General features: G+C 69.2%; 65 protein-coding genes (2 of these 65 only partly in view). 61 read left to right on the forward strand and 4 right to left on the reverse strand.

Annotated features, from left to right (window positions below):
• The 24 genes from rplC to GL325_RS14030 all read left to right on the forward strand — a co-directional run.
• Nucleotides 1-605 carry the 3' portion of a 50S ribosomal protein L3 gene (gene rplC, locus GL325_RS13915; protein WP_154595852.1) on the forward strand. It extends 49 nt beyond the left edge of the window, so only the last 605 of its 654 coding nucleotides appear in the window; its start codon lies beyond the left edge, outside the window; the stop codon is at nt 603-605.
• A gap of 5 nt (nt 606-610) precedes the next feature.
• On the forward strand, nt 611-1,585 hold the full coding sequence (gene rplD, locus GL325_RS13920) for a 50S ribosomal protein L4 (RefSeq protein ID WP_154595851.1): 975 nt from the start codon (nt 611-613) through the stop codon (nt 1,583-1,585).
• Nucleotides 1,585-1,887, forward strand: coding sequence for a 50S ribosomal protein L23 (rplW, locus tag GL325_RS13925; RefSeq protein ID WP_154595850.1), 303 nt, complete (start codon nt 1,585-1,587; stop codon nt 1,885-1,887). Before rplD ends, rplW begins: the two co-directional genes overlap by 1 nt.
• A gap of 13 nt (nt 1,888-1,900) precedes the next feature.
• On the forward strand, nt 1,901-2,728 hold the full coding sequence (gene rplB / locus GL325_RS13930) for a 50S ribosomal protein L2 (RefSeq protein ID WP_154595849.1): 828 nt from the start codon (nt 1,901-1,903) through the stop codon (nt 2,726-2,728).
• Nucleotides 2,729-2,748: 20 nt separating this feature from the next.
• The gene (gene rpsS / locus GL325_RS13935; RefSeq protein ID WP_078699126.1) at nt 2,749-3,030 is read left to right on the forward strand and encodes a 30S ribosomal protein S19; all 282 of its coding nucleotides are present in this window, start codon (nt 2,749-2,751) and stop codon (nt 3,028-3,030) included.
• On the forward strand, nt 3,027-3,443 hold the full coding sequence (gene rplV / locus GL325_RS13940; protein WP_154595848.1) for a 50S ribosomal protein L22: 417 nt from the start codon (nt 3,027-3,029) through the stop codon (nt 3,441-3,443). Before rpsS ends, rplV begins: the two co-directional genes overlap by 4 nt.
• A 1-nt stretch (nt 3,444) precedes the next feature.
• Nucleotides 3,445-4,251 carry a 30S ribosomal protein S3 gene (rpsC, locus tag GL325_RS13945; protein WP_154595847.1) on the forward strand — a complete coding sequence of 269 codons (807 nt, stop codon included), beginning with the start codon at nt 3,445-3,447 and terminating at the stop codon, nt 4,249-4,251.
• Nucleotides 4,251-4,670 (forward strand): 50S ribosomal protein L16, encoded by a 420-nt coding sequence (gene rplP, locus GL325_RS13950; RefSeq protein ID WP_154595846.1) that lies wholly within the window; start codon nt 4,251-4,253, stop codon nt 4,668-4,670. The genes rpsC and rplP overlap by 1 nt, the downstream gene beginning before the upstream one ends.
• A complete protein-coding gene (gene rpmC, locus GL325_RS13955) occupies nt 4,670-4,903 on the forward strand; it encodes a 50S ribosomal protein L29 (RefSeq protein ID WP_154595845.1) in 234 nt (77 codons plus the stop codon). The genes rplP and rpmC overlap by 1 nt, the downstream gene beginning before the upstream one ends.
• Nucleotides 4,900-5,181, forward strand: coding sequence for a 30S ribosomal protein S17 (gene rpsQ, locus GL325_RS13960; RefSeq protein ID WP_154595844.1), 282 nt, complete (start codon nt 4,900-4,902; stop codon nt 5,179-5,181). The genes rpmC and rpsQ overlap by 4 nt, the downstream gene beginning before the upstream one ends.
• A gap of 7 nt (nt 5,182-5,188) precedes the next feature.
• Nucleotides 5,189-5,557, forward strand: a complete 369-nt coding sequence (gene rplN / locus GL325_RS13965) for a 50S ribosomal protein L14 (protein ID WP_019143636.1) — start codon at nt 5,189-5,191, stop codon at nt 5,555-5,557.
• A 1-nt stretch (nt 5,558) separates the two neighbouring features.
• Nucleotides 5,559-5,870, forward strand: a complete 312-nt coding sequence (gene rplX, locus GL325_RS13970; protein ID WP_154595843.1) for a 50S ribosomal protein L24 — start codon at nt 5,559-5,561, stop codon at nt 5,868-5,870.
• A 1-nt stretch (nt 5,871) separates the two neighbouring features.
• On the forward strand, nt 5,872-6,429 hold the full coding sequence (gene rplE / locus GL325_RS13975) for a 50S ribosomal protein L5 (RefSeq protein WP_154595842.1): 558 nt from the start codon (nt 5,872-5,874) through the stop codon (nt 6,427-6,429).
• Between the two features lies 1 nt (nt 6,430).
• A complete protein-coding gene (locus tag GL325_RS13980; RefSeq protein WP_154595841.1) occupies nt 6,431-6,616 on the forward strand; it encodes a type Z 30S ribosomal protein S14 in 186 nt (61 codons plus the stop codon).
• Between the two features lie 97 nt (nt 6,617-6,713).
• Nucleotides 6,714-7,121, forward strand: coding sequence for a 30S ribosomal protein S8 (gene rpsH, locus GL325_RS13985; protein WP_154595840.1), 408 nt, complete (start codon nt 6,714-6,716; stop codon nt 7,119-7,121).
• 16 nt (nt 7,122-7,137) lie between these two features.
• Nucleotides 7,138-7,680, forward strand: coding sequence for a 50S ribosomal protein L6 (gene rplF, locus GL325_RS13990; protein ID WP_154595839.1), 543 nt, complete (start codon nt 7,138-7,140; stop codon nt 7,678-7,680).
• Nucleotides 7,681-7,683: 3 nt separating this feature from the next.
• Nucleotides 7,684-8,067, forward strand: a complete 384-nt coding sequence (gene rplR / locus GL325_RS13995) for a 50S ribosomal protein L18 (protein WP_154595838.1) — start codon at nt 7,684-7,686, stop codon at nt 8,065-8,067.
• Nucleotides 8,068-8,098: 31 nt separating this feature from the next.
• Nucleotides 8,099-8,692, forward strand: coding sequence for a 30S ribosomal protein S5 (rpsE, locus tag GL325_RS14000; RefSeq protein WP_154595837.1), 594 nt, complete (start codon nt 8,099-8,101; stop codon nt 8,690-8,692).
• On the forward strand, nt 8,692-8,874 hold the full coding sequence (gene rpmD, locus GL325_RS14005) for a 50S ribosomal protein L30 (RefSeq protein WP_146825764.1): 183 nt from the start codon (nt 8,692-8,694) through the stop codon (nt 8,872-8,874). The genes rpsE and rpmD overlap by 1 nt, the downstream gene beginning before the upstream one ends.
• A 2-nt stretch (nt 8,875-8,876) precedes the next feature.
• Nucleotides 8,877-9,317, forward strand: a complete 441-nt coding sequence (rplO, locus tag GL325_RS14010) for a 50S ribosomal protein L15 (RefSeq protein WP_154595836.1) — start codon at nt 8,877-8,879, stop codon at nt 9,315-9,317.
• A gap of 118 nt (nt 9,318-9,435) precedes the next feature.
• Complete coding sequence (gene secY / locus GL325_RS14015; RefSeq protein WP_187411725.1) at nt 9,436-10,740, forward strand: preprotein translocase subunit SecY; 1,305 nt, start codon at nt 9,436-9,438, stop codon at nt 10,738-10,740.
• Entirely contained in the window at nt 10,737-11,303 is a 567-nt protein-coding gene (locus GL325_RS14020) for an adenylate kinase (protein WP_255956224.1), read from the forward strand. The genes secY and GL325_RS14020 overlap by 4 nt, the downstream gene beginning before the upstream one ends.
• A gap of 19 nt (nt 11,304-11,322) precedes the next feature.
• The gene (gene map / locus GL325_RS14025) at nt 11,323-12,138 is read left to right on the forward strand and encodes a type I methionyl aminopeptidase (protein ID WP_187769916.1); all 816 of its coding nucleotides are present in this window, start codon (nt 11,323-11,325) and stop codon (nt 12,136-12,138) included.
• A gap of 96 nt (nt 12,139-12,234) precedes the next feature.
• Nucleotides 12,235-12,645: a hypothetical protein gene (locus GL325_RS14030; RefSeq protein ID WP_187769917.1), complete on the forward strand. Its 411-nt coding sequence runs from the start codon at nt 12,235-12,237 to the stop codon at nt 12,643-12,645.
• Between the two features lie 6 nt (nt 12,646-12,651).
• Here the strand turns inward: GL325_RS14030 and ddaH are convergent, their stop codons facing one another.
• Complete coding sequence (gene ddaH, locus GL325_RS14035) at nt 12,652-13,509, reverse strand: dimethylargininase (protein WP_187769918.1); 858 nt, start codon at nt 13,507-13,509, stop codon at nt 12,652-12,654.
• A 123-nt stretch (nt 13,510-13,632) separates the two neighbouring features.
• On the opposite strand from ddaH, the gene GL325_RS14040 reads away from it, so the two are divergent.
• From GL325_RS14040 to GL325_RS14100, 13 genes are all read left to right on the forward strand, one after another.
• On the forward strand, nt 13,633-14,130 hold the full coding sequence (locus tag GL325_RS14040) for an Lrp/AsnC family transcriptional regulator (RefSeq protein WP_187769919.1): 498 nt from the start codon (nt 13,633-13,635) through the stop codon (nt 14,128-14,130).
• A 9-nt stretch (nt 14,131-14,139) separates the two neighbouring features.
• Nucleotides 14,140-15,579, forward strand: coding sequence for an MFS transporter (locus GL325_RS14045; RefSeq protein WP_187769920.1), 1,440 nt, complete (start codon nt 14,140-14,142; stop codon nt 15,577-15,579).
• On the forward strand, nt 15,576-16,883 hold the full coding sequence (locus GL325_RS14050) for a M20/M25/M40 family metallo-hydrolase (RefSeq protein WP_187769921.1): 1,308 nt from the start codon (nt 15,576-15,578) through the stop codon (nt 16,881-16,883). Before GL325_RS14045 ends, GL325_RS14050 begins: the two co-directional genes overlap by 4 nt.
• A gap of 18 nt (nt 16,884-16,901) precedes the next feature.
• Nucleotides 16,902-17,267 carry a DUF1330 domain-containing protein gene (locus GL325_RS14055; RefSeq protein WP_187769922.1) on the forward strand — a complete coding sequence of 122 codons (366 nt, stop codon included), beginning with the start codon at nt 16,902-16,904 and terminating at the stop codon, nt 17,265-17,267.
• Between the two features lie 161 nt (nt 17,268-17,428).
• Nucleotides 17,429-17,650 (forward strand): translation initiation factor IF-1, encoded by a 222-nt coding sequence (infA, locus tag GL325_RS14060; RefSeq protein WP_007078610.1) that lies wholly within the window; start codon nt 17,429-17,431, stop codon nt 17,648-17,650.
• A 49-nt stretch (nt 17,651-17,699) separates the two neighbouring features.
• Nucleotides 17,700-17,813, forward strand: coding sequence for a 50S ribosomal protein L36 (gene rpmJ / locus GL325_RS14065; protein ID WP_008361054.1), 114 nt, complete (start codon nt 17,700-17,702; stop codon nt 17,811-17,813).
• Nucleotides 17,814-17,986: 173 nt separating this feature from the next.
• The gene (gene rpsM / locus GL325_RS14070; RefSeq protein WP_187769923.1) at nt 17,987-18,355 is read left to right on the forward strand and encodes a 30S ribosomal protein S13; all 369 of its coding nucleotides are present in this window, start codon (nt 17,987-17,989) and stop codon (nt 18,353-18,355) included.
• Nucleotides 18,356-18,363: 8 nt separating this feature from the next.
• Nucleotides 18,364-18,762 (forward strand): 30S ribosomal protein S11, encoded by a 399-nt coding sequence (gene rpsK, locus GL325_RS14075; RefSeq protein WP_078699099.1) that lies wholly within the window; start codon nt 18,364-18,366, stop codon nt 18,760-18,762.
• A gap of 31 nt (nt 18,763-18,793) precedes the next feature.
• A complete protein-coding gene (rpsD, locus tag GL325_RS14080; RefSeq protein ID WP_154595828.1) occupies nt 18,794-19,402 on the forward strand; it encodes a 30S ribosomal protein S4 in 609 nt (202 codons plus the stop codon).
• Nucleotides 19,403-19,466: 64 nt separating this feature from the next.
• The gene (locus GL325_RS14085; RefSeq protein ID WP_154595827.1) at nt 19,467-20,477 is read left to right on the forward strand and encodes a DNA-directed RNA polymerase subunit alpha; all 1,011 of its coding nucleotides are present in this window, start codon (nt 19,467-19,469) and stop codon (nt 20,475-20,477) included.
• Between the two features lie 34 nt (nt 20,478-20,511).
• Nucleotides 20,512-21,048 carry a 50S ribosomal protein L17 gene (rplQ, locus tag GL325_RS14090; protein ID WP_187769924.1) on the forward strand — a complete coding sequence of 179 codons (537 nt, stop codon included), beginning with the start codon at nt 20,512-20,514 and terminating at the stop codon, nt 21,046-21,048.
• A gap of 144 nt (nt 21,049-21,192) precedes the next feature.
• Nucleotides 21,193-23,196, forward strand: a complete 2,004-nt coding sequence (locus tag GL325_RS14095) for a S8 family serine peptidase (RefSeq protein WP_187769925.1) — start codon at nt 21,193-21,195, stop codon at nt 23,194-23,196.
• A 98-nt stretch (nt 23,197-23,294) separates the two neighbouring features.
• On the forward strand, nt 23,295-25,514 hold the full coding sequence (locus GL325_RS14100; protein WP_187769926.1) for a S8 family serine peptidase: 2,220 nt from the start codon (nt 23,295-23,297) through the stop codon (nt 25,512-25,514).
• 66 nt (nt 25,515-25,580) lie between these two features.
• On the opposite strand, the gene GL325_RS14105 is transcribed toward GL325_RS14100, so the two are convergent.
• Nucleotides 25,581-26,084 carry a thioesterase family protein gene (locus GL325_RS14105; protein WP_187769927.1) on the reverse strand — a complete coding sequence of 168 codons (504 nt, stop codon included), beginning with the start codon at nt 26,082-26,084 and terminating at the stop codon, nt 25,581-25,583.
• 162 nt (nt 26,085-26,246) lie between these two features.
• On the opposite strand from GL325_RS14105, the gene GL325_RS14110 reads away from it, so the two are divergent.
• The 15 genes from GL325_RS14110 (at nt 26,247) to GL325_RS14180 (ending at nt 42,377) form a co-directional block, all read left to right on the forward strand.
• Nucleotides 26,247-27,758 (forward strand): AMP-binding protein, encoded by a 1,512-nt coding sequence (locus GL325_RS14110; protein ID WP_187769928.1) that lies wholly within the window; start codon nt 26,247-26,249, stop codon nt 27,756-27,758.
• A complete protein-coding gene (locus GL325_RS14115) occupies nt 27,755-28,453 on the forward strand; it encodes an HAD family phosphatase (RefSeq protein WP_187769929.1) in 699 nt (232 codons plus the stop codon). Before GL325_RS14110 ends, GL325_RS14115 begins: the two co-directional genes overlap by 4 nt.
• Nucleotides 28,454-28,521: 68 nt before the next feature.
• A complete protein-coding gene (locus GL325_RS14120) occupies nt 28,522-29,331 on the forward strand; it encodes an SDR family oxidoreductase (protein ID WP_154595820.1) in 810 nt (269 codons plus the stop codon).
• 44 nt (nt 29,332-29,375) lie between these two features.
• Nucleotides 29,376-30,608 (forward strand): acyl-CoA dehydrogenase family protein, encoded by a 1,233-nt coding sequence (locus GL325_RS14125; protein WP_154595819.1) that lies wholly within the window; start codon nt 29,376-29,378, stop codon nt 30,606-30,608.
• A gap of 121 nt (nt 30,609-30,729) precedes the next feature.
• The gene (locus GL325_RS14130; RefSeq protein WP_187769930.1) at nt 30,730-31,671 is read left to right on the forward strand and encodes an ABC transporter permease; all 942 of its coding nucleotides are present in this window, start codon (nt 30,730-30,732) and stop codon (nt 31,669-31,671) included.
• Nucleotides 31,668-32,639 carry an ABC transporter permease gene (locus GL325_RS14135; RefSeq protein ID WP_187769931.1) on the forward strand — a complete coding sequence of 324 codons (972 nt, stop codon included), beginning with the start codon at nt 31,668-31,670 and terminating at the stop codon, nt 32,637-32,639. Before GL325_RS14130 ends, GL325_RS14135 begins: the two co-directional genes overlap by 4 nt.
• Nucleotides 32,636-33,517 (forward strand): ABC transporter ATP-binding protein, encoded by an 882-nt coding sequence (locus GL325_RS14140; protein ID WP_154595816.1) that lies wholly within the window; start codon nt 32,636-32,638, stop codon nt 33,515-33,517. Before GL325_RS14135 ends, GL325_RS14140 begins: the two co-directional genes overlap by 4 nt.
• Nucleotides 33,510-34,310 carry an ABC transporter ATP-binding protein gene (locus tag GL325_RS14145; RefSeq protein ID WP_154595815.1) on the forward strand — a complete coding sequence of 267 codons (801 nt, stop codon included), beginning with the start codon at nt 33,510-33,512 and terminating at the stop codon, nt 34,308-34,310. The genes GL325_RS14140 and GL325_RS14145 overlap by 8 nt, the downstream gene beginning before the upstream one ends.
• A 45-nt stretch (nt 34,311-34,355) precedes the next feature.
• Nucleotides 34,356-35,882, forward strand: coding sequence for a class I adenylate-forming enzyme family protein (locus tag GL325_RS14150; protein WP_187769932.1), 1,527 nt, complete (start codon nt 34,356-34,358; stop codon nt 35,880-35,882).
• On the forward strand, nt 35,879-36,901 hold the full coding sequence (locus GL325_RS14155) for a phosphotransferase family protein (RefSeq protein WP_187769933.1): 1,023 nt from the start codon (nt 35,879-35,881) through the stop codon (nt 36,899-36,901). Before GL325_RS14150 ends, GL325_RS14155 begins: the two co-directional genes overlap by 4 nt.
• A 57-nt stretch (nt 36,902-36,958) precedes the next feature.
• Nucleotides 36,959-38,554 (forward strand): ABC transporter substrate-binding protein, encoded by a 1,596-nt coding sequence (locus tag GL325_RS14160; protein WP_154595813.1) that lies wholly within the window; start codon nt 36,959-36,961, stop codon nt 38,552-38,554.
• 169 nt (nt 38,555-38,723) lie between these two features.
• Complete coding sequence (locus GL325_RS14165) at nt 38,724-40,298, forward strand: ABC transporter substrate-binding protein (protein WP_187769934.1); 1,575 nt, start codon at nt 38,724-38,726, stop codon at nt 40,296-40,298.
• A gap of 74 nt (nt 40,299-40,372) precedes the next feature.
• A complete protein-coding gene (locus GL325_RS14170; RefSeq protein WP_154595811.1) occupies nt 40,373-41,140 on the forward strand; it encodes a crotonase/enoyl-CoA hydratase family protein in 768 nt (255 codons plus the stop codon).
• Nucleotides 41,141-41,182: 42 nt separating this feature from the next.
• Complete coding sequence (locus GL325_RS14175) at nt 41,183-41,662, forward strand: MaoC family dehydratase (protein ID WP_154595810.1); 480 nt, start codon at nt 41,183-41,185, stop codon at nt 41,660-41,662.
• A 37-nt stretch (nt 41,663-41,699) separates the two neighbouring features.
• Complete coding sequence (locus GL325_RS14180; protein WP_154595809.1) at nt 41,700-42,377, forward strand: TetR/AcrR family transcriptional regulator; 678 nt, start codon at nt 41,700-41,702, stop codon at nt 42,375-42,377.
• 63 nt (nt 42,378-42,440) lie between these two features.
• On the opposite strand, the gene GL325_RS14185 is transcribed toward GL325_RS14180, so the two are convergent.
• Nucleotides 42,441-43,898 carry an MFS transporter gene (locus tag GL325_RS14185; protein ID WP_187769935.1) on the reverse strand — a complete coding sequence of 486 codons (1,458 nt, stop codon included), beginning with the start codon at nt 43,896-43,898 and terminating at the stop codon, nt 42,441-42,443.
• Between the two features lie 151 nt (nt 43,899-44,049).
• On the opposite strand from GL325_RS14185, the gene GL325_RS14190 reads away from it, so the two are divergent.
• From GL325_RS14190 to GL325_RS14230, 9 genes are all read left to right on the forward strand, one after another.
• Nucleotides 44,050-45,249, forward strand: coding sequence for an acetyl-CoA C-acyltransferase (locus GL325_RS14190; RefSeq protein WP_154595807.1), 1,200 nt, complete (start codon nt 44,050-44,052; stop codon nt 45,247-45,249).
• Entirely contained in the window at nt 45,249-46,085 is an 837-nt protein-coding gene (locus GL325_RS14195) for an enoyl-CoA hydratase-related protein (protein ID WP_187769936.1), read from the forward strand. Before GL325_RS14190 ends, GL325_RS14195 begins: the two co-directional genes overlap by 1 nt.
• 21 nt (nt 46,086-46,106) lie before the next feature.
• The gene (locus tag GL325_RS14200) at nt 46,107-46,406 is read left to right on the forward strand and encodes a putative quinol monooxygenase (protein ID WP_154595805.1); all 300 of its coding nucleotides are present in this window, start codon (nt 46,107-46,109) and stop codon (nt 46,404-46,406) included.
• On the forward strand, nt 46,390-47,082 hold the full coding sequence (locus GL325_RS14205; protein ID WP_223111310.1) for a TetR/AcrR family transcriptional regulator: 693 nt from the start codon (nt 46,390-46,392) through the stop codon (nt 47,080-47,082). Before GL325_RS14200 ends, GL325_RS14205 begins: the two co-directional genes overlap by 17 nt.
• 82 nt (nt 47,083-47,164) lie before the next feature.
• Nucleotides 47,165-48,382, forward strand: coding sequence for an acyl-CoA dehydrogenase family protein (locus GL325_RS14210; RefSeq protein WP_187411730.1), 1,218 nt, complete (start codon nt 47,165-47,167; stop codon nt 48,380-48,382).
• Nucleotides 48,375-49,544: an acyl-CoA dehydrogenase family protein gene (locus GL325_RS14215; protein WP_187411731.1), complete on the forward strand. Its 1,170-nt coding sequence runs from the start codon at nt 48,375-48,377 to the stop codon at nt 49,542-49,544. Before GL325_RS14210 ends, GL325_RS14215 begins: the two co-directional genes overlap by 8 nt.
• Entirely contained in the window at nt 49,541-50,602 is a 1,062-nt protein-coding gene (locus GL325_RS14220; RefSeq protein ID WP_187769937.1) for an acyl-CoA dehydrogenase family protein, read from the forward strand. Before GL325_RS14215 ends, GL325_RS14220 begins: the two co-directional genes overlap by 4 nt.
• A gap of 46 nt (nt 50,603-50,648) precedes the next feature.
• Nucleotides 50,649-51,419, forward strand: coding sequence for an SDR family oxidoreductase (locus tag GL325_RS14225; RefSeq protein WP_154595803.1), 771 nt, complete (start codon nt 50,649-50,651; stop codon nt 51,417-51,419).
• Nucleotides 51,420-51,568: 149 nt separating this feature from the next.
• Complete coding sequence (locus GL325_RS14230; RefSeq protein ID WP_187769938.1) at nt 51,569-53,122, forward strand: ABC transporter substrate-binding protein; 1,554 nt, start codon at nt 51,569-51,571, stop codon at nt 53,120-53,122.
• A gap of 56 nt (nt 53,123-53,178) precedes the next feature.
• On the opposite strand, the gene GL325_RS14235 is transcribed toward GL325_RS14230, so the two are convergent.
• Nucleotides 53,179-54,135 carry the 3' portion of an ATP-dependent DNA ligase gene (locus GL325_RS14235; protein ID WP_187769939.1) on the reverse strand. The gene runs 561 nt beyond the window's last position, so the window shows 957 of its 1,518 coding nt (coding positions 562-1,518); the start codon falls outside the window, past its right edge; it ends in the stop codon at nt 53,179-53,181.

A 54,135-nucleotide genomic window follows, 5' to 3' on the forward strand; every position in this document is an offset into this window, starting at 1 on the left:
GGATGACGCAGGTCTGGGACGAGAACAACCGGGTCGTCCCGGTGACCGTCCTCGAGGCCTCCACGAACATCGTCACCCAGATCCGGACGCGCGAGACCGATGGCTACAGCGCCATCCAGCTCGGCTACGGCGAGGTCGACGGACGCAAGCTGAACAAGCCCCAGGCGGGCCACTTCGCGAAGGCCGGCGTCACGCCGCGCCGCCACATCGTGGAGATCCGCACGGAGGCCGTCGCCGACTACACCCTCGGCCAGGAGATCTCGCCCGAGATCTTCGCCGCCGGTGACAAGGTCGACGTGACCGCCACCAGCAAGGGCAAGGGCTTCGCCGGCGTCATGAAGCGTCACGGCTTCGCCGGCGTCTCCGCCTCGCACGGCGCGCACCGCAACCACCGCAAGCCCGGCTCGATCGGTGGCTGCGCCACCCCGGGCCGTGTCTTCAAGGGTCTGCGCATGGCGGGCCACATGGGCACGGACACCGTGACCACCCAGAACCTCACCGTCCACGCGGTCGACACCGAGCGGGGCCTCATCCTGGTCAAGGGCGCTGTGCCCGGGGCCAAGGGCGCTCTCGTCGTCATCCGCTCCGCTGCGAAGGGAGCCTGACCGACATGGCACAGACCATCGACGTCGACCTGCCCGTCGACATCTTCGACGCCCGCGTCAGCATTCCGTTGATGCACCAGGTCGTCACCGCACAGCTCGCCGCCGCCCGTCAGGGCACGCACGACGTCAAGTCGCGCGGCGAGGTCCGTGGTGGCGGCAAGAAGCCGTACCGCCAGAAGGGCACCGGCCGCGCCCGTCAGGGCTCGATCCGCGCGCCCCAGTACAACGGTGGTGGCGTCGTTCACGGCCCCACGCCGCGTTCGTACGACCAGCGCACGCCCAAGAAGATGAAGGCCGCCGCCCTGCGCGGTGCCCTCACCGACCGGGCCCGCAGTGGCCGTCTGCACGTCGTCGAGTCCTTCGTGACCGGTGACGCGCCGTCGACCAAGGCAGCGCTCGCCGTGGTGCGCGACCTCACGATCCGTCCCCGCGTGCTCGTGGTCCTGGACCGCGACGACGCCGTGACGGCCAAGAGCCTGCGCAACGCCGAGCTGATCGCCACGATCACCTTCGACCAGCTCAACACGTACGACGTGCTGCTGGCCGACGACGTGGTGTTCACCAAGGCCGCGTTCGACGCCTTCGTGGCGGCGCGCTCGGCTGAGGGTGTCGACACGGTCAAGCTGAGCCAGGCGGTCGTCGAGTCCGACGCCCCCGCGGCCAAGCCGGCCAAGAAGACGGCCAAGAAGGTCGCGGCCCAGGCCGAGACCGCCCCGGTTGAGACCGCCCCGGCGGACGAGCCCAAGGCCGGCGCCACGAAGACCCAGCCGTACGGCCCCGGTTCGAAGGCGCCGCTCGCGAGCGGCAACGCGCCCAAGGGTCACGAGATCAAGGGCAACGAGAACTCGAAGAAGTACCACACGCCTGACAGCCAGTGGTACGACCAGACGGTCGCCGAGGTCTGGTTCGACTCCGTCGAGAGCGCCGAGGCCGCTGGCTTCGCTCCCGCCGGTGGCGCCGAGGCCCAGGAGGAGAACTGATGACCAACCACGGAACCTTCGCCCGGGACGTCCTGATCGCCCCGGTCGTCAGCGAGAAGAGCTACGGCCTCCTCGACGACAACAAGTACACGTTCCTGGTCCACCCGGACGCCAACAAGACCCAGATCAAGATCGCCGTCGAGGAGATCTTCGGGGTCAAGGTCACCGGTGTGAACACGATCAACCGCAAGGGCAAGGCCCGTCGCACTCGCAACGGTGTCGGCAAGCGCAAGGACACCAAGCGCGCCGTCGTCAGCGTGGTCGCCGGCCAGAGCATCGACATCTTCTCGAGCCCGAGCTGAAGGACTGACTGACATGGCTATTCGCAAGTACAAGCCCACCACCCCGGGCCGTCGCGGCTCGAGCGTGGCGGACTTCGCCGAGATCACCCGCACCACGCCCGAGAAGTCGCTGGTCGAGCCGCTGCCCAAGAAGGGCGGCCGCAACAACCAGGGCCGGATCACCACCCGTCACCAGGGTGGCGGCCACAAGCGCGCCTACCGCGTGATCGACTTCAAGCGTTACGACAAGGACGGCGTGCCGGCCAAGGTCGCTCACATCGAGTACGACCCCAACCGCACCGCCCGTATCGCGCTGCTGCACTACGCCGACGGCGAGAAGCGCTACATCATCGCGCCCGAGGGCCTGAAGCAGGGCATGGCCGTCGAGGCCGGTGCCGGTGCTGACATCAAGCCCGGCAACAACCTGCCGCTGCGCAACATCCCGGTCGGCACCACGATCCACGCGATCGAGCTGCGTCCGGGCGGCGGCGCCAAGATGGGCCGCTCGGCCGGCGCCAAGGTGCAGCTCGTCGCCAAGGAGGGCTCGAAGGCGCAGTTGCGTCTGCCCTCCGGCGAGATGCGCTACGTCGACGTGCGTTGCCGCGCCTCCATCGGTGAGGTGGGCAACTCCGAGCAGTCGAACATCAACTGGGGCAAGGCCGGCCGCAACCGTTGGAAGGGCAAGCGCCCGTCCGTCCGTGGTGTCGCCATGAACCCGATCGACCACCCGCACGGTGGCGGTGAGGGCAAGACCTCCGGTGGCCGTCACCCGGTCAGCCCGTGGGGCAAGCCCGAGGGCCGTACGCGTAAGCGCAAGGCCAGCGACCAGATGATCGTCCGCCGTCGCAAGAGCGGCCGCTGAGAGAGGACCTGGAGAAAAAGATGCCTCGTAGTTTGAAGAAGGGTCCCTTCGTTGACGGCCACCTTGAGAAGAAGGTGGACGCCCAGAACGCAGCCGAGACCCACAACGTGATCAAGACGTGGTCGCGCCGCTCGATGATCCTGCCGTCCTTCATCGGACACACGATCGCCGTGCACGACGGCCGCAAGCACGTTCCCGTGTTCATCACCGACTCGATGGTCGGCCACAAGCTGGGGGAGTTCGCTCCCACCCGCACGTTCAAGGGCCACGAGAAGGACGACCGGAAGGCGAAGCGCCGATGAGTGCCACTACCCGCGACAACGTGAGCGAGCGCCGCGCGCGCCTGCTCGGCGACCGTCCCGGAGCCTTCGCCGTGGCGCGCTACGTGCGTGTCACCGCGCAGAAGTCCCGCCGTGTCGCCGACCTGATCCGCGGCTCGCGCGTCGAGGATGCCCTGACCATGCTGAAGTTCCAGCCGCAGGCTGTGGCCGAGAACTTCTACAAGCTGGTCGATTCGGCAGCCGCGAACGCCGAGACCACCGAGGGTCTGGATCGTTCGACCCTGGTCATCACCACGGTGATGGTCGACGAGGGTCCGACGATGAAGCGCTGGCGCCCCCGCGCCAAGGGTGCGGCCAACCGCATCCTCAAGCGCACGAGCCACCTGACGGTGGTCGTCGAACCCGCAACCGATGAGAAGAAGGGTGGCAACTGACATGGGTCAGAAGATCAACCCGCACGGTTTCCGCCTGGGCATCTCCACGGATCACAAGAGCCGTTGGTACGCCGACAAGCTGTACTCCAGCTACGTCGGTGAGGACGTCAAGATCCGTCGCCTGCTGACCAAGGGCATGGACCGCGCCGGCATCAGCCGCGTCGAGATCGAGCGCACCCGCGACCGGGTCCGTGTGGACATCCACACGGCTCGTCCGGGCATCGTGATCGGCCGTCGTGGCGCCGAGGCCGACCGCATCCGCGGCGACCTCGAGAAGCTGACCGGCAAGCAGGTCCAGCTGAACATCCTCGAGGTCAAGCAGCCCGAGATGGACGCGCAGCTCGTCGCGCAGGGCGTGGCCGAGCAGCTCTCCGGTCGTGTGCAGTTCCGCCGTGCCATGCGCAAGGCGATGCAGACGACGATGCGCTCCGGTGCCAAGGGCATCCGGATCCAGTGCTCGGGTCGTCTCGGCGGCGCCGAGATGAGCCGCTCGGAGTTCTACCGCGAGGGTCGCGTCCCGCTGCACACGCTGCGCGCCGACGTCGACTACGGCTTCTACGAGGCCAAGACGACCTTCGGCCGCATCGGCGTGAAGGTCTGGATCTACAAGGGCGAGGTCGCCGGTACCCGGGCCGAGCGCGAGGCCGAAGCGGCCCGTCGCGCTGCTGCTCCCGGCAGCCGTCGTCCCGGTCGTGGAGAGCGTGGCGGCCGCCGCCCCGCTCGTGACGCCGCTCCCGCTGCCGCGCCGGCTGCCGCCGAGGCGGCTCCCGCGGCCGCTCCTGCGGCCACCGAAGGAGTTGAGTCCTGATGTTGATGCCCCGTCGCGTCAAGTACCGCAAGCAGCACCACCCCAAGCGGCGTGGCATGGCCAAGGGAGGCACGGAGCTCGCTTTCGGCGACTTCGGCATCCAGGCCGTCGAGGGTCACTACGTGACCAACCGTCAGATCGAGTCCGCTCGTATCGCCATGACCCGTCACATCAAGCGTGGCGGCAAGGTCTGGATCAACATCTACCCGGACCGCCCGCTGACCAAGAAGCCCGCCGAGACCCGCATGGGTTCCGGTAAGGGCTCGCCCGAGTGGTGGGTCGCCAACGTCAAGCCCGGTCGCGTGATGTTCGAGCTCTCGGGCGTCACCGAGGAGGTCGCCCGTGAGGCGATGCGCCGCGCGATTCACAAACTGCCGATGAAGGCCCGCTTCATCACCCGCGAGACAGGAGACCTGTGATGGCAAGCAACGCCGCAGAACTCCGCGACCTCACCGCCGATGACCTGGCCGCGAAGCTGAAGGAGGCCAAGGAGGAGCTGTTCAACCTGCGCTTCCAGAACGCCACCGGTCAGCTCGACAACACCGCGCGTCTGCGCACGGTGCGCAAGGACATCGCGCGCATCTACACGGTCATCCGTGAGCGCGAGCTCGGCATCATCGAGCCGCTGCCGAATGAGGGGGCGAAGGCATGAGCACGAAGGACAACGAAGTGAGCAACGAGCGCGCCGCACGTAAGATCCGCGAGGGTCTGGTCGTCAGCGACAAGATGGACAAGACCGTCGTCGTCAGCATCGAGGAGCGCTTCAAGCACCCTCTGTACGGCAAGGTCCTGCGCCGCAACATCAAGCTGAAGGCTCACGACGAGGCCAACGAGGCCGGCATCGGCGACCGCGTGCTCCTGTCGGAGACGCGTCCGCTGTCGGCCACCAAGCGTTGGCGCATCGTCGAGATCCTCGAGAAGGCGAAGTGAGAGACAGATGATTCAGCAGGAGTCGCGACTCAAGGTCGCCGACAACACGGGTGCCAAGGAGATCCTCTGCATCCGCGTTCTCGGTGGCTCCGGTCGTCGCTACGCCGGTATCGGCGACACGATCGTCGCCACCGTCAAGGATGCGATCCCCGGAGGCAACGTCAAGAAGGGCGATGTCGTCAAGGCGGTCATCGTGCGCACCGTCAAGGAGCGCCGCCGTCCCGACGGTTCGTACATCAAGTTCGACGAGAACGCCGCCGTGATCCTCAAGGCTGACGGCGACCCGCGTGGAACCCGCATCTTCGGCCCCGTGGGCCGCGAGCTGCGCGACAAGAAGTTCATGCGCATCATCTCGCTCGCTCCGGAGGTGCTCTGAGATGGCTCGAATTCGCAAGGGTGACCAGGTCAAGGTCATCGCCGGCAAGGACAAGGGCGTCGAGGGCAAGATCATCGCCGTCCTGGAGAACGACCGCGTGATCGTGGAAGGCGTCAACCGGGTGCAGAAGCACACGCGCGCCGGACAGGCCGGAGCCGAGGGCGGCATCATCACCGCCGAGGCTGCGATCCACGTCTCGAACATCATGCTCGTCGTCGACGCCGACGGTGAGAAGACCACCACCAAGGTCGGCTCTGGCGTCATCGACGGCAAGAAGACCCGTATCAGCCGCAAGACCGGAAAGGAGATCTGAGATGGCCACCACCACCGGTCCCCGCCTCAAGGCGAAGTACCGCGAGGAGATCGTCGCCGCGCTGCGCGAGCAGTTCGACTACGACAACGTCATGCAGGTCCCCGGCCTGACCAAGATCGTCGTCAACATGGGCGTCGGTGAGGCGGCCCGCGACGGCAAGCTCATCGAGGGTGCCATCAAGGACCTCACGGCCATCACCGGCCAGAAGCCCCAGGTCACCCGGGCCCGCAAGTCGATCGCCCAGTTCAAGCTGCGTGAGGGCATGCCGATCGGCACGCACGTCACGCTGCGTGGCGACCGCATGTGGGAGTTCCTCGACCGTCTCCTGACGCTCGCGCTGCCCCGTATCCGCGACTTCCGTGGGCTCTCGCCCAAGCAGTTCGACGGCCGTGGCAACTACACGTTCGGTCTGACCGAGCAGGTCATGTTCCACGAGATCGATCAGGACAAGATCGATCGCAGCCGGGGCATGGACATCACGGTCGTCACGACGGCCACCAACGACGACGAAGGCCGCGCGCTGCTCAAGCTGCTCGGCTTCCCGTACAAGGAGAACTGACATGGCGAAGACCGGTCTGAAGGTCAAGCAGGCTCGCACGCCGAAGTTCGGCGTTCGCGGCTACACGCGCTGCCAGCGCTGCGGCCGTCCCCGCTCCGTCTACCGCAAGTTCGGCCTGTGCCGTATCTGCCTGCGGGAGATGGCGCACCGCGGCGAGCTGCCCGGCGTGACCAAGAGCTCCTGGTAATCACCACCACCCAACCGCAGCAGGTCCCCTCCCACCCGCAGGCCCCGGCCGGCGAGCACGAGACGGAAACCGCAGCGAGAAACGGAACACCACTGTTATGACGATGACCGATCCGATCGCGGACATGCTGACGCGTGTCCGCAACGGCAACCAGGCGTACCACGATGCCGTGACGATGCCGCACTCCAAGCTCAAGGAGGGCGTCGCCGCCATCCTGAAGCAGGAGGGCTACATCACCGATTACGCCGTGGCCGACGCCCCCGAGGGTGAGGTCGGCAAGACGCTGACCATCACGCTCAAGTACGGACCGCACCGCGAGCGCTCGATCGCCGGCATCCGCCGCATCAGCAAGCCGGGCCTGCGTGTCTACGCCAAGTCCAACAACCTTCCGAAGGTCCTCGGCGGCCTGGGCGTGGCGATCATCTCCACGAGCCAGGGTCTGCAGACCGACCGTCAGGCCAACAACAACGGAGTGGGTGGGGAAGTCCTCGCCTACGTCTGGTGACGAGAGGAGACTGAACATGTCGCGCATCGGCAAGCTCCCCGTCGCCGTACCTTCCGGCGTCGAGGTCAACATCGACGGACAGACCGTCACCGTCAAGGGCCCCAAGGGCCAGCTCTCGCACACTGTCGCGGAGCCGATCACCGTTCGCAAGGACGATGACGGCGCCCTGTCGGTCGAGCGTCCGAACGACGAGCGTCGCAGCAAGGCCCTTCACGGCCTGTCGCGCACGCTGGTCAACAACATGGTCATCGGTGTCACCGAGGGCTACGAGAAGAAGCTCGAGATCGTGGGCGTCGGTTACCGCGTGCTCCCCAAGGGGCCGTCGGAGATCGAGCTCAACCTCGGCTTCAGCCACCCGGTGCCGTTCACGGCACCCGAGGGCATCACGTTCACCGTCGAGGGTCCGACCAAGCTGACCGTCTCGGGCATCGACAAGCAGGCCGTGGGCGAGGTCGCCGCCAACATCCGCAAGATCCGCAAGCCGGAGCCGTACAAGGGCAAGGGCGTTCGGTACGCGGGAGAGCGCATCCTGCGCAAGGCCGGAAAGGCTGGTAAGTAAGCCATGGCAATCTCGATCAAGCACGCCAAGCACACCGCAGGTCGGGTCGCGTCGCGTCAGCGTCGCCAGATCCGCGGTCGTAAGAAGATCCAGGGTTCGGCCGAGCGTCCTCGTCTGGTCGTCACCCGCTCGAGCAAGCACATCGTCGCCCAGGTCGTCAACGACCTGGAGGGCCACACGCTGGCCTCGGCTTCCACCATGGAGTCGGACCTGCGCTCGTTCGACGGCGACAAGACGGCCAAGGCGAAGAAGGTCGGCGAGCTGCTCGCCGAGCGCGCCAAGGCCGCCGGCATCGACGCGGTGGTCTTCGACCGCGCCGGCAACAAGTACGCCGGTCGCGTCGCCGCGCTGGCCGACGGCGCCCGCGAGAACGGGCTGGATTTCTGATGACCATCACGACGAACAAGGGGAGTGCCGCATGAGCACGCGCCGACAGGGTGGCGAGCGTCGCGGAGGCCGCGGCGACCGCAACGCCGACAAGTCCAATTACATCGAGAAGGTCGTCACGATCAACCGTGTGGCCAAGGTCGTCAAGGGCGGCCGGCGCTTCAGCTTCACCGCGCTGGTGATCGTCGGTGACGGCGACGGCCAGGTCGGTATCGGCTACGGCAAGGCCAAGGAAGTCCCGACGGCCATCGCCAAGGGTGTCGAGGAGGCGAAGAAGTCCTTCTTCCGCGTCCCGCGCATCCAGGGCACCATCCCGCACCCCGTGCAGGGTGAGAAGGCCGCCGGTGTCGTCTTCCTGCGCCCCGCGTCCCCCGGTACCGGCGTCATCGCCGGTGGCCCGGTCCGCGCCGTGCTGGAGGCCGCTGGCATCCACGACGTCCTGAGCAAGTCGCTCGGTTCCTCCAACGCGATCAACATCGTCCATGCGACGGTCGAGGCTCTGCGTCTGCTGGAGTCGCCCGAGGACGTGGCTCAGCGCCGCGGCCTGACCGTCGAGGAAGTTGCTCCTGCTGCCCTCATCCGGGCCGGCAAGGTCAAGTACGGAGAAACGGAGGCGACCGTCTGATGGGCAAGATCGAAGTGACCCAGATCCGGTCCGCGATCGGCCGTGAGTCGAACCAGCGCAACACGCTGCGTTCGCTCGGGCTCAAGCGCATCGGCGACGTCAAGGTCGTCGAGGACCGTCCCGAAATCCGCGGCATGGTCAACACCATCCCGCACCTTCTCTCCGTGAAGGAGGTGGACTGATCATGGCGATCAAGCTGCATCACCTGCGCCCGGCCCCGGGTGCCAAGAAGGCCAAGACCCGCGTGGGTCGTGGTGAGGGCTCCAAGGGCAAGACCGCTGGTCGTGGCACCAAGGGCACCAAGGCCCGTTACCAGGTGTCGGCCAGCTTCGAGGGTGGCCAGGTCCCGCTCCACATGCGCCTGCCGAAGCTCAAGGGCTTCACCAACCCGTTCCGGGTCGAGTACCAGGTCGTCAACGTGGGCCGGATCGGCGAGCTCTTCGCCGACGGCGGTGCCGTCGACGTGCCGTCCCTCATCGAGAAGGGCGCCGTCCGCAAGGGCAAGCCCGTCAAGGTGCTCGGCGGGGGCGACATCGACGTCGCGGTCCAGGTGACCGTCGACAAGGTGTCGGCCTCGGCCAAGTCCAAGATCGAGGCCGCCGGCGGCTCGGTCACCGCGTCCTGACGCGGTAGTTCGGTAGTCGGAAGCGAACGTCGGGCGGGTTCTCCCCATGGGGAGAGCCCGCCCGTTTCGCTCACTGTTACAGTCAGACGGCGTCAAGCCGTGAAGCGGGAGGAAGTCCGTGCTCAAAGTCTTCGTGAACGCGTTCAGGACACCTGAACTGCGTCGCAAGATCCTCTTCGTGCTGGGGATCGTCGTGCTCTTCCGGCTCGGCTCCATGCTGCCCGCTCCGGGCGTGAACGTGGCCAACGTGCGTCAGTGCGTCGACCAGGCCGCCGGCGGCGAGAACGCCGGCCTGTTCGCCCTCATCAACGTCTTCTCCGGCGGCGCCCTGCTGCAGTTGACCGTGTTCGCGCTGGGCATCATGCCCTACATCACCGCGAGCATCATCCTGCAGCTGCTCGTCGTCGTGATCCCGCGGCTGGAGGCCCTCAAGAAGGAGGGCCAGTCCGGTCAGGCGAAGATCACGCAGTACACCCGCTACCTGACGGTCGGCCTGGCGATCCTGCAGGCTGCCGGCATCGTGGCGCTGGCCCGCAGTGGCGACCTGTTCCAGGGCGCCTGCAACCTGCCGCTGCTCTACCGCCCCGACAGTCTGGCGTCGTATCTGCTCATCGTCCTGACGATGGTCGCCGGCACGACCGTGATCATGTGGTTCGGCGAGCTCATCACCGATCGCGGTGTCGGCAACGGCATGTCCGTCCTGATCTTCACCCAGGTCGTCGCGACCTTCCCCGGTGCGATGTGGAACATCCGCCAGGGCCAGGGCTGGACCACCTTCGCCATCGTGATCGCCGTCGGCCTGGCCGTCGTCGCCCTGGTCATCTTCATCGAGCAGGCCCAGCGCCGGATCCCGGTGCAGTACGCCAAGCGCATGGTCGGTCGCCGGATGTTCGGCGGCTCGTCGACCTACATCCCGCTCAAGGTGAACCAGGCCGGCATCATCCCGGTCATCTTCGCCTCCAGCCTGATGTACCTGCCGGTCCTGTGGGTCAACTTCAACCAGGGCTCCCCGGCCTCCACGTGGATCCAGGATCACCTCGTCACCGGCGAGCACCCGCTCTACATGGCGATGTTCTTCCTGCTGATCGTGTTCTTCACGTACTTCTACGTGTCGATCACCTTCAACCCCGAGGAGGTCGCCGACAACATGAAGAAGTACGGCGGCTTCATCCCGGGCATCCGCGCCGGCAAGCCCACCCAGGACTACCTGGCGTACGTCCTCTCGCGCATCACGGCTCCCGGTGCCCTGTACCTGGGCCTGATCGCGCTCATCCCCATGCTGGCGATCTCGCTGGTGGGCGCCAACCAGAACTTCCCGTTCGGCGGCACGACGATCCTGATCATCGTCGGCGTCGGTCTGGACACCGTGAAGCAGATTGAAAGCCAGTTGCAGCAGCGCAACTACGAAGGGTTCCTGAAGTGACGCGACTCCTCATCATGGGTCCGCCCGGGGCGGGCAAGGGCACGCAGGCGGTGGCGCTCGCCGAGCGCATCGGCGGTGCTCACATCTCGACCGGCGACATCTTCCGCGCCAATGTGGCGCAGCAGACCGAGCTCGGTCAGACCGCGCAGCGGTACATGGACGCCGGCGAGTACGTGCCGGACGAGGTGACCAACGCGATGGTCGCCGACCGGCTCGCCCAGGACGACGCTCGCGAGTCGTTCCTGCTCGACGGCTACCCGCGCACGCTGGACCAGGTCGCCAAGCTCGACGAGATCCTCGGCGCGCTGGACTCCAAGCTCGACGGCGTCATCGCACTGACCGTGGTCGAGGACGAGCTGATCGCGCGTCTGCTCGAGCGGGCCAAGAGCAGCGGTCGCTCCGACGACACCGAGGACGTCATCCGGCACCGCCAGGACGTCTACCGTGCCGAGACCGAGCCGTTGCTCGCGGTGTACCGCGACCGCGGTCTGCTGATCGAGGTCGACGGCATGGGCACCCCCGAAGAGGTCGGTCGCCGCATCGCCGACGCTCTGCCGTCCTGATCCGGTCCGAGGAGTCCCCGTGTTCGGCGAGTCCATCGAGCTGAAGACCCCCGAGCAGCTCGCCACGATGCGCCAGGCGGGTCTGGTGGTCGGCCGCACCCTCGAGGTGCTGCGGGCCGCCGTGGCCCCGGGCGTTTCGACGGCGGACCTCGACGCCCTGGCGCGCGAGCGTCTCGCCGCCGAGGGCGCGACCTCGAACTTCCTGGGCTACCACGGGTTCACCGGGGTCATCTGCGCCTCGGTGAACGACGAGATCGTCCACGGCATCCCGGGCGACCGGGTGCTGGCCGAGGGCGATCTCATCTCGATCGACTTCGGCGCGGTCGTCGACGGCTGGCACGGCGACGCCGCGATCACCGTCCCGGTCGGCGAGGTCGCACCCGAGGTGGCCGAGCTCAATCGCGTCACCGAGGAGTCCCTGTGGCGGGGCATCGCCGCCGCGCGCATCGGTGGGCGCGTCGGCGACATCTCCCACGCGATCCAGTCCTACGTCCGCAGCCAGGGCCGCTACGGCATCACCGAGGGCTTCACGGGGCACGGCATCGGCTCCGAGATGCATCAGGCGCCGGACGTCCCGAACGCCGGGCGTCGCGGCAAGGGCCCCAAGATCGCGCTGGGCATGGCGCTGGCCATCGAGCCGATGATCACGCTGGGCACCTCGCGCGCCGAGATCCTCGAGGACGACTGGACCGCCGTCACCACCGACGGCACCTGGGCGGCGCACCACGAGCACTCCATCACCGTCACGACCGAGGGTGTCTGGGTGCTCACCGCGCTCGACGGCGGCGCCGCCCGCCTCGCCGAGCTGGGCGTCCCGTGCGCCGACCCCGCCTGACCTCCCCGCGGGCGAGATGTGCTCCGAATTCCACCTTTCAGATTGATTGAAAGGTGGAATTGGGAGCACATCTCGGGTGTGGGAGAGACTGGGCGCATGCGCATCTCGTGGTTGGCCCCGGTCGTGCTCGGCGCCGTGCTGCTGGCCGGTTGCGCCGATCGCGGCGACGACCCCGACCGGCCGGCGACCACCCCGAGTCCGTCGAGGGCTGCTGCCGAGGCGACGCTCCGGGACTATCTCGTGGCGGCCGACGCCGGCGACTGCGACGCGGTCAAGCAGACCGTGCTCCTGCCCGAGCAGGTCGAGTGCGGGGACGTCCATGAGCAGGAGGGCCGCTGGTCCGCCGGAGGCGCCGACCTCCGGGCGGTGGCCATGACGACCGAGGTCGTCGAGACCAGTGCGACGGTGACGGTCGACTGGCCGAAGGATCCCGAGGACGTCTGGAGCCTCGAGCACGTCGACGGTTCGTGGCGGGTCGTCAACGCCGACGCCGGTGACGGGGTCTGAGTCCGCTCAGCGGTGCAGCTCGGCGGTGCAGCACTTGACGCTGCCGCCGCCCTTGACGAACTCCGTCAGCGCGACCGGCACCGGGCGATAGCCGCGGGGGACCAGGGCGGTCGCGAGATCGGTGGCCTCGCGGGGGAGCACCACGTTCCAGCCGTCGCTGACCAGATTCAGTCCGAAGGCCAGTGCGTCGGCCTCGGAGCACTCCCAGGACCCGGGGAAGAGGCGGCGTAGGGTCCGCCGGCTCCGTCGGCTGAACGCGCCTGGGAACCACGCGATGTCCGCGGGTGCCTCTCCGCCACCGTCGTCGAGGACGGCCAGGGCGACGTCGAGGTGGTAGAAACGCGGGTCGACCAGGTCCAGGGACACGACGGGACGGCCCAGTGCGGCCGCCGCCTCCGCGTGGGCGTCCCGGCTGGTGCGGAACCCGGTCCCGGCCAGGACGACGTCGGCCAGGACGAGGAAGTCGCCCTCGCCCTCGTTGACGTGGGCCGGCCGGCTGACCTCGCGCCCGGTGCCGCGCAGGAAGTCGACGTGGGCGTGCGCCTCGGCCTGGCGCTGCGGGAACGCGAAGGCCGCGCCGTAGGTGCGCGTGCCGATCGAGACGGCGCCGTTGGCCGCGAACACCATGTCCGGCAGGCCCGGAACCGGGTCGAGCAGGTCGACGCGGTGACCCAGCCCCAGGTAGGTGTCGTGGAGCTCCTGCCACTGGAGCCGAGCCGCCACGGAGTCGACGGCCACCGTGGGATCCATCCACGGGTTGATCGCGTAGACGACGTCGAACTGCGTGGGCGGGCACATCACGTAGTGCCGGGTGCGCGCCGCGCGGGGCGCGACGGCCCGTGGCGTCGTCAGGATCTGGGTCATGGGACTCCCTCGGTCGATTCCTCGATCCTAAGGAGCGCCGGACGATCGAACCATCGATCTTTCCTGCCTCTGGCCGACGATTCGTTGCGCATTCCGCGCCCAGACCTTTGGTACGTTGCGGGCATGAGCCTGGACCAGATCGATCGTGACCTGCTGGAGGCACTCACCGAGGACGGCCGCGCGAGCTTCGCCGCGCTGGGCTCTCGCGTGGGACTCTCAGCACCGGCCGTGAAGCGCCGCGTCGACCGCCTCGTCGAGACCGGTGTCATCAGTGGCTTCACGGTCGTCGTGGACCCGCACCATCGCGGCTGGACGACCGAGGCGTACGTCGAGGTCCACTGCCAGGGCACGATCTCGCCCGCCGTCCTGCGCGAGGCCTTCCTGCAGGTCCCGCAGGTCCACGCCGCGGCGACCGTGTCCGGAGCGGCCGACGCGATGCTGCACCTCGTCGCGGAGGACGTCCGCGACCTGGAGCAGGCCCTGGAGAGCATCCGGGCGGGGGCGGCCAACGTCAGCCAGACCGAGACGTCCATCGTCCTGTCGCGGCTCGTGCACGACCGACGCAGCGTGGCCGGGCAGGAGCGTCGGGAAGAGCGACCGGCGGACCCGGCGCGACGCTAGCGTGACCGCATGACTCGATCGCGGACCGCCTCGGTCGGTGCCGGACTCGTCGGCGCCCTCGTCTTCGTCGAGTTCGTCAGCGGGTTCCTGCAGGGCTACTACACGCCGTTGGCCACCGACATCGCCCGGCACCTCGACATCAACGACGCGGACGTGAACTGGTTCGAGGCGGCGCAACTGCTGTTGTCGGCGCTGTGCGTGCCGCCGCTGTCCAAGCTGGGCGACCTGATCGGGCACCAGCGGGTCCTGGCCTGGTCGGCCGGGCTGACCGCAGTGGCGACGTGGGGGATCGCCGTGTCCTCGAGCTTCGAGACGTACCTGGTCTTCTGGGCCCTGCAGGGCGTGTTCACGGTCTGGCTGCCGCTCGAGGTCGCCCTGATCTACCGGCGCAGCATCGGCCGGCCGATGCGCGCCGCCGCGACACGTCGCGCGACGGGCGTCATCGTCGCGGCGTTGCAGGCCGGTGCCATCGCGGGCGCTCTCTCGGCGGGCGCCACGTCGGCGGTGTTCGACTCACTGTGGATGGTCCTGGCCGTGCCGGCGGTGCTGACCGTCGCCGTGGTGGTGGTGATCATCGGGTTCGTCCCGGGCGGACACGAGGTCCAGCCCGGCAGCCTCGACGGGCCGGGGCTGGCCTGGATCAGCGCGAGCCTGCTGCTGGTGACGGGAGGTCTGTCGCTCGTGCGGGTGTGGGGTGCCGGCTCGCCGTGGCCGTGGGCGGCGATCGTGCTCGGAGCGCTCGCCCTGGTCCCCTTCTGCCGCCACGAGCTGCGGACGCCGGACCCGATCATCGATCTGCGGGTCATGCGACAGCCCGCGATGTGGCCCGTCCAGTTCACGGCCCTGATGTTCGGGGTCAGTGTCCTCGGGGCGCAGATCCCGTTGTCGACCTTCGCGCAGACCGATCCGGAGGTCCACGGCTACGGCCTCGGTCTGGACTCCACGTCCGTGGCCCCGATCATCGGCGGCTACGTGTTCTCGATGCTCGTGGGCGCCCTGCTGTTCGCCCGGATCAGTCAGCGGTCGAGTCCTCGGGCGTGCCTCATCGGTGCCGCCACGCTGGTGGGGGTCGGGTACGCGGCCCTGCTGGCCCTGCACGGGTCGGTGCTGCAGATGGCCGCCTGCATGGTCGTCGCCGGGCTGGGCTCGGGTGCGCTCGTCGCGGCCCTGCCCGCGGCCGCCGCAGCGGCCGCACCCGAGGGTCGGACGGCCGTGGCCACGGGTCTGACGAACACGACCAAGACCATCGGCGGCTCCTTCGCCTCGTGCATCTTCGGGGTCGCCCTGGCCGCCGGGGCGACGCACGCGACGGCCGCCTCGCTCTCGGGGTACTACACGGTCTGGATCGTCTGCTCGGCCACGGCGTTCGTGGCGGCGATCGGGCTCAGGTTCGTCCCTCGGCTGGCCTTCGCCGATCCGGTGGCACGAGAAGAGGAGCTGGAACGATGACCGCAGCCGAGCGACTGGCCGAGCTGATCGCCTGCCGCACCGTCTCTGCGCCCGACGAGCGCGACGAGGCGCAGTTCGTCGCCTTCCGCGAGACCTTCGCGCGGCTCTACCCGCGGCTGCACGGGTCACTGGAGCTGACCGAGTTCGAGGGCGGCACCCTGCTGTTCCGGTGGCCGGGTCGCACGTCGGCCGATCCGCTGGTGCTCATGGCGCACTACGACGTCGTCCCCGCGCCGGCCGAGCAGTGGGATCGCGACCCCTTCTCCGGAGCCCTCGAGGACGGGTTCGTCCACGGCCGCGGCGCGCTCGATGACAAGGGCCCGCTGGTCTGCATCGCCGAGGCCGTCGAGTCCCTGCTGGCGGAGGGGTTCGAGCCCGCCCGCGACGTGTACCTGTCGTTCGGCGCCGACGAGGAGGTCTTCGGTCGCGGTGCGTCCGACGTGGTGGACCACCTCGAGTCCGCCGGCGTCCGGCCGTGGCTCGTCTCGGACGAGGGCGGCGCGGTCGTCGACGACGCCCTGCCCGGCGTCTCCGCCCTCACCGCGATGGTCGCGATCGTCGAGAAGGGCAGCGTCGACGTGGGCCTGCTGGCGCGCGGCGGGGGAGGGCACGCGTCCACGCCGTCCCGCCACGGCGCCACCGCCCGGCTCGCCCGCGCCGTCGTGCGGCTCGAGCGACATCCCGCGACCCCGCACCTGTCCGATCCCGTCCTGCAGATGCTGGACGCCCTGGCCGAGCTCGTGCCGCGCCCGGCCGGCGCCGTGCTGCGCCGCGCACGTCGGGCCAACCGCCCGGTGGCCGAGCTGCTCGCCCGGCTGGGCAAGGAGACCGGCGCGATCGTGCGCACCACGATGGCGGTGACCCAGCTGAGCGGCAGTCCCGCCCGCAACGTCCTGGCCACCGAGGCGCGCGCGAACGTCAACGTGCGGCTCGCGATCGGCGACACGAAGCAGCAGCTGGTGACGCGCCTGGAGCGGCTGCTCCGAGGTCTCGACGTCGAGGTCGAGCGCGTCGACGGCGACGATCCGCCCCCGGTGTCGCGGACCGACAACGACGCGTGGCGGGCCCTGGGCGATGCCATCGCGGTGCTGGGCCCGGACATCCATGTCGTGCCGTACGTGCAGACCGGAGGCACCGACTCGCGGCACTTCACCCGGATCAGCGACTCGGTCTACCGCTTCGCCCCGCTGCACATGACTCGGGCGCAGCGCGACTCGATCCACGCCCCGAACGAGAAGGTCGCGATCGAGACGCTCGAGCGCGGCAGCGCCTTCCATCGCGCACTCATCACAGGGCTGGGCTGAAGGACCTAGAGTCGGCCCATGGCAGTCGATCCCACCGGTACGGACCTCAAGCGATTCCTGGCCGAGGACCCCGGTGGTCCCGTCGTGATGCTGAACCTGCTGCAGTTCCGCGAGGACGGCATCGCGTCCTACCGCGAGTACAGCGAGCGGGTCGGTCCGTTCCTGGCCAAGGTCGGCGGCGAGGTCGTCCACGCGGGCAACCTGTCCACCGCGCTGGTCGCCCCGCAGGACTGGCCGTGGGACGCCGTGCTGCTGGTCCGCTACCCCTCGCGCGAGGCGTTCAGCCAGATGGTGGCCGATCCCGAGTACCAGCAGATCACCGGTCTGCGGTCGCAGGCGCTCGACGCTGCGGTCCTGCAGGCCGGCACCACCTGGGGTGTCTGAACCCGCTTCCGGGGCCCGATTTGAGTCCGGGGCCCCCTTCGACGTAGACTTGTGTGTCGGCCTAGTCGGGCCGTATCCCCATGCCCAATGGCAAACCCGGGAACGGGTGGGGACACGTGCGCGTGCCTGGTCGAACAGTCGATACGAAGAAGTTGAGGTGTATGGCGAAAAAAGAAGGCGTCATCGAGATGGAGGGCGCGGTCGTCGAGGCCCTGCCCAACGCGATGTTCCGGGTCGAGCTGGCCAACGGCCACAAGGTCCTGGCACACATCAGCGGCAAGATGCGCCAGCACTACATCCGGATCCTCCCCGAGGACCGTGTCGTGGTGGAACTCTCGCCCTACGACCTCAGCCGCGGTCGCATCGTCTACCGCTACAAGTGACAACTACACATCCCCCACGTTCAGTTCGTACCGAAGAGAGAGCTTCTCGATGAAGGTCAACCCGAGCGTGAAGAAGATCTGTGACAAGTGCAAGGTGATCCGTCGCCACGGCCGCGTCATGGTGATCTGTGAGAACCCGCGCCACAAGCAGCGCCAGGGCTGAATCAGAAAACCCTCTTCTTCAACGCAGCACCCTGAACATCTGATGGCTCATCCGGGCCCCGTCCACGACGGAGTCCGGGTGTCACCTCCGGCGCAGAGGCCGGAGCCCGATCGAGGCGATCGGGATGCCCCAGGTGACGACACCTCTGCCGAACCGAAAGGAACTGCCAGCACATGGCACGCCTCGTCGGAGTGGATCTGCCGCGCGAAAAGCGCGTGGTGATCGGACTCACGTACATTTTCGGGATCGGCCGCACTCGTGCGGTCGAGGCCCTCGCCGCCACCGGCATCGACCCCAACACCCGTGTTCACGAGTTGACCGACGACCAGCTCGTCGCGCTCCGTGACTACATCGAGGCGAACTTCCAGGTCGAGGGTGACCTGCGCCGCGAGGTCACCGCGGACATCCGCCGCAAGATGGAGATCGGCTCGTACCAGGGCCGCCGTCACCGTGCGCACCTGCCCGTTCGCGGCCAGCGCACCAAGACCAACGCGCGCACCCGCAAGGGCCCCAAGCGCACCGTCGCCGGAAAGAAGAAGTGAGGTAGCCGATGCCCCCGAAGAACTCCGGCGCCAAGAAGGTGCGCCGCAAGGAGAAGAAGAACGTCGTTCAGGGCGAAGCCCACATCAAGAGCACGTTCAACAACACGCACGTGACGATCACCGACCCCAGCGGTGCGGTGATCGCGTGGGCCTCCGGCGGAACCGTCGGCTTCAAGGGCTCGCGCAAGTCGACTCCGTACGCCGCCGGCATGGCCGCCGAGGCCGCCGGACGTCAGGCGATGGACCACGGCATGAAGAAGGTCGACGTCTTCGTCAAGGGCCCCGGCTCGGGACGAGAGACGGCGATCCGGTCGCTCAGCGGCGTCGGCCTCGAGGTCGGCACCATCTCTGATGTGACCCCCAGCCCCCACAACGGCTGCCGTCCGCCCAAGCACCGTCGTCTCTGACGCGTCGACTTTCTTCAAGGAGTAATCACCCATGGCCCGTTACACCGGACCTCTCACCAAGAAGTCGCGCCGTTACGGCGTCGACCTCGTTGGTGGGGACAAGGCCTTCGAGCGCCGTCCGTACGCGCCCGGCCAGCATGGCCGCACCCGCGTCAAGGAGTCGGAGTACCGCACCCAGCTGCAGGAGAAGCAGAAGGCGCGTTACACCTACGGCGTCCTCGAGAAGCAGTTCCGCAAGTACTACGAGCTCGCCTCGCGTCGTCCCGGCAAGACCGGTGACAACCTGTTGATCCTGCTCGAGAGCCGCCTCGACAACGTCGTCTACCGTGCCGGCCTGGCCCGCACGCGTCGTCACGCCCGCCAGCTGGTGACCCACGGTCACTTCCTGGTCAACGGCGTGAAGACGAACATCCCGTCGTTCCAGGTCAGCAAGCACGACATCATCGACGTCAAGACCAAGAGCCTGGACACGACGCCGTTCATCGTCGCTCGTGAGACCCACGACGCCGACACGGTGCCCGGCTGGCTCGACGTGTCGCCCGATCGTGGCCGCATCCTCGTGCACAACAAGCCCGTGCGCGAGCAGATCGTGGTTCCGATCCAGGAACAGCTCATCGTCGAGTTCTACTCGAAGATCTGATCCTTCACCAACCTCCACCAACCCGGCCCTCATATAGCGGTGGGACCGGAAAGGAAGATGCATCATGCTGATCGCACAGCGCCCCGTTCTGTCCGAAGAGGTCGTCGACGAGTTCCGTTCGCGGTTCGTCATCGAGCCCCTCGAGCCCGGATTCGGTTACACCCTCGGCAACTCGCTGCGTCGTACGCTGCTGTCGTCGATCCCGGGTGCGGCCGTCACCTCGATCAAGATCGACGGTGTCCTCCACGAGTTCTCGACCATCGAGGGCGTCACCGAGGACGTCACCGAGATCATCCTCAACCTCAAGAACCTCGTCGTGTCGTCGACGATCGACGAGCCCGTGGTCATGTACCTGCGGGCCGACACCGCCGGTGACGTCACCGCCGCGGCGATCACGCCGCCGGCCGGCGTGGAGGTCCACAACCCGGACCTGCACGTCGCGACGCTCAACGACAAGGGTCGTCTCGAGATCGAGCTGGTCGTCGAGCGTGGCCGCGGCTACGTCTCGGCCGTCCAGAACAAGACGGGCGACGAAGAGATCGGCCGCATGCCGGTCGACTCGATCTACAGCCCGGTCCTGAAGGTCACCTACAAGGTCGAGGCCACCCGCGTCGAGCAGCGCACCGACTTCGACAAGCTGATCATCGACGTCGAGACCAAGTCCTCGATCCTGCCGCGCGACGCGATCGCGTCGGCCGGTTCGACGCTGGTCGAGCTCTTCGGCCTGGCCCGTGAGCTCAACGTCGAGGCCGAGGGCATCGACATCGGCCCCTCGCCGGTGGACGAGCAGCTGGCCGCCGACCTCGCGTTGGCGATCGAGGACCTGGACTTCACCGTCCGTTCCTACAACTGCCTCAAGCGCGAGGGCATCCACACCGTGGGTGAGCTCATCACGCGCAGCGAGCAGGACCTGCTGGACATCCGCAACTTCGGGTCGAAGTCGATCGACGAGGTCAAGGCCAAGCTCGCCGAGCTCGGTCTGTCGCTCAAGGACAGCCCGCAGGGCTTCGATCCGTCCGCCGTCATCGACACGTTCGACGAGGACGCCGGATTCGCCGAGGACGAGCAGTACTGAACTGCTCTGACACCACTGATTCAGGAGTAACGACATGCCCACCCCCACCAAGGGTCCTCGCCTCGGCGGCAGCCCTTCGCACCAGCGGCTGATCCTGGCGAACCTGGCCCAGAGCCTGTTCGAGCACGGCCGCATCACGACGACCGAGGCCAAGGCCAAGCGCCTGCGCCCGTACGCCGAGCACCTCATCACCAAGGCCAAGACCGACACGGTGGCCAACCGCCGCCACGTCGTCAAGGTCATCCGTGACAAGGGCGTGCTGCACACGCTCTTCACGGAGATCGGTCCGGCCATGGCCACCCGTCCGGGCGGCTACACGCGCATCACGAAGATCGGTCCGCGCAAGGGCGACAACGCCCCCATGGCCGTCATCGAGATCGTGGAGGCCAAGGACTTCGACGCCGCCGCGCCGAAGGCTCCGGCTGCCGAGGCCGCTCCGGCTGTCGAGGAGGCCCCGGTCGAGGAGACCGTGACCGACGAGACCGTCGAGACGCCCGCCGAGGAGACCGCTGAGGTCACCGAGGCTCCGGCCGACGAGGCGACCGAGTCCACGCAGGACGAGGCCAAGTAACACCTCTCGTTCGAAGCGCCCATCCCGCTGGGGTGGGCGCTTCGTCGTTCCCGGGCAGCGTCGCCTCCGCCTCGCACCCGCGGGTTACCATCAAGAGCCACTCGTGAAGCGGGTCGGCGAGACATTGTCGGGGGAAGGTCCATCATGACGCCGTGGCTGCGCCGCCCACTCACCCTGCTCGTGCCTGCGGCGCTGACCTGCGCCCTGGCGGCGGGCTCGCTGCCAGCAGTCGCGGCCGATGCTCCGGACCCGCTGAACACCGCGCCGTTGTCCCAGCCCGCCCGCGGCCTGATCGTCAAGCTCGCCGATGACGCGGACGGTGCCGTGGCCGACCTGGTCGACGACGTCGCCGCCGAGCTGCCCAGCGACATCGGCGTGGCCGAGACGACCTCCGGCCCGGCCGACCTCGGCCTGCTGGAGCTGTCCGAGGAGGTCGAGTCCGAGGATCTCGACGCCGCGATCGAGGTGCTGGAGTCCGACCCTCAGGTCGAGTGGGTCGTCCCCAACGGCGTCCGGCTGCCCTCGGCGACCGCGAGCGACTCGTACTTCCGCGACGGCCGGCTCTGGAACCTCAACGGCGCCTGGGGCGTCGAGGCCGACAAGGCCTGGGACATCACCACCGGCAGCCCGAACGTGCGGGTCGCGGTCGTCGACACGGGCCTGGTCGCCAACCATCCCGATCTGGAGGGGCAGTCCGTCGCGGGTCGCGACTTCGTCGACGACGAGTACGACTGCGCCAACCTCGCCTGCTCGCGGATCCGGTACCGCAACTCGTTCACCAGTGCCAACGACGGCAACAGCTGGGACGCCAACCCCGCGGACCCCGGTGACTGGCGCGACTACGCCGGCCAGTGCGCAGGGATGGCCCAGGGCCGCAGCACCTGGCACGGCACCCACGTCGCCGGCACGATCGCGGCGAAGCGCGACAACGGTGGCGTCGTGGGCGTTGCGCCCACGGTCAAGGTGCAGCCGGTTCGCGTCCTGGGGCGCTGCGGCGGCACCGACTGGGACATCGCGATGGGGGTCCTGTGGGCCTCGGGCGTGAACGTCACCGGCTACGACGGCCGTCGTCACGGCGCCGTCCCGGTCAACCGGACCCCTTCCAAGGTCATCAACCTCTCGCTGGGTGGGTGGGTGCCTCGGCCCGCGGACGTGCGGGAGCTGTGCAAGTTCTACGGCCAGATCGCGTCGGTCGCGCGCACGCGCGGGTCGACGATCGTGGCGGCCGCGGGCAACAACGGGCGGAACCACGCCCAGAACGTGCCCTCGTCGTGCCCCGGGTACATCGCGGTGGCGGCCACCAACCAGCAGGGACTGCGCGCGAGCTTCTCGAACTACGGCGCGGGGATCGACGTGGCCGCTCCCGGCGTCGCGATCTACTCGACCGCGAACTCCGGCGCGACCGGCCCGCAGACCAACTCGTATCCGGCGTACCGGGGCACGAGCATGGCCGCGCCCAGCGTCTCGGCCGCTGCGGCGATGGCGTACTCGGCGGGGATCACGCACCCCGACGTGGTCGAGCGCGTACTCAAGGCCACTGCACGACGGGCGGCCGGGTGCTCCGTGGCCCAGTGTGGCGCGGGTGTCGTCAGCGCCCACCGGGTCCTGACCGCCAAGGCCCCGACGAGTGCGCCCCGATTGACCGGAACGCCGCGGCCCGGTGGCACGCTGCGGGCGACGCCGGGGGCGTGGCGCAACGGCGCCACCGTCAAGCTCACCTGGCTCCGTGCCGGCCGCGCCGTCGCTGCGGGCCCCGCGTACCGGGTGACGAAGGCCGACATCGGCAAGGTCGTCACGGTGCGGGCGACCGCCACGAACGGCTCGCCGGGGATCTTCCACCAGAGCTCGGTCGCGGTGAAGGTCAAGCCTCGTCTGGCCTTCGGCCTGCCGTCGAAGCTCAAGAAGTCCACGCGCGCCAAGATGACGGTCAAGGTCAAGGCGCCCTACGTGCGCCCGACCGGCACGATCAAGGTCTACGACGGCAAGAAGCGCATCGCCGTCAAGAAGCTGAAAGCCAAGAACAAGGGCAAGGTCGTCATCAAGCTGCCCAAGATCACGAGGAAGGGCAAGCACCGCATCCGGGTCGTCTACTCCGGCAGCGGCAAGGTGAGTGCGGCCAAGCGGAGCAAGGTCGTCCGCGTCCGCTGATCTCCTGCGCCAAAGGGGGGACGTGACACCCGTGGCACCGGTAACCTGCTGAGGTTCACCTCGTTCGTCGAGACGTCCCCTCCCGTCAGGACACCGCCGTGCGCCGCAGCCTGCCCTTGTTGGTCCTTCCGGTCCTTGTCGCGGCCACCGTGATGGTCGACGTCGGCGCCTCGGCGGCGCCGTCGGGCCCGCCGCCGGGCACCGCTGTGTCGGTCACGACCGATCCCGCGGGCGCGAAGGCGCCGGCCCTGGCCCGCGGCCTCATCGTGAAGGCGCGCACGGACACGCCCGCCCGACGTGCGTCGATCGCCCGGAGCGCGCGCACCGAGCTGCCCGACGGCAACGATGTGGCGTCGACCAGCAGCGCGCCGGCCGGGCTGTCCGTCCTGCGGCTGCAGGACCCGGTCCCCGTCGGCGAGCTCGATGCGGCGATCGCCGAGATCGACGCACGTGCCGATGTCGAATGGGTCATCGCGGACCGGCTGCGATCGGCCTCCAGCGTGCCGCCGGTCTCGGTCGACGACCCGCACTTCCTCATCCAGGGGAACCTGTGGGACACCCGCGACACCATCGACGGCCTGCCGACGAACGGCGGCTTCAGCACGAAGGCACCGGCGTTGTGGCGCTCCACGAAGGGCGACCCCTCCGTGGTCGTGGCGGTCGTCGACACCGGCCTCGCCGCGCATCCTGACCTGGTCGGCCAGACGGTCGCGGGCTACGACTTCGTCGACGACGAGTGCACGCCGGTCGGCGACGCCTGCCACTACGACCGCACGTACATCAATGCCGGCGACGGGAACGGATGGGACGCCGATCCGGCCGATCCGGGCGACTGGCTCGACGAGGGCCTGGTGACGAAGTGCTTCGGCCCGATCGACGACCCGGCCGACTACACGGCCGACAGCTCCTGGCACGGCACGCACGTGGCAGGCACGGTCGCCGCGAAGGCCGGGAACGGTATCGGCGTGGCCGGCGTGGCGCCGGGCGTGAAGGTGCAGCCCGTCCGCGTCATGGGCCACTGCGGCGGCTGGGACCTGGACATCGTGTTCGGGATCCTGTGGGCGTCCGGCGAGGACCTGCGCGAGTACGGCGTGCCCCTGAACCCGACGCCGGCGAAGGTCGTCAACCTGTCGCTCGGCGGCGTGTACGACTCGGCGGCCGAGGCCGCCCAGGACTGTGAGCTCTACAGCGACGTCGCCACCGTGGCTCGGGCGCGCGGCGTGACGCTCGTGGCCGCTGCGGGCAACTCGTCCGGCCAGGCGATCGCGCCGCTCAACCTGAGCGTGCCCGCGTCCTGCGCCGGGTACGTGAGCGTCACCGCCTCGAGCGACACCGGACACCGCTCCTGGTACTCGACCGCGGGGGAGGGGGCGGACATCGCCGCACCCGGCGGTGACATGCAGGTGCCCACCACGTCGGCCGAGCGCGGCATCTTGTCCACCATCAACCTGGGTGCGACGCGACCGGCGGCGGCGGGCTACGGCTTCTACCAGGGCACGAGCATGGCCGCTCCGGCCGTGGCTGCGGGTGCGGCACTGCTGTACTCCCTGGGCATCACCGGCCCTGCCGCCGTCGAGGCGGGCCTGAAGTCGGCGGTTCAGCCGTTCTCGACCGTGCCCTACGGGCAACGCACGATCGGCGGCGGGACCGCGTCGCTCACGACCGACGAGCTCGACTGCACCACCACGGGACGGACGGCCTGCGGCGCGGGCATCCTGGACCTGTCCCGGGTGACGGCGCCCCTCGGCGCGCCGAAGATCACCGGGACGCCGGCACTCGACGTGGTCCTGCAGGGCCAGTCGCGCGGTCTGACGACCGGAGGCGCCGGCTCGACCATCACCTGGTGGCGAGGAGCGACGAAGGTCGGCACGGGAGCGACCTATCGGGTCGTCGCCGCGGACCTGGGTCGGACGTTGACCGTGCGGGACACGGTGGCCTCGGGGCCCTTCGCCGGTGCCTCGCGGGCGGCGTCGGTGGACGTGCCGGTCGCGCCGACCCCGACCCCGAAGCCGACGCCCCAGCCGGTGGCCAAGGTGAAGGCGACGGTGCGGATGTCGGTGCCGTCGAAGGTCAAGCGCACGAAGCGCGTGCCGGTGACCGTGCGGATCGCGGCGCGCGGCGTGCGTCCCACCGGCACGGTGCGGGTGTACGACGGCCGCAAGCGGCTCGCGACACGGAAGCTGCAGGCCAAGCACGGCGGCAGCCTGCGGATCACCCTGCCGAAGCTGAAGAAGGGCAAGCACCGCATCCGCGTCGTCTACTCCGGCAGTGCCACGGTGCGCTCGGCAGCGACGAGCAAGGTCGTCCGCTCCCGCTGAGTCGCGTCACGCGGCGAAGGAGTCACCCCGTCCGATGCGGACGGGGCCCTGCGCCGCGGCGTCGCCTCAGCGGACGCCCAGGGGTGCGGCCAGGGGCAGCGACCACGGCAGTGCCTCGTGCTCACGGAGTCGGTCCCGCAGCACCTCTGTCAGGTGCTCGGGCATCGGTGTCGTCCGCCGCGAGGTGAGGTCGACGTGGAGCTCGAGGAACTCCAGGGTGTTGGCGATCGTCCCGCGCGAGCGGTTGACCACGATCGTCAGCCCGTGGATCGCCTTGGGTGCGACGCCGAGGATGCGCAGGTGGACCGACAGCTCGTCGCCGACCAGGGACTCGTCGAGGAAGCGGATGTGGTGCTCCACGCTGAAGACGCTGTGTCCGGTGCGAGCGCGGTAGGCGTCGTCGAACCCCAGCTCGGTGAAGGCCGCGTCGGAGGCCTCCATGTGCAGCCGGTAGTAGTGGCCGACGTTGACGTGTCCGTTGCCGTCCTCGAACTCGGGCGGCGCGACCAGGGACAGGGCGGTCCCCAGGCCGGAGACGTCGTCGATCGTGGGCGCGGTGGCGGTGGTCATGGCGGTCACTCTAACCATAGTTGAATCGAGTTTCATATCCCTCGCCCGCCTCGTCGGGGGTACCCGGGGTGACGTGGCCGCGTTTAGGTGCTAAAACTGAAACCAAGTTCACCTTGTGACGCACGACACGTGTCGTCACGTCAGTTGCGATCGAAGGACGACATGGTCAACATCGTTTCCCGCGTCTGGGCCCACGCCGACTCCGAGCCGGGCCGGGTGGCCGTCCGGTCGCCCCGCACGATCACGTTCGAGCAGTTGCGCGAGACGAACCGGCGGGTCGCCGGCGCCGTCCGTGCCGCCGGCCTGCAACCTCTCGATCGGGTGCTGTTCATCGCGCCGACGATCCCCGAGTTCCCCGAGGTCTACTACGGCCTGCACGCGGCCGGGGTGACCGTCACGACGATGAACGTCATGTCGACGGTGCCCGAGATCGACTACGTCCTCGACGACTGCGACGCGTCGCTGGTCATCGCCTGGCACGAGTGCGCCGATGCTGCGCGCACGGCGGCCGAGCGGCGCGGGATCCCGTTCTGGCAGCTCGACCCGGGCGTGACCATCGAGGCCGAGCCCCTGATGCAGGCCCACGAGCACGAGCCCGACGACACCGCGATCATCCTCTACACGTCCGGCACGACCGGTCGGCCCAAGGGTGCCGAGCTGACGGCCGGCAACCTCGTCGAGACCGTGGACTCCTTCACGCCCGTCCTGGAGCTCAGTGACGACGACCGGTTCGGTACCGCGCTGCCGCTGTTCCACGTCTTCGGGCAGGCGGTGTGCATGAACACGGCGCTCGCGGTGGGGGCGTCCTTCTCGCTGCTGAGTCCGTTCGATCCGGTGAAGATGCTGGAGATGGTCCGTGCGGATCGGCTCACGACGCTCTCGGGTGTGCCGACCATGTGGAACGCGATGCTGCACGCGCAGGGTGACTTCACCCCCGAGGACTTCGCCTCGCTGCGCATGGCCACGTCCGGCGGCGCCTCGCTGCCCGTCGAGGTCATCCGGGCCTTCGGCGAGCGCTTCGGCTGCACGATCCTCGAGGGCTACGGCCTGACCGAGACGACCGGTGCCGCCACCTTCAACGACCTGCGTCGCGAGCAGCGCACCGGCACGACCGGTCCCGCGCTGCCCGGGACCGTCATCGAGGTCCGGGACTCCACCGGCGCGGTGTTGCCGCCCGGTGAGGTGGGCGAGGTCTTCATCAAGGGGCCGACCGTCATGAAGGGGTACTGGAACCGGCCCGAGGCGACCGCGAGCGAGCTCGTCGACGGTTGGCTGAAGTCCGGCGATCTCGGATCGCTCGACGACGACGGCTACCTGACGATCGTCGACCGGGTGAAGGACCTGGTGATCCGCGGTGGCTACAACGTGTACCCCCGCGAGGTCGAGGAGGTGCTCTACGAGCACCCGGCCATCGTCGAGGTGGCTGTGGTGGGCATCCCCGACGACCACTACGGCGAGGAGATCGCCGCGGTCATCGCTCTCGCGCCGGGTCACGAGACGACGGGCGAGGAGCTGCGCGCCTGGGCCAAGGAGCGACTGTCGGCCTACAAGGTGCCGCGCGTCTACTCCTTCGTCGACACCCTGCCCAAGGGCGCGACGGGCAAGATCCAGAAGCGCGCGATCGACAAGGACGCGCTGCTCGAGATCGCCCGCGCCGCAGCGCGCGCCCGATGACCTCCGGGACGGCGCGGGCCGAGCAGGACGACGTCTTCGCCTCCGAGGCGCCGCCGCGCGCCGTGCTGTTCGACTTCGGGGGAGTGCTGACGACCAGCGTGTTCGAGTCGTTCGCCCGGTGCAGCCTCGAGATCAGTGGCGACCCCGACCTGCTGCTGCAGGTCGTGGCGCAGGACGAGGCCGCGAGCGCGGCGCTCGTCGAGCACGAGTGCGGCCGCATCGAGGACGAGGAGTTCGAGGCGGCCGTGGCGCGTGCGCTGGCGGCCCGTGGTGTCGAGATCGAGCCGGACGGCCTCATCGCCGCGATGCAGCGTGGCCTCGAACGTGACGTCGCGATGCGCACCGCCGTCGAGCGCCTGCGTGAGCACGGCGTCGCGGTCGCCCTCGTCTCGAACTCCCTCGGCCGGGACTGCTACACGGGGCACGACCTCGACGAGCTGTTCGACGTGCAGGTCATCTCGGGTCGCGAGGGGGTCCGCAAGCCGTCGCGGGCGCTGTACCGCATCGCCTGCGAGCGGCTGGACGTCTCGCCCGCCGAGGCGCTCATGGTCGACGACCTGGCGATCAACGTGCGCGCCGCACACGCGCTGGGGCTGGGCGGCGTCGTGCACCGCAGTGCCGAACGGACCATCGGGCACCTCGCGGATCTGCTCTCCCTCCCGGTCGGCGATCTCCGCGCCGAAAACCGTTCTTGAACTTGAGCCCGAATTCAGGTTAGAGTGTGAACCACGTCACCCCGACCCCTTCCGACACAAGGAGCAGCATGGACATCACCGGCAAGGTCGCCGTCGTCACCGGAGCCGGTGGCGGCATCGGAGCCGCTCTGGCCGAGGCGCTGGTCACGGCCGGCGCCCGGGTCGTCCTGGCGGACCTCAAGGCCGACGGTGTCGACTCCGTGGCGGCCCGCCTCAACGCGCAGACCCCCGGATCCGCTGTCGCGGTCGCCGGCGACGTGTCCCGCACCGAGCAGATCGAGAAGCTGATCGCCGCCGCCGAGGAGTCCTTCGGTCCGGTCGACGTCTACTTCGCGAACGCCGGGGTCGGCGGGGGAGTGTCCCTGGACGCCTCCGAGGAGGAGTGGGACCTCGCGCACCAGGTCAACGTCATGGCGCACGTGCGCGCGGCCCGCCTGCTCGTGCCCGGCTGGATCGAGCGGGGACAGGGTTACTTCGTCTCGACCGCCTCGGCAGCCGGCCTGCTGACGCAGATCGGCTCGGCGACCTACTCGGTCTCCAAGCACGGTGCCGTCGCGTTCGCCGAATGGCTCTCGATCACGTACGGCGACCAGGGCGTGGCCGTCAGCTGCCTGTGCCCCATGGGCGTCAACACCGACATGCTCACCGGCGGCGGACCCGTCACCAACGAGACGCAGCGCCGCGCCGCGAAGGCCGTCACCGACGCCGGCGGCGTGCTCGAGGCCGACGAGGTCGCCGCGATCGTGCTCCGGGCCATGGCGGCCGAGGAGTTCCTCATCCTGCCCCACCCCGAGGTGAAGGTCTTCGCCTCCCGCAAGACCGGCGACATCGACCGCTGGCTCGCGGGGATGCGCCGTTACCAAGCCTCACTCGCCTGATCATCGCGCTCGAACGCGACCCACCGAACAGCCAAGGAGCTGACATGCAATTCGAACTCTCGGACACTGCCAAGGAGTACCAGGAGAAGCTGCTCGCCTTCATGGACGAGCACATCTACCCGGCGGAGGCCGTCTACCACCGGCAGATGGCCGAGGCCGGCGATCCGAACTTCCACCCGCCGATCCTCGAGGAGCTCAAGGCCGAGGCGCGCAAGCGCGGCCTGTGGAACCTGTTCCACCCCCACAAGGACGAGGCCTGGGGCTCGCCGGGTCTGAGCAACCTCGACTACGCGCCGCTCGCCGAGATCATGGGTCGCAGCCCCTACATCGCCCCCGAGGCCATGAACTGCAACGCCCCGGACACCGGCAACATGGAGGTGCTGCAGCTGTTCGGCACCGAGGAGCACAAGGAGAAGTACCTCAAGCCGCTGCTCGCCGGTGAGATCGCCTCGGCGTTCTGCATGACCGAGCCGGCCGTGGCCAGCTCGGACGCGACCAACGTCGAGCTGCGCATGGTGGCCGACGGCGACGAGTACGTCCTCAACGGGCGCAAGTGGTTCGCGTCGAACGCGCTGCACGCGAACTGCAAGGTCCTCATCGTCATGGGCAAGACCAACCTCGAGGCCGAGACCCACCGTCAGCAGTCGATGATGGTCGTCCCGATCGACGCCCCGGGCGTCACGATCGTCCGTGGCCTGCCGGTGTTCGGCTACATGGACCGCGAGGGCCACGCCGAGATCCTGTTCGAGGACGTCCGCGTCCCCAAGACCGCGCTGCTGGCCGGCGAGGGTGACGGCTTCATGATCAGCCAGGCCCGCCTCGGCCCGGGCCGCATCCACCACTGCATGCGCTCGATCGGCATGGCCGAGCGCGCGCTCGACCTCATGATCAGCCGCGCGCAGAGCCGCACGACGTTCGGTCAGCCCGTGGCGATGCGCTCGAACATCCAGGACTGGATCGCCGAGGCGCGCATCGAGATCGAGATGATCCGCCTGCTGGTGTTCAAGACGGCGTACCTGATGGACACCGTGGGCAACCAGAAGGCTCGTACCGAGATCGCGGCCATCAAGGTCGCGGCGCCCGAGATCGCGTTGAAGATCATCGACCGGGCCATCCAGGTCCACGGCGGCGGCGGCGTCACCGACGACTTCCCGCTGGCCAGCTTCTACGCGCACCAGCGCACCCTGCGGATCGCGGACGGCCCGGACGAGGTGCACAAGCGCACCATCGCGCGTGTCGAGCTGCGCCGCATGGAAGCCGAGCTGTCCCGCGCCTGAGCGCCACCGGTGTGTGCGGGCGGTCCCTGGACCGCCCGCACGCCCGGCCACGCCCAGCGTGGCCTCCCATCCCCGCCGATCCCAGGAAAAGAACGATCAATGCTGATGGAGACGAAGTGACATGAAGTGGCGTCAGTTCCTGGTGTCCCGGCTCGTCCGGCTCGCCTTCGTGCTGGTGGCGATCACCACCCTCACGTTCCTCATGATGCATCTGGCCCCGGGTGATCCCGCGCGCCTCGTGGCCGGCATGGACGCGGACGAGCAGGCGGTCGAGGTCGCCCGCGAGCGGCTCGGTCTCGACCAGCCGATGTACCGCCAGTTCCTCGACTACGTCGGTGGCCTGTTCCGTGGCGACATGGGCACGTCCTTCGCCACCAACCAGCCGGTGACGTCGGAGATCGCGCAGAAGATCGGACCCACCGCGCAGCTCGCGGTGATCGGCATGGCGCTGATCCTGCTCGTGGGCCTGCCCCTGGGCATCATCGGCGCGGTCCTGACCCGCAACGGTCACCGCTGGTTCGAGATCATCTTCAGTGGATCGACCGGCGCGATGGCCTCGATCCCGCAGTACCTCATCGCGACCTTCCTGGCCTTCCTGTTCGCCGTGACGTGGCAGCTGCTGCCGGTCGCGGGATCAGGATCGATCGAGGCCGCGATCCTGCCGGCCGTGGCCATCGCGGTCCGTCCGGCCGCGTCGATCGCCCGCCTCGTGCGGGTGCGGACCCTGGAGGTCCTCGAGTCCCCGTACGTCCGCACGGCACGCAGCAAGCGACTGCCGACGCGCAAGCTCTACCTCTCCCACGTCTTCCCCAACTCGATCACGACCATGCTCGCCATGGGCGGCGTCACCTTCGCCAGCCTGATCGGCGGCGCGGTCATCGTCGAACAGGTCTTCGCCCGCCTCGGGCTCGGCACGACGCTGGTCCACAGCGTCCTGGTCGGCGACTACCCGGTCGTCCAGGGCATCGTCCTGCTCCTCGGGCTCTCCGTGGTCCTGGTCAACGCCCTGGTCGACGTCATCCTCGGGATCGTCGATCCCCGCACCATGGAGGCCGGCCGATGAGCACGAACCGCCACGGCACCACGCGCCAGATGGTCCGCGCGTTCCTGTCCAGCCCGACCGGCATCATCTCGGGCCTGATCCTGCTGGGCCTGACCGTGCTGGTCATCATGGGCCCGAACGGGTTCGGCGACCAGGCCGTCGTCAGCAACATGGCGCGCTCGAGCGAAGGGCCGTCCGCGGACCACCGCTGGGGCACCGACGCCCTGGGTCGCGACATCTTCACCCGCACCCTGGCCGCGACCCGGCTGTCCATCCTCTACGCCTCCGCCGCGGTCTTCTTCGCGATGATCGTCGGTGGCCTGATCGGCGGCCTCATCGCCGCCGGCAGTCCGCGCGTCCGCAAGGTCGGTGCCACCGTCATCGACACGATGATGGGCTTCGGCGACATCCTGCTGGCCGTCGTCGTGGTGGCCATCGTGGGCGTCGGCGCGAAGGGCGCCGTGCTCGCGATCGGTGTGGCGTTCACGCCGCACTTCGCCCGCTTCACGTACAGCCTCGTCGACTCGGTGATGGTGCGCGACTACATGTCCGCAGCCCGGGTCGTCGGCGTCAACAAGTCGGGCATCGGACGCCGGTACGTCGGCCGCAACGTGGCCGACAGCCTCGTCATCGTGACGTTCACGACCGTCGCCGAGGGGATCATGGCGATGTCCTCGCTGAGCTTCCTGGGCCTGGGTATCCAGTCCCCGCAGTTCGACTGGGGCCAGATGCTCACCGACGGGGTCAAGAACTTCTACCTCAACCCGTACGCCGCCCTCGTGCCGGCGTCGTTGATCCTCATCACCGGCCTGGCGGTCAACCTCTTCGGTGACGCCCTCGCCCGCGCCGTCAACCCGGTGCTGTGGAGTGAGCGGCCGAGCCTGTTCCGCTCGCGGTTCCGTCGCAACCGCGCCAAGGCGCTGGCCGAGACGCCCGAGATCACGATCGACCCCGCCATGGAGACCGAACTCAGGAAGGGACGCCCATGAACGACGCTCCCGTGAACGACGACCGCCTGCTGGACGTGCGCAACCTCTCGATCAGCATCGAGAACGGCGACGAGGCGCCGCCGCTGGTGCGGGACGTCTCGTTCCACCTCGACCGCGGCGAGATCGTCGGCATCGTCGGCGAGTCCGGCAGCGGCAAGACCCTGACGTCGCTCGCGGTGTCGCGGCTGCTGCCCCAGGGCCTGACGATGACCGCCGACCGGGTCGACTTCGACGGTCACGACCTGCTGAACGGGTCGGACCGCGAGCTGCGGACCGTGCTGGGCACCAACCTCGCGATGGTGTTCCAGGACCCCATGTCCTCGCTCAACCCGGCGCGCAAGATCGGCGCCCAGATGATCGAGACGGTGCGCGAGCACCGGGGCCTGTCCAAGAAGGAGGCGCGGGCCCTGGCGATCCGAAGCCTCGAGGACGTGCACATCACCGAGCCGGCCAAGCGACTCAAGCAGTACCCGCACGAGCTGTCCGGCGGCATGCGCCAGCGCACGATGATCGCGATGGGCCTCATGGGCGAGCCGAGTCTGATCCTGGCCGACGAGCCCACCACGGCACTGGACGTGACGGTGCAGGCGCAGGTCATGCAGTTGCTGTGCGACCTGAACGACCGCAAGGGCAGCGCCGTGCTGCTGATCTCGCACAACATCTCGCTGCTGTCCGAGGTGTGCGACCGGATCATCGTGATGTTCCGCGGCGAGATCGTCGAGGACCTCACCACGGCGAAGCTGCTCTCGGGCCCCGATCACCCCTACACACAGGGCCTGATCCGCGCGGTCCCCGATCTCAACACGGACCGCAGCGAGGATCTCGTGACCATCGAGGACGGGCAGTTCGACGTCGAACGGGAGATGAACCATGCTTGAGATCCAGAACGTCGAGGTGACGTACCCCGGACCGCCGCCGTTCACGGCCGTCAAGGGCATCGACCTCACCGTGCCGACCGGCTCGACCGTGGGCCTCGTGGGTGAGTCCGGCTCGGGGAAGTCCTCGATCGCCCGCGCCGCCATCGGCCTGACGCCGGTGACGCACGGCAAGATCCTGCTCGACGGCGAGGACGTCACGAATCCCAAGGGCCGGGCGCTGCGCCACCTGCGCGGCCGTGCCCAGCTGGTGTTCCAGGACCCGCACGCGTCGCTCAACCCCCGCATGGAGATCGCGATGGCCGTGCAGGAGGCGGTCAGCGTCGCCACGGGCAAGCGCATCACGTCACGCGAGTGCGCCGACGCGGCGCTGGACCTGCTCGACAAGGTGGGCGTGCCGAAGGCGGCCGTCCGCCGCTACCCGCACCAGCTGTCCGGCGGGCAGCTGCAGCGCGTGTCGATCGCCCGGGCGCTCGCCCTCGAGCCGTCGCTCATGATCCTCGACGAGGTCACCGCGTCGCTGGACGTCTCGGTCCAGGCGCGCATCCTCAACCTGCTGCGTCAGCTGCAGCGCGAGCTCGACGTCTCGATGCTCTACATCTCGCACGACCTGTCGGTCATTCGCTACCTGGCCGACCACGTGTACGTCATGCGCCACGGCGAGATGGTCGAGGCCGGCACGGCCGACCAGGTCTTCGAGTCCCCGCAGCAGGAGTACACCAAGGCCCTGCTCGCCGCCGTCCCCACGCTGGGCGGCAGTCGCTGGCGCTCGCGCCACGACCTCGCCGTCAGCTGACCGAACCCATCGAACGCTCCGAGGCGGAGCACAAGGAGCTCATGCATGAACACCGTTGACCGACTGTGGAGTCACGCCGAGAACACCCCCGACGCGATCGCCGTGCGGGTCGCTGACGAGTCGTGGACGTACGGGCGGCTGCGCGACCTCATCGCCACCTGGGCGGCGCGGTTGGACCGGGCCGGCATCTCGGCGGGAGACCGCGTGCTGCTCGTGGCGCCGACGTCGCAGGAGTTCGTCGTCGTGCACCATGCCGTCGCGGCGATCGGCGCCATCGGCGTGACGGTCAACTCGACGTCGACCGCGGCCGAGCTCGAGTACTTCCTCACAGACGCCGAGTGCGCGCTGGCGATCGCCTGGCACGAGACGCAGGACGTCGCGCGCCGGGCCGCCGAGGCGACGGGGATCGACCTGTGGGTGCTCGAGGCGGGGGACGTCGAGATCGACGTCTCGCCCGATCTGCAGCTGCCCCGGCCCATGGCCGAGGACGACACGTCGGTGCTGCTCTACACGTCGGGGACCACCGGCAAGCCCAAGGGCGCCGAGCTGACCCACGGCAACATCGTGGCCTGCGCCGAGATCATCGCCGGCGCCCTGGAGAGCGACAGCTCGGACCGGGTGGGCACGGCGCTGCCGCTGTTCCACGTGTTCGGCCAGGTCTGCGTCATGGCCAGCACCTTCGCTGTCGGCGCGAGCCTGTCGCTGCTGCGTCCCTTCAGCGGTCCCGGCCTCCTGCAGATGGCCGCGGCGCACCGACTGACGGTCCTGGCCGGTGTCCCGACGATGTGGAACGCCATGCTGCACGCCGACGTGGACGTCTCGCGCGAGGACCTGGCGGGCCTGACGCACGCCCTGTCCGGTGGTGCGGCGCTGCCGCTCGCCGTCGCCGACGCGTTCCGCGAGCGCTTCGGCTGCCGCGTCCTGGACGGCTACGGCCTCAGCGAGACGACCGGCGCGGCCACGTCCGCCAAGCTCAGCGTCCGGCGCAAGGAGGGCTCCGTCGGCCCCGCACTGCCGCGGTTGAAGGCCTGCATCATGGACCCGGACGGCCGTCAGGTCGAGCCCGGCGTCCACGGCGAGGTCGCCGTCGCGGGCCCGGTCATCATGAAGGGCTACTGGCGCCGTCCCGAAGCCACGGCGGAGGTCATGCGCGGCGAGTGGTTCCTGACCGGCGACATCGGCAAGCAGGACGAGGACGGCGACGTGTGGATCGTCGACCGCAAGAAGGACCTCGTGATCCGCGGCGGCTACAACGTGTACCCGCGCGAGATCGAAGAGGTGCTCTACACGCATCCGGACCTGCGCGAGGTCGCCGTCATCGGTGTCCCCGACGACCGGTTGGGCGAAGAGATCGCCGTCGTCTTCGCCCCGCACCCCGGGCGTGAAGTGGACGCCGCACGTCTGCGCGAGTGGTTGGAGGAGCGGGTGGCCCCCTACAAGGTGCCGCGGGTCTACCAGCAGGTCGAGGAGCTGCCGAAGGGCTCGACGGGCAAGATCCTCAAGCGCCAGCTCGACCGCGGTGCGGTCCTGGCGGAGGGGACGCGTGTCTCCAGCGGCAGGAGCGCGTCGTGACGCAGCTGATCGCGACGGAGCCCGTCGCTCGCTGGATCGCCTCCCTGGGGATCGGGGCCGAGGGCCCGATCGAGTTCCAACGGGTCGGCGCGGGGCAGTCGAACCTCACCTTCTTGGTCACCGATGCCGTCGGGCACCGGTGGATCCTGCGCCGTCCTCCGCTGGGCAAGCTGCTGGCATCGGCCCATGACGTCGAGCGCGAGCACCGGATCATGTCCGGGCTGCAGGGCACCGGGGTCCCGGTGCCGGCGATCCACGGGTTCACGAAGGACCCGGCGGTGACGGACGCGCCGATCATGCTCATGGACTTCGTCGACGGTCGGGTGCTGGACAGCATCGAGGCCATCGAGACGGTGCCCCAGGACTCCCGGCGCGCCATCGGGCTGTCGCTGGCCTCGACGCTGGGATCGGTCCACGCGGTCGATCTCGCCGCAGCCGGACTGGCCGACCTGGCCAGCCACGCGCCCTACGCCGAGCGCCAGCTGCGCCGCTGGCACCGCCAGTGGGAGCAGTCCCGCACGCGGGACCTGCCGATCGTCGCCGATCTCGCGCAACGGCTCACCGCCCAGGTGCCCGAGCAGCGCGAGGTCTCGCTGGTGCACGGCGACTTCCACCTGATGAACGTGATCACCGACCCCCGTGCGGGTCGCGTCACGGCGGTCCTGGACTGGGAGCTGTCGACCCTGGGTGATCCGCTGGCCGATCTCGGCGGACTGCTGGCGTACTGGCCCCAGGCCGACGACGAGATCCTCACCGGCTTCCAGGGTCCGACGCTGCCGGGATTCCCGTCGCGCGACGAGCTCGTGGCCCAGTACGCCAAGAGCACGGGACGCGACGTGTCGGCCATCGGCTTCTGGTACGTCCTGGGCCTGTGGAAGATCGCGATCATCGCCGAGGGCGTGTTGCGCCGGTCGATCGACGACCCGCGGAACACCGCCGTCACCGGCCAGATCTCCAGTGACCTGATCGACGCCCTGCTGGCCCGTGCCGATCTCGAGGCACGCGCCGTCGGACTCTGAGGATCACGGGCGCCCCCCACCTGTTGATGTTCGAAATTGAGTACGTGAGAGGTTGACATGAAGTTCAACGAGCGAGTCGGCGCGACGCGCCGCTCCACCCGGCGCCGTGGCCTGGCCACGGCCGCCGTCGCGGCCCTGGCCGCATCCGTCCTGGCCGCCTGTGGCGGCGGGGACAGCTCCGGCAGCGGAGCGTCGGGCGAGACGCCCGAGCAGGTCACGATGGTGCTGCGCAATGACGTGGACACCTTCGACCCGATGTTGACGGCCGCCGAGAACGGCGCCGTCCAGATGTACGAGGCGCTGTACGACACGCTCGTGCGTCGCAACTGGAAGACCGGCGACTACGAGCCGGCGATGGCCACCTCCTGGGAGATCACCCCGACGAAGATCGACTTCGCGCTCAAGGACGGGCTGAAGTGCAGCGACGGCACCGACCTGCTGCCCACGGACATCCAGAAGTCGCTGGAGCGGCTCGCCGATCCGAAGACCGGCTCGATCTACACCGGCCGGTTCTTCGGCGCGGGCGGCGTGAAGCAGATCGTGGCCGACGACGAGGCGAACACCGTCTCGGTCGAGGTCAACGAGCCGCACACCGACCTGATCGACAGCATGGCCGCAGCGTTCATCGTCTGCCCGAAGGGCCTGGCCGACACCGAGGCGCTGGCGACGACGCCCCAGGGATCGGGCCCCTACAAGCTCGCGTCGATGAAGCGCGGCGACACCTACGAGCTCGAGGCCTGGGGTTCGCCCGCCCTCGAGGATCCCGAGAGCGTGCCGGACCAACTGACGTACCGCGTGGTCACGTCCGACTCGACCCGCGCCAACCTCGTCGACACCGGTGACGCGGACATCGTCAGCGTCATCGGGCGCGACTCCAAGCGCCTCGAGGCGAGCATCGAGCCGATCCAGGGCAAGGCGTTCCAGGCCGACTCGATCGTGTTCAACCAGCGTCCCGGCGCCCCGTTCGCCGATGAGCGACTCCGTCGCGTCGTGGCCCAGGCCGTCGACGCCACGAGCTACACGAAGGCGGCGTCCTTCGACGTCGGCGAGGCGATCGACACGCTCGCCACGCCCAACATGGACTGCTACGTCGAGAGCAACGGCGAGATCGGCCTGAAGTTCGACAAGGACCAGGCGAAGGCGGACCTGTCGGCTGCGGGCTACGGCCCCGGTGGCAAGGAGCTGTCGGTGCGCCTGCTGGGCTACGACCTGCAGAACTCCGGCCCGGAGTACGTCGCCGACGCCCTGCGCGAGCTGGGCATCAAGGTCGACATCACGAACGGCACGCTGGCCCAGGCGGCCGGTGTCGTCTACGGCGACGCGGGGGAGTGGGACGTCATGGTCTTCCCGATGAACGCCCCCGCGCCGCACCTGTATCCGGCGGTCACGAAGATGAGCTCGAACCTCGGTGAGGGCGGGTCGTACAACTTCGGCCGGGTCCACAACGAGGAGTTCGACCGCTACGCGAAGCTGGCACCCGCCTCCACCGGGGACGAGCGGTGCGAGAACTGGAGCAAGGCCGAGGCGGCCCTGCTCGAGCGCACCGACGTGGTGCCGATGATGTGGCCGATCGCGAACTACTTCTCGAAGGACCTGACCTTCGAGACGGGCTACCGCACGACCGATCTGCGCACCATCCGCGTCAAGGGCTGAGTCCTCGACGAGATCAGGCCGGTTCGCCCGGGCCTCGTGCCCCGGCGGACCGGCCTTCTCATGATCTGAAATGAAACTGAATTCAGTATTGATATCTCTCGTGACTTGGGTCACACTCAGGTCAGAAGAAACTGAAGTCGTCTTCAGGCTCACGTCCGAAAGGTTGATCATGACTGCTCCCCGAAATCGATCCCTGCGCCGAGGTGTGGGCGCCCTCGGCCTGATGGTGCTGTCGACCTCCGTCCTGGCCGCATGTGGCGGCTCCGCCGAGGGTGGCGACAACGTCGCCGGGGAGGCCCCGAAGCAGGTGACCATGGACCTGCGCAACGACGTCGACACCTTCGACCCGATGCTCACGGCCGCCGATCAGGGCGCCATGCAGATGTACGAAGCGGTCTACGACACGCTCGTCCGGCGCAACCTGACCACCAACGAGTACGGGCCCTCGATGGCCACCGACTGGAAGGTCACGGCCACGCGGATCGACTTCAACCTGAAGCCGGACCTGAAGTGCTCCGACGGCACCGACCTGCTGCCCACCGACGTCGCGAACTCGCTCAAGCGCCTCGCCGACCCGAAGACGGGATCGATCTTCACCGGCCGGCTCTTCGGGGCAGGGGGGATCAAGGAGATCGCCGCGGACGACGAGGCGGACACCCTGTCGATCGAGGTCAACGACCCTCACTCCGACCTGCTCGACGGACTGACGCAGGCCTTCATCGTGTGCCCGAAGGGCCTGAAGGACCTCGACGCGCTCGCGTCGGCCCCGCAGGGCTCGGGCCCCTACAAGATCACCACGCTCAAGCGCGGCGACGCCTACGAGCTCGAGGCCTGGGGTTCGCCGACGGTCGAGCCCGGCGACGTCCCGGAGAAGATCTCGATCCGGGTCGTCACGTCGGACTCCACGCGGGCCAACCTCTTCGAGACCGGCGAGACGGACATCGCCGCGATCACGGGCCGGGACTCCCAGCGGCTGGAGGCCAAGACCAAGCCGATCCAGGGCAAGACGTTCCAGGCGGACTCGCTCACGTTCAACCAGCGTGACGGTGAGCCGATGGCCGACGAGGCCCTGCGGCGCGTGGTGGCCCAGGCGATCGACGCCGGTGACTACACGAAGGCGGCGTCGTACGACCTCGGCGAGCCGATGCACACGATCATCACCCCGAACATGGACTGCTACGACGAGAAGAACGGTGAGCTGGGGGTCAAGTACAACCCGGACCAGGCCAAGGCCGACTTGAAGGCCGCGGGTTACGGCCCTGGCGGCAAGGAGCTCACGCTGCGTCTGCTCGGCTACGACCTGCAGAACTCCGGCCCGGACTATGTCGCGGACGCGCTGCGCAAGATCGGGATCAAGGTGGAGGTCACCAACGGCACGCAGGCGCAGGCCGGCGGCATCGTCTACGGCGACGAGGGGGACTGGGACATCATCGTCTTCCCCTTCCAGTCGCCCGCGCCGCACGCCTACCCCCTCGTGACCAAGATGAGCTCGAACCTGGGTGAGGGCGGTTCCTACAACTTCGGCCGCATCACGAACGAGGAGTTCGACCGGCTCACGAAGCTGGCCCCGGCGGCGACCGGCGAGAAGCGGTGCGAGTACTGGGCCGGTGCCGAGGCCGCGCTGCTCAAGGACACCGACCTCGTCCCGCTCATGTGGCCCGTCACGAACTACTTCACGAAGAACCTGACGTTCGACGCGAGCTATCGCATCGTCGACCTGCGGACCATCCGCGCGGTCGAGTGAGACCGGTGGGCACCCCGGCGCAACCGGGGTGCCCACTCCCTTTCCCATCCGCAGCACGAAGCGCAAGGAGCACCATGTCAGTCGTACTCGCCGAGAAGGTCCTGGACGGTCGAGCCCTGCTCATCACCCTGAACCGGCCCGACGCCCGCAACGCCGTGAACGGTCAGGTCGCCCGCGAGATGGCCGCGATCCTGGACGACCTGGACGCCGACCCCGCGCTGGCCGTGGGCATCATCCGCGGCGAGGGCCGTGGCTTCAGTGCCGGCATGGACCTGAAGGCGTTCCTCGAGGGCGACTTCCCCACGTTCGAGGACCGCGGCTTCGGCGGCTTCGCCGAGCGTGGACCGAAGACCCCGCTGATCGCCGCGATCGAGGGGTTCGCCGTCGCCGGCGGCCTGGAGATGGCCCTGGCGTGCGACCTGATCGTCGCCGCCTCCGACGCGAAGCTGGGCCTGCCCGAGGTCAAGCGGTCGCTCATCGCGGCCGGCGGCGGCCTGCTGCGGCTCGCGCAGCGCATCCCGTACCACGTGGCCGCCGAGATCGCCCTGACCGGAGACCACCTCCCGGTCGAGCGGCTCCACCAGGTCGGCCTGGTGAACCGCGTCGCCGAGCCGGGCCACGCGCTCGACGAGGCCCTCGCGCTGGCCGCCCAGCTGGTCGACAACGCCCCGCTGGCTCTCGAGGGCTCGAAGTACGTCCTGGAGAACGCCGCCGACTGGGGAATGGCCGACGGCTGGAAGCACCAGCAGCCCGTCATGGAGCGCGTGAGCACGTCCGAGGACGCCCGCGAGGGGGCTACCGCGTTCGCCGAGCGCCGGGCGCCCGTCTGGCGCGGACGCTGACCCCTACCGATTTCCCACCACACCCTGCAACGAAGGACAGACATGACCGACACGACCCAGCTCCCCGTCCGCCCCCAGAACGTCGCCGAGCTCGAAGCGCTCATCGGACGGACGATCGGCCCCACGCAATGGCACGACGTGACGCAGGAGAGCGTCGACGCCTTCGCCGACGTGACCGGCGACCACCAGTGGATCCATGTCGATCCCGAGCGGGCCGCCCAGAGCCCGCTGGGCACGACGATCGCGCACGGGCTGTACAGCCTGTCGCTCGGGCCGGCGTTCTCGTACTCGCTGATCTCGTTCGAGGCCTTCACGCACAGCCTGAACTACGGGTACGAGAAGGTGCGCTTCCCGGCACCGCTGCCGATCGGCTCGCGCGTGCGCATGACCACCGAGGTCATCGCCGTCGACCACGTGCCCGGCGGCGTCCAGGTGCGTGCCCGTCAGGTGTTCGAGCGCGAGGGCTTCGACAAGCCGGTCGCGGTCGCTGAATCGCTGGGGCGCCTCGTCGAGGCCGGATGACCCGAACTTGACGTCAAATTCCCGTAGCATGTAACCCATGAGTAGCACGCCAGAGAGTGCGGCGCGTCACCGTCGCTCGGCCGGGTTCTCCGGGGAAGCGACGTCCCGCGACCTGCCCACCACCCCGCGTGGCCTGCGTACCCGCGCCAAGCTCGTCGACGCCGCACGCGTCGTCTTCGAGCGCGACGGGTTCCTCGATGCGCGGCTGGTGGACATCACCTCCGAGGCGGGCATCTCGGCCGGATCCTTCTACACGTACTTCGACAGCAAGGAGGAGATCTTCTCCGCCGTGCTGGGCGAGGTCGAGAAGGAGATGCTCCACCCCGACGTCCGTGCCGTCACCAGCGGGGACGACCCGGTGGAGATGATCCGGCAGGCGAACCGCGCCTACCTGGAGTCGTACCAGCGGTTCGCGAGCTTCATGCGGCTGCTGGAGCAGGTCGCCAGCATCGACGAGGGGTTCCGCGAGCTGCGCCGCAAGCGCGGCGAGTCGTTCGTCCGTCGCAATGCCAAGAGCATCCGCCAGATGCAGCAGGACGGCGTGGCCGGGGCCGACATCGATCCGATGATGGCGGCCTCGTTCCTGTCCGGCATGGTGGCGCGCGCCGCGTACTCGCGGTTCGTGCTGGGCGAGGACTGGACGATCGACCAGATGGTCGACTCGCTGACCGAGCTGTGGGCGAACGCCCTGAAGATCACTCGTCCCGCGACCTGATCGACCCGACGACGAAGCCCTCGACCGCGGACGGTCGGGGGCTTCGTCGTTCGCGGGTCCGGGTCAGCGGGTGGGTCGCGGGTCGCGGCCGGTCGTCTGCGCGGCCACGTCCTGCCGGCGGGGGATGCCCACGGCGGTGATGAGAATGCTGAGCGCCATGGTCGCCGCTCCGATCGAGAAGACGATGACGAACACCGACTCGTGCGGGTGGTCGTCGGGCATCAGGTGACCGGCGATCAGGGCGACCACCAGTGCGCTGCCGAGGGCGCTGCCGGCCGACCGGGTGATCGAGGCCATCGCATTGGCCAGTGCGGTCTCGTGAGGGCGGACGACGGCGGTGACGACGGCGGGCACGGCGGCGAAGCCCATGCTGAAGGCCGCATTCGTGATGACGCCGCCCATGATGACCTGCCAGGCCCGGTCGTGGAACGCCAGGAGCTGCAGGTAGCCGAGCAGGCCCACGACCGAGGAGACGAGCAGTGTCGCGCGACCGCCGAACCGGCTGACCCACATGCCGCCCAGCGGGGAGGCGATGATGCCGATGCTCGCGGCCGGGAGCAGGTAGACCAGGCTCGTCTCGAGCACCGAGGCCGAGAAGCCGTGTCCGTGACTCTCGGGAACCTGGACGAGCGCCGTGATCGCCAGGAAGATCAGGAACATCCCGAAGCCGATGAAGAAGCCGATCGCATTGGCCGATGCCAGGGTCCGGTCGCGCAGCATCGCGATCGGCACCAGCGGCTCACGCACCCGGTTCTCGACCGTGAGCCAGACGGCGAAGGTCACGACCGCGCCGACGAGGCAGCCGACGGTCGTGACGCTCGCCCAGCCCCAGTCGTTGCCCTGGGTCATGGCCAGCAGCAGCAGGATCAGGGCGACGCCCAGCAGGAACCCGCCGGTCCAGTCGACGCGGCCGGTGCGGTGGGGGCGATCGCGGGGAATGACCACGAGGGCCAGGACCAGCAGCACCAGTGCCACGGTCAGCGTGAACCAGAAGATGTTGCGGTAGTCGCGGTCGCCGTGGGTGAGGATGCCGGTCAGGACGAGTCCGGCTCCGGCGCCGACACTGATCGCACCGGTCAGGAACGACAAGCCCAGCGGCAGCCGCTGGGGCGCGAGGTGGTCGCGCAGGATTCCCACGGACAGCGGGAAGAGACAGAACGAGGCCCCCTGCACGGCGCGGGCGACCAGCAGCAGCCAGTAGGAGGAGGTCGCGGCGGCCAGCAGCGATCCGGCGGCGACCGCGACGACGACCACGAGCACGAGGCGGCGGCGGCCGTGGAGGTCGCCGGACTTGCTCAGGACGGGGGTCAGGACCGCCGCGGCCAGCAGGTTGATGGTGACGACCCAGCCGATCGCGGCCGTCGAGACCTCGAGGTCGCGGCTCATCTTGCCCAGCACGGGGACCGCCATCGTCTGCAGCAGCGCGGTCACGGTGGACAGCAGGGCCAGGACGCAGACCAAGGTCGCGCCGGACGTCCGCGTCGGGCGGTCGGCCCGGCGACGCGTGGTGTTCGGTGACATCGGCGTCCCGGCTCGCTTCCTGCGCACGAGGCGCGGTTGACAATCGGGCGGACCCCAGCCAAAGTTGAAACTGAAGTAAGATTCATGTTAGCTCCATCGCGCCCCGGGCGCGAGCACTATTTCCCATTGATCTCGAGCAGAGGACACGTCCATGAGAGAGGCTGTGGTCGTCTCGACCGCCCGCACCCCGATCGGCAAGGCCTATCGCGGGGCGTTCAACAACACCCAGGCCCAGCAACTCGCCGGTCACGCCATCGCCGAGGCCGTGAAGCGGGCCGGCATCGACGGCTCCGAAGTCGAGGACGTCGTCCTGGGCGCGGCGATGCAGCAGGGCAGCTCCGGTTTCAACATCGCGCGTCAGGGCGCCCTGCGCGCCGGCCTGCCGACCTCCGTCGCCGGCATGTCGGTCGACCGCCAGTGCGCCTCGGGCCTCATGGCGATCGCGACCGCGGCCAAGCAGATCGTCCACGACGGCATGGACATCACGATCGGTGGCGGCGTGGAGTCGATCTCGCTGGTGCAGAACGAGCACATGAACGGGCACCGGGCCAACGATCCGTGGCTCGAGGAGCACCGTCCCGACCTGTACATGCCGATGCTGCAGACCGCCGAGATCGTGGCCGAGCGCTACGGCGTGAGCCGCGACGCCCAGGACGAGTTCGCGCTGCTGTCGCAGCAGCGCACGGCCGCCGCCCAGGCGGCCGGCCGGTTCGATGCCGAGATCGTGCCGTTCGAGTCGGTCCAGCTGGTCCAGGACCGCGAGACCAAGCAGATCAGCGAGCAGCGCGTGACGCTGGCGAAGGACGAGGGCAACCGCCCGTCGACGACCCGCGAGTCGCTCGCCGGCCTGTCCGCGGTGCTGCCCGACGGCCAGGTGACCCAGGTGTCGAGCGTGACCGCCGGCAACGCCTCGCAGCTCTCCGACGGCGCGTCCGCCTCGGTGCTGATGGAGGCCAAGGTCGCCGAACAGCGCGGTGCCCAGGTGCTCGGCGTCTACCGCGGCATGGCCGTCGCGGGCTGCGATCCCGACGAGATGGGCATCGGGCCGGTCTTCGCGATCCCGAAGCTGCTCAAGAACCACGGGCTCACGGTCGACGACATCGGCCTGTGGGAGCTGAACGAGGCCTTCGCGTCGCAGGCGCTGTACTGCCGCGAGGCCCTGGAGATCGATCCGGAGCGCTACAACGTCAACGGCGGGGCGATCTCGGTCGGCCACCCGTACGGCATGACCGGCGCGCGCCTCGTGGGCCACTCGCTCATCGAGGGCAAGCGCCGCGGCGTCCGGTACGTCGTCATCTCGATGTGCATCGGTGGCGGCATGGGCGCCGCGGGCCTCTTCGAGGTCGCGTGATGTCCGCGCAGCTCATCGGCGGCACCAGCACCGAGGACGACGTCTACGGCCAGGTCGGTGACGGCATCGGCACCATCACGCTGAACCGTCCCGATCGCCGCAACGCGCTGTCCGATGCGATGGTCGCGGGACTGGAGTCCCTGCTCGACGCGATGCAGGAGTCGCCGGAGGTCGGCGTCATCGTCATCACGGGCGCCGGCAAGGCGTTCTGCTCCGGCGGCGACGTGCAGGACTTCGACGCCAAGGGTGGCGAGGGCGGCGGCAGCACCGAGGTGGACGCCGCGGCCGTCGAGGCCCAGCGGCAGGCTCAGCGCGCGACGGTCGCCAAGATCTACCGCAGCCGCAAGCCCGTGATCGCGGCGATCCCGGGCGCTGCGGCCGGCGCCGGCCTGGGCCTGGCCCTCGCGGCCGACTTCCGGATCGGCAGCGAGCGGGCCGTCTTCGCGACGGCGTTCGGCGCGGTCGGGCTGTCGGGCGACTTCGGCGTGGCGTGGCTGCTCAACGACATCGTGGGGCCGGTGAAGGCGCGTGAGCTCATGCTGCTGAACCCGAGGGTCCGCGCCGAGGAGGCCCGCTCGCTCGGCCTGCTCAACGAGGTCGTGCCCGAGGACGAGTTCGACGCCCGGGTGCGCGCTCTGGCCGAGCAGCTCGCGAACGGACCGGCGCTGGCCTATGAGTACATGCTGGACAACCTCGACCGCGCGCCCCGCGTGAGCCTCGAGGAGAGCATGGACGCCGAGGTGCCCCTGCACAAGGCGACCGGCCTGACCGAGGACCACATCGGCGCGGTCCGCGCCTTCGTGGAGAAGCGCACGCCGACCTTCGGCCGGCGCTGACCACCGATCGAGAGGAACCGCATGATCAACGTGACCGCGGCTGTCACGGTCCGCGAGGACCGCACGGCCGACTTCGAGGCGGCCGTCGCCGCCGCCCGCCCGGGCATGCTCGCCGACCCCGGCTGCACGCGCTGGGACCTGCAGCGGGTCAGCCGGTCCGAGGTGGACTACGTGCTGCTGGAGGAGTACGTCGACGGTGACGCCCTGCGCCGCCACGGCCAGTCCGCCGAGTTCGTCGCCTTCGGTGAGGTTCTCCAGGACCTCATCGCCGGCCCGCCGGTCCTCTCCGTGCTGAAGCCGGTCGGTGAGCAGTCCCGCTAGCGGGCTGCCCGAGGGGCATGAGGCGGGTTCGCTGGTCGACGAGCGACAGGTCCGGGCGCTGCCCGTGACCGCGCGCGGCCAGCGGACCCGCGAGTCCCTGGTCGCGGCGGCGCGGCGGGTGTTCGAGCGCGACGGGTTCATCAACTCGCGCCTGACGGACATCGCCCGGGAGGCCCGCACGTCGATCGGGACGTTCTACACGTACTTCGACGGCAAGGACGAGGTCTTCACCGCCGTCCTGCAGGTCGCCCAGGACGACATGCTCCACCCGGGCCTGCCGCGGGTGGAGGAGGATCCGCAGAACATCGCTGCGGTCCTGGAGGCGTCGAACCGCGCCTACTTCGAGGCGTACCGGCGCAACGCGAAGCTCATGGTCCTGCTCGAGCAGGTCGCCACGATCAACCCGGACTTCCGCGTCCTGCGCCTTGAGCGCTCGAAGGTGTTCACCGACCGGGTCGCGCGCTGGATCGAGTCGATGCAGGAGTCCGGGATGGCCGACCCGACCCTGGAGCCGCTCATGACGTCCCGTGCCCTCGCCAGCATGGTGAGCCGCCTGGCGTACTACTCCTTCGCGCTGGGGGAGGAGTGGGACGTCGACGCGATGGTCGAGACCTCCACCAAGCTGTGGTTCAACGCGCTCGGGATGAATCCGCCCGGGTCGGCCATCGATCCGTGATCCCCGCTGTCGCGGACCATTGCCACCGAGCCACCCACGCGCTAGCCTGAGTTGAATCTGAATTCACCTTTGGGAGACTCCCGTGGAATTTGCCTACGACGCCACCACCAACGACCTGATCGAGCGCCTGACCTCGTTCATGGACGAGTTCATCTATCCCGCCGAGGCGACCTTCTGGGAGCAGCTCGAGGCTGCTCCCGACGTGTGGTCGCCGCCGCCGGTGATCGAGGGCCTGAAGGCCGAGGCGAAGAAGCGCGGCCTGTGGAATCTGTTCCACCCCGGCGCCGAGGGCGCCGGCCTGACGAACCTGCAGTACGCGCCCCTGTGCGAGATCATGGGCCGCAGCCTGCACATCGCCCCCACGGCCACGAACTGCGCCGCGCCGGACACCGGCAACATGGAGGTGCTGAGCATGTTCGGCACCGACGAGCAGAAGAAGCAGTGGCTCGAGCCGCTGCTGGCCGGTGAGATCCGCTCGGCCTTCGCCATGACCGAGCCGGCCGTCGCCAGCTCGGATGCGACGAACATCGAGACCTCGATCGTGCGCGACGGCGACGAGTACGTCATCAACGGCCGCAAGTGGTTCATCTCGGGTGCGATGAACCCGAACGCCAAGATCATGATCGTCATGGGCAAGACCGATCCGAACGCGTCGCGTCACCGCCAGCAGTCCCAGATCCTCGTGCCCCGTGACACCCCCGGCGTCGACATCAAGCGCGGCATGCGGGTCTTCGGCTACGACGACCGCGACCACGGCGGCCACGCCGAGGTCGTCTTCACCGACGTGCGCGTGCCGGTCTCGAACCTCATCGCGGGCGAGGGCGAGGGCTTCGCGATCGCCCAGGCCCGTCTCGGGCCCGGACGCATCCACCACTGCATGCGTCTGATCGGCATCGCCGAGCGGAGCCTCGAGCTGATGGTCGCGCGCGCCAACGACCGCGTCGCCTTCGGCAAGCCCTTGAGCGAGCAGGGTGTCGTCCGTGACTGGATCGCGGAGTCGCGCGTCAAGATCGAGCAGATCCGACTGCTGACCCTCAAGGCCGCCTGGCTGATGGACACGGTCGGCAACAAGGGCGCGCACACCGAGATCCAGGCGATCAAGATCGCCGCGCCCCGCACGGTGGAGTGGATCGTCGACAAGGCCATCCAGGTCCACGGCGGCGGTGGCCTGAGCCAGGACTTCCCGATCGCCGAGTGGTTCGCCCAGGTGCGCACGTTGCGCTTCGCCGACGGACCCGACGAGGTGCACAAGAACGCCCTGGCGCGCCACGAGCTGCGGAAGGTGGCCACGCGTGACTGACGTGCGCGCGGAGGTGGCGGCCCTGCTGGCCCGCTTCGACCTCGAGACCGTCGACCCCGTCGAGTTCCTCGGCGCCCGCTTCGACGCCGGCCTGGCGTGGGTGCACTTCCCCGTCGGGCGCGGCGGGCTGGGTCGTCCTCGCGACGAGCAGCAGGTCGTCGAGCAGTTGCTCGCCCAGGCCGGAGCGCCGGCGCCCGACCTCGGCCTGAACAGCATCGGCCTGGGCATGGCGGCCCCGACTCTCATCGCCTTCGGCACGCCCGAGCAGCAGGACCGCTACCTGCGACCGCTGTTCACGTGCGAGGAGGTCTGGTGCCAGCTCTTCAGTGAGCCCGGCGCCGGGTCCGATCTGGCCGGTGTGGCGACCCGAGCCGTCCTCGACGGCGACACCTGGATCGTGAACGGCCAGAAGGTCTGGACCTCCGGCGCCCAGAACGCCCAGCGGGCGATCCTCGTCGCACGGACCGACCCGACGGTCGTCAAGCACGCCGGCCTGTCGTACTTCGTGGTCGACATGAGCGACCCCGGGGTCGACGTGCGTCCGCTGCGCCAGATCACCGGTGAGGCCGAGTTCAACGAGGTCTTCCTCAGCGACGTCCGCGTCCCGGACACCGACCGGGTGGGTGCGGTCGGCGCCGGCTGGCGCGTCGCCACGACGACGCTCAACAACGAGCGCGTGGCGATCGGCAGCGGCGCGGATCGCGAGGCCGGACAGATCGGCATCGTCACCGAGCGCTGGCGGCGCGACCCGTCCGTGCGGTCCGCGGCCGAGCACGACCGGCTGATGTCCTGGTGGGTCGAGACCGAGGTGACCCGCCTGGCCGGCGAGCGACTCCGTCAGCAGCTCGCGGTGGGCCAGCCCGGCCCCGAGAGCTCGGCGATGAAGCTCGCGTTCGCGAAGCAGGCTCAGCAGGTCTCGGGCTTCGCCCTGGAACTCGATCCCGACGCGGGCCTGCAGTACGACGACTGGACGATGGTGCGGACCGGCTCGGCCAGCTTCCTGGGCCGCGGTCCGGGCTTCCGCTACCTGCGCGCCAAGGGCAACTCGATCGAGGGCGGGACGTCCGAGATCATGCGCAACGTCGTGTCCGAGCGTGTCCTGGGCCTGCCCGCCGACCATCGCCCCGACAAGGGCGTTCCCTTCAACGAGGTGCCCCGATGACTGAACTTCTCTACTCGGACGTCGAGGAGTCGCTGCGCTCGAGCGTGCGCGGCGCACTGAGGCGCACCGTCGATCCCGCGACCGTGGCGGCGCTCTACGACGCCCCGGACACCGACGTCTCGGCCGCCTGGTCCGCCCTCGCGGGGGACCTCGGCCTGGCCGGGTTGCTGGTCCCCGAGGAGTGGGGCGGCGCGGGTGCCGGCGCGCGCGAGGCGTCCGTCGTGCTCGAGGAGCTGGGCCGCGCCGTGGCGCCGGTCCCGTTCCTGGAGAGCGCCGTCATCGCGACGACCGCGTTGCTGGCCGTCGAGGCGCAGGACGTCCTGGAGCAGCTGGCCTCGGGCGACCGACGGGCCGTCCTCGTCCTGCCCTGGTCGGCCCGTGCCGGCGCCTGGTCGGCGGGGGAGGGAGTCACGGCTCCGGTCGCCGGCGCCCTCGGCGCCGACCTGTTCGTCGTGCCGACCTCGGTCGACGGGACCGTGCAGCTGGTGCTGCACGAGACCGCTGACGTCGCGGCGCTGACCTCGCTCGACATGAGCCGGCCGCTGGCATCGGTCGCGCCGACGGGCGAGGGGCGCGTGCTGGCCGAGGGCGACACCGCGGTCGCGGCCGTCGATGCCGCGCTGGCCGCGGGTGCCGCCCTGCTCGCCTCCGAGCAGCTGGGCCTCGCGCAGTGGTGCCTCGAGACCACCGTGGAGTACGCCAAGACGCGCATCCAGTTCGCCCGGCCGATCGGCTCGTTCCAGGCGATCAAGCACCGGCTCGCCGACCTCTACCTCGAGGTCACCCAGGCGCAGGCCGCGGCGCGGTACGCGGCGGACACGCTGGCCACGCGAGACCCCGACGCGCCCGTCGCGCAGGCGGTCGCGCAGTCCTACTGCTCCGACGTCGCGGTGCACGCGGCCGAGGAGGCCCTGCAACTGCACGGCGGCATCGGTATGACCTGGGAGCACGGGGTGCACCTGTACCTCAAGCGCGCCAAGTCCGACCAGCTGGCACTCGGGACGCCGGCCGCCCATCGCGCCGATCTGGCCGGGCTCGTCGACCTTCCGCAGCACTGACCTTTCGACCACGACCGACCCCACCTCCACAGAAGTAAGGACCACCATGGACACGAATGCACTGTTCAGTCTCGAAGGCCGCTCGGCCCTCATCACCGGCGGCTCGCGCGGCATCGGCAAGATGATCGCGGAGGGCTTCCTGAGCCAGGGCGCGCGCGTCTACATCTCGGCCCGCAAGGCCGAGGCGTGCGACGCGACGGCCGAGGAGCTCTCGCAGTACGGCCAGTGCGTCTCGCTGCCGGCCGACGTCTCGACCCTCGACGGCATCAACGACCTGGTCGCCCGCTACCGCGAGCACGAGTCGAGCCTGGACATCCTGGTCAACAACGCCGGTGCCGCCTGGGGAGCCCCGTTCGACGAGTTCCCCGAGTCCGGCTGGGACAAGGTCATGGACCTCAACGTGAAGTCGCTGTTCTTCCTCACGAAGGCGCTGAAGTCGGACCTCGTCGCCGCGTCGGGCGATCACCTGGCGAAGGTCATCAACATCGCGTCGATCGACGGGATCAGCCTGAACCCGCAGGAGACGTACTCCTACCACGCGAGCAAGGCCGGCGTGATCCAGCTGACCCGCCGGATGGCCATCCGCCTGATCGAGGACCGGATCGCCGTCAGCGGCATCGCGCCGGGCGCGTTCGCCTCGAACATGAACAAGGACGCGCGCGATCGCGGCGACGAGATCAAGGCCGAGATCCCCGCGGGCCGCATCGGCGACCCCGAGGACATGGCCGCGGCCGCGATCTACCTCGCCGCGCGGTCGGGCGACTACGTGGTGGGCTCGACCATCACCGTCGACGGGGGCGTCACCCACGCCCGCTGACGCCGCTGTACCCAGCCCTCCCGGTCTCCCCACGAAGGAGATCGGGAGGGCTTTTCTAAAGTTGAACTCAATATTGACTCCAGTCGCCTAGTCCTTCAAGATGGGGCGAACGTGTGAGCACGATCACAGCCCTTTGGAGGAGAACGACGATGGCAAGAACCAGTGCAGCGGTGGTGCTCGGGACCGTCGCGGTGATGGCCCTGAGCGCCTGCGGAGGCGAGGCGAAGGGCTCGAACGGAGCGGCCGGCGAGGTCCCGGAGAGCATCGTCATGGACCTGCGGAACGACATCGACACCTTCGATCCGGCGATCTCCTCGTCCGACCAGGGCTCGATGCAGCTGTTCGAGGCGCTCTACGACACCCCGGTCCGCCAGGACCGCAAGACCGGCGGCGTCGCCCCGGCGATGGCCACGAAGTGGGACGTCACGCCCACGAAGGTCGTCTTCACCCTGCGCCCCGACCTGAAGTGCAGCGACGGCTCGGACCTGTTGCCGTCGGACGTCGCCAAGAACATGCAGCGGCTCGCCGATCCGAAGTCCGGGTCGCCGTTCACGGGGCGCCTCTTCGGACCCGGTGGAGCCAAGTCGATCGTCGGTGACGACGAGGCCGACACCCTGACGATCGAGGTCAACCAGCCGCACGCGGACATGCTGGAGTCGATGACCAACGCGTTCGTCGTCTGCCCGAAGGGGCTGAAGGACGTCGAAGGCCTCGGCACCGCACCGCAGGGGTCAGGCCCGTACAAGATCGCGTCGATGAAGCGCGGTGACGAGTACGTGCTCGAGGCCTGGGACTCGCCGGCTCTCGGCGATGAGGAGGTACCGGCGAAGATCACGATGCGCGTCGTGACGTCGGACTCCACCCGCGCCAACCTCTTCGAGACCGGCGCCACGGACATCGCCGCGATCCTCGGTCGCGACAACGAGCGGCTGGTGAAGGACAACGAGCCGATCCAGGGCAAGGCGTACGGCGCCGACGCCATCTCGTTCAACGAGCGCAAGGGGCGCCCGTTCGCAGACGAGCGCCTGCGCCGCGCCATCGCGCACGCCGTCGACCCGGAGGGGTTCACGAAGGCCGCCTCGTTCGGTCTGGGCGAGCCGACCCGGACGTTCATCACGCCGGACATGAACTGCTACACGCCGGAGAACGAGAAGTTCACGCCGGAGTTCGACCTGGACCGGGCGAAGGCGGAGCTCAAGGCGGCCGGGTACGGCCCGGGCGGCAAGGAGCTGACGATCGAGATGCTGGGCTACGACGTCCAGAACTCCGGACCGGAGTACCTGGCCGACGCAGTGCGCCAGCTGGGCGTCAAGGTCAACATCACCAGCGGCACGCAGGCCCAGGCGGCGGGCACGATCTACGGTGAGAACGAGAACTGGGACATGATCGTCTACCCGTACCAGACCGCGATCCGCACGCCCTTCCCCATGGCCACGAAGATGAGCTCGGTCTACGGCGAGGGTGGCGCGCTGAACTGGGGACGCGTCGACAACGACACGTTCGACGCGATGGTCAAGGACCAGCTCTCGCGGGTGGAGGGTGACGAGCGCTGCAAGCTCTGGGGCGAGGCCGAGGCCGCGCTGCTGGAGCGGGTGGACTTCGTCCCGCTGATGATCCCCGTGGCGAACTACTTCAGCAAGGGACTCACCTTCGACGCGGGCTACCGCGTCGTGAACCTGCGCAGCATCCGCAACGCGGGCTGACGCCCACGAGCCAGCAGCCCCACCGGATCCCCCCTCCGGTGGGGCTGTTGTCGTCCTCAGGCGCCGGCGAGCGAGCGGACCGTCTCGATCGTGTCGGCCTCGGCCGGCTGCTTGTCCTCGCGGTAGCGGACGACGCGGGCGAAGCGCAGTGCCAGTCCGCCGGGGTAGCGGGTCGAGCGCTGGAGCCCGTCGAAGGCGATCTCGACGACCTGCTCGGGTCGCACGTGGACGACGTGTCCCTCGCGATGGGTCTCGAGGGCGAGGAAGCGCTCGGTCTGCCAGGCGAGCATGTCGTCGGTCATGCCCTTGAACGTCTTGCCGAGCATCACGAACCCGGTGGGGGAGGACTCGTCGCGGGCGCCGAGGTGGATGTTGGACAGCCAGCCCCGGCGCCGGCCGGAGCCCCACTCGACGGCGAGGACGACCAGGTCGAGGGTGTGCACCGGCTTGACCTTGACCCAGGCCGCGCCGCGCCGGCCGGCCGCGTAGGGAGCGGAGAGGTCCTTGAGGACCACGCCTTCGTGGCCGGCGGCGACGGTCTCGGCGGCGAAGGCGTCCGCGGCCTCGACGTCGGAGGTGACGAGGCGTCGGACCCGGTGCGGCTCGGGCACGAGCGCGTCGAGGGCGGCGAGACGCTCGTGGCCGGGGGAGTCCAGCAGGTCGCGGCCGTCGACGTGGAGCACGTCGAAGAAGTGCGGCGTGATCGCGACTCCGACTGCCTGGGCGGTGCGGCTGGCGGTGTCCTGGAAGGCCAGCGGGCGGCCGTCCTCGGAGAGCGCGAGCGCCTCGCCGTCGAGCACGAACCGGGTGGCCGGCAAGGACCGGGCGACCTCCACCACCTCGGGCAGCCGCGCGGTGATGTCGTCGAGGCTGCGGGTGACCACGAGCACCGCGTCGCCGTCGCGGTGGACCTGGATGCGGATCCCGTCGAGCTTGGCGTCGACGGCGACCTCGGTGCGGCCGTCGGGGGAGAGGCCGGCCATCGCGGCGGCCACGTCGGGCGCGCTGGAGGC

Source organism: Aeromicrobium sp. 636 (genome assembly GCF_024433585.1).
In the GTDB taxonomy this organism is placed as follows: Bacteria; Actinomycetota; Actinomycetes; order Propionibacteriales; family Nocardioidaceae; genus Aeromicrobium; species Aeromicrobium senzhongii.

What these genes read in the sequence shown, in the direction of transcription:
- GL325_RS13980 (WP_154595841.1), top strand. Translation starts at nt 6,431, where the DNA reads ATGGCGAAGACCGGTCTGAAGGTCAAGCAGGCTCGCACGCCGAAGTTC.
- GL325_RS14185 (WP_187769935.1), bottom strand. Translation starts at nt 43,898, where the DNA reads ATGTCACCGAACACCACGCGTCGCCGGGCCGACCGCCCGACGCGGACG.
- GL325_RS14105 (WP_187769927.1), bottom strand. Translation starts at nt 26,084, where the DNA reads ATGACCACCGCCACCGCGCCCACGATCGACGACGTCTCCGGCCTGGGG.
- rplO (WP_154595836.1), top strand. Translation starts at nt 8,877, where the DNA reads ATGGCGATCAAGCTGCATCACCTGCGCCCGGCCCCGGGTGCCAAGAAG.
- rplX (WP_154595843.1), top strand. Translation starts at nt 5,559, where the DNA reads ATGGCTCGAATTCGCAAGGGTGACCAGGTCAAGGTCATCGCCGGCAAG.
- GL325_RS14030 (WP_187769917.1), top strand. Translation starts at nt 12,235, where the DNA reads ATGCGCATCTCGTGGTTGGCCCCGGTCGTGCTCGGCGCCGTGCTGCTG.
- GL325_RS14045 (WP_187769920.1), top strand. Translation starts at nt 14,140, where the DNA reads ATGACTCGATCGCGGACCGCCTCGGTCGGTGCCGGACTCGTCGGCGCC.
- GL325_RS14055 (WP_187769922.1), top strand. Translation starts at nt 16,902, where the DNA reads ATGGCAGTCGATCCCACCGGTACGGACCTCAAGCGATTCCTGGCCGAG.
- rplF (WP_154595839.1), top strand. Translation starts at nt 7,138, where the DNA reads ATGTCGCGCATCGGCAAGCTCCCCGTCGCCGTACCTTCCGGCGTCGAG.
- infA (WP_007078610.1), top strand. Translation starts at nt 17,429, where the DNA reads ATGGCGAAAAAAGAAGGCGTCATCGAGATGGAGGGCGCGGTCGTCGAG.
- rpmD (WP_146825764.1), top strand. Translation starts at nt 8,692, where the DNA reads ATGGGCAAGATCGAAGTGACCCAGATCCGGTCCGCGATCGGCCGTGAG.
- GL325_RS14190 (WP_154595807.1), top strand. Translation starts at nt 44,050, where the DNA reads ATGAGAGAGGCTGTGGTCGTCTCGACCGCCCGCACCCCGATCGGCAAG.
- GL325_RS14195 (WP_187769936.1), top strand. Translation starts at nt 45,249, where the DNA reads ATGTCCGCGCAGCTCATCGGCGGCACCAGCACCGAGGACGACGTCTAC.
- rplR (WP_154595838.1), top strand. Translation starts at nt 7,684, where the DNA reads ATGGCAATCTCGATCAAGCACGCCAAGCACACCGCAGGTCGGGTCGCG.
- GL325_RS14040 (WP_187769919.1), top strand. Translation starts at nt 13,633, where the DNA reads ATGAGCCTGGACCAGATCGATCGTGACCTGCTGGAGGCACTCACCGAG.
- GL325_RS14200 (WP_154595805.1), top strand. Translation starts at nt 46,107, where the DNA reads ATGATCAACGTGACCGCGGCTGTCACGGTCCGCGAGGACCGCACGGCC.
- rpsE (WP_154595837.1), top strand. Translation starts at nt 8,099, where the DNA reads ATGAGCACGCGCCGACAGGGTGGCGAGCGTCGCGGAGGCCGCGGCGAC.
- rplD (WP_154595851.1), top strand. Translation starts at nt 611, where the DNA reads ATGGCACAGACCATCGACGTCGACCTGCCCGTCGACATCTTCGACGCC.
- rpsQ (WP_154595844.1), top strand. Translation starts at nt 4,900, where the DNA reads ATGAGCACGAAGGACAACGAAGTGAGCAACGAGCGCGCCGCACGTAAG.
- rpsS (WP_078699126.1), top strand. Translation starts at nt 2,749, where the DNA reads ATGCCTCGTAGTTTGAAGAAGGGTCCCTTCGTTGACGGCCACCTTGAG.
- rpsD (WP_154595828.1), top strand. Translation starts at nt 18,794, where the DNA reads ATGGCCCGTTACACCGGACCTCTCACCAAGAAGTCGCGCCGTTACGGC.
- rpmJ (WP_008361054.1), top strand. Translation starts at nt 17,700, where the DNA reads ATGAAGGTCAACCCGAGCGTGAAGAAGATCTGTGACAAGTGCAAGGTG.
- rplV (WP_154595848.1), top strand. Translation starts at nt 3,027, where the DNA reads ATGAGTGCCACTACCCGCGACAACGTGAGCGAGCGCCGCGCGCGCCTG.
- GL325_RS14220 (WP_187769937.1), top strand. Translation starts at nt 49,541, where the DNA reads ATGACTGAACTTCTCTACTCGGACGTCGAGGAGTCGCTGCGCTCGAGC.
- GL325_RS14230 (WP_187769938.1), top strand. Translation starts at nt 51,569, where the DNA reads ATGGCAAGAACCAGTGCAGCGGTGGTGCTCGGGACCGTCGCGGTGATG.
- GL325_RS14115 (WP_187769929.1), top strand. Translation starts at nt 27,755, where the DNA reads ATGACCTCCGGGACGGCGCGGGCCGAGCAGGACGACGTCTTCGCCTCC.
- rplB (WP_154595849.1), top strand. Translation starts at nt 1,901, where the DNA reads ATGGCTATTCGCAAGTACAAGCCCACCACCCCGGGCCGTCGCGGCTCG.
- GL325_RS14135 (WP_187769931.1), top strand. Translation starts at nt 31,668, where the DNA reads ATGAGCACGAACCGCCACGGCACCACGCGCCAGATGGTCCGCGCGTTC.
- rplN (WP_019143636.1), top strand. Translation starts at nt 5,189, where the DNA reads ATGATTCAGCAGGAGTCGCGACTCAAGGTCGCCGACAACACGGGTGCC.
- rplQ (WP_187769924.1), top strand. Translation starts at nt 20,512, where the DNA reads ATGCCCACCCCCACCAAGGGTCCTCGCCTCGGCGGCAGCCCTTCGCAC.
- GL325_RS14085 (WP_154595827.1), top strand. Translation starts at nt 19,467, where the DNA reads ATGCTGATCGCACAGCGCCCCGTTCTGTCCGAAGAGGTCGTCGACGAG.
- GL325_RS14160 (WP_154595813.1), top strand. Translation starts at nt 36,959, where the DNA reads ATGAAGTTCAACGAGCGAGTCGGCGCGACGCGCCGCTCCACCCGGCGC.
- GL325_RS14130 (WP_187769930.1), top strand. Translation starts at nt 30,730, where the DNA reads ATGAAGTGGCGTCAGTTCCTGGTGTCCCGGCTCGTCCGGCTCGCCTTC.
- rpsC (WP_154595847.1), top strand. Translation starts at nt 3,445, where the DNA reads ATGGGTCAGAAGATCAACCCGCACGGTTTCCGCCTGGGCATCTCCACG.
- GL325_RS14170 (WP_154595811.1), top strand. Translation starts at nt 40,373, where the DNA reads ATGTCAGTCGTACTCGCCGAGAAGGTCCTGGACGGTCGAGCCCTGCTC.
- GL325_RS14140 (WP_154595816.1), top strand. Translation starts at nt 32,636, where the DNA reads ATGAACGACGCTCCCGTGAACGACGACCGCCTGCTGGACGTGCGCAAC.
- GL325_RS14120 (WP_154595820.1), top strand. Translation starts at nt 28,522, where the DNA reads ATGGACATCACCGGCAAGGTCGCCGTCGTCACCGGAGCCGGTGGCGGC.
- GL325_RS14145 (WP_154595815.1), top strand. Translation starts at nt 33,510, where the DNA reads ATGCTTGAGATCCAGAACGTCGAGGTGACGTACCCCGGACCGCCGCCG.
- GL325_RS14225 (WP_154595803.1), top strand. Translation starts at nt 50,649, where the DNA reads ATGGACACGAATGCACTGTTCAGTCTCGAAGGCCGCTCGGCCCTCATC.
- rpsH (WP_154595840.1), top strand. Translation starts at nt 6,714, where the DNA reads ATGACGATGACCGATCCGATCGCGGACATGCTGACGCGTGTCCGCAAC.
- GL325_RS14150 (WP_187769932.1), top strand. Translation starts at nt 34,356, where the DNA reads ATGAACACCGTTGACCGACTGTGGAGTCACGCCGAGAACACCCCCGAC.
- GL325_RS14180 (WP_154595809.1), top strand. Translation starts at nt 41,700, where the DNA reads ATGAGTAGCACGCCAGAGAGTGCGGCGCGTCACCGTCGCTCGGCCGGG.
- GL325_RS14050 (WP_187769921.1), top strand. Translation starts at nt 15,576, where the DNA reads ATGACCGCAGCCGAGCGACTGGCCGAGCTGATCGCCTGCCGCACCGTC.
- GL325_RS14095 (WP_187769925.1), top strand. Translation starts at nt 21,193, where the DNA reads ATGACGCCGTGGCTGCGCCGCCCACTCACCCTGCTCGTGCCTGCGGCG.
- rplW (WP_154595850.1), top strand. Translation starts at nt 1,585, where the DNA reads ATGACCAACCACGGAACCTTCGCCCGGGACGTCCTGATCGCCCCGGTC.
- GL325_RS14175 (WP_154595810.1), top strand. Translation starts at nt 41,183, where the DNA reads ATGACCGACACGACCCAGCTCCCCGTCCGCCCCCAGAACGTCGCCGAG.
- rpsM (WP_187769923.1), top strand. Translation starts at nt 17,987, where the DNA reads ATGGCACGCCTCGTCGGAGTGGATCTGCCGCGCGAAAAGCGCGTGGTG.
- rpsK (WP_078699099.1), top strand. Translation starts at nt 18,364, where the DNA reads ATGCCCCCGAAGAACTCCGGCGCCAAGAAGGTGCGCCGCAAGGAGAAG.
- rplE (WP_154595842.1), top strand. Translation starts at nt 5,872, where the DNA reads ATGGCCACCACCACCGGTCCCCGCCTCAAGGCGAAGTACCGCGAGGAG.
- ddaH (WP_187769918.1), bottom strand. Translation starts at nt 13,509, where the DNA reads ATGACCCAGATCCTGACGACGCCACGGGCCGTCGCGCCCCGCGCGGCG.
- GL325_RS14110 (WP_187769928.1), top strand. Translation starts at nt 26,247, where the DNA reads ATGGTCAACATCGTTTCCCGCGTCTGGGCCCACGCCGACTCCGAGCCG.
- GL325_RS14125 (WP_154595819.1), top strand. Translation starts at nt 29,376, where the DNA reads ATGCAATTCGAACTCTCGGACACTGCCAAGGAGTACCAGGAGAAGCTG.
- GL325_RS14165 (WP_187769934.1), top strand. Translation starts at nt 38,724, where the DNA reads ATGACTGCTCCCCGAAATCGATCCCTGCGCCGAGGTGTGGGCGCCCTC.
- rplP (WP_154595846.1), top strand. Translation starts at nt 4,251, where the DNA reads ATGTTGATGCCCCGTCGCGTCAAGTACCGCAAGCAGCACCACCCCAAG.
- rpmC (WP_154595845.1), top strand. Translation starts at nt 4,670, where the DNA reads ATGGCAAGCAACGCCGCAGAACTCCGCGACCTCACCGCCGATGACCTG.